Origin of the sequence: Aeromonas sp. BIGb0445 (genome assembly GCF_024809075.1) — a bacterium.
Lineage (GTDB): Bacteria > Pseudomonadota > Gammaproteobacteria > Enterobacterales > Aeromonadaceae > Aeromonas > Aeromonas rivuli.
Map to the genome: position 1 here is coordinate 113,689 of NZ_JANUES010000006.1, position 55,815 is coordinate 169,503.

The 55,815-nt window shown below is 60.0% G+C and carries 54 protein-coding genes and 1 pseudogene (2 of these 55 cut by a window edge); 40 read left to right on the top strand and 15 right to left on the bottom strand.

Annotation, left to right across the window (positions count from 1 at the left end):
* From murJ to M2367_RS13865, 12 genes are all read left to right on the top strand, one after another.
* On the top strand, positions 1-617 hold the 3' portion of the coding sequence (gene murJ / locus M2367_RS13810; RefSeq protein WP_224431308.1) for a murein biosynthesis integral membrane protein MurJ. The gene continues 949 nt to the left of window position 1, outside the view; the window shows 617 of its 1,566 coding nt (coding positions 950-1,566); the start codon falls outside the window, past its left edge; the stop codon is at positions 615-617.
* Between the two features lie 61 nt (positions 618-678).
* Entirely contained in the window at positions 679-1,653 is a 975-nt protein-coding gene (ribF, locus tag M2367_RS13815; RefSeq protein WP_042044198.1) for a bifunctional riboflavin kinase/FAD synthetase, read from the top strand.
* A complete protein-coding gene (ileS, locus tag M2367_RS13820) occupies positions 1,653-4,514 on the top strand; it encodes an isoleucine--tRNA ligase (RefSeq protein WP_259237012.1) in 2,862 nt (953 codons plus the stop codon). Before ribF ends, ileS begins: the two co-directional genes overlap by 1 nt.
* Positions 4,514-5,029, top strand: a complete 516-nt coding sequence (gene lspA, locus M2367_RS13825) for a signal peptidase II (protein WP_042044196.1) — start codon at positions 4,514-4,516, stop codon at positions 5,027-5,029. The genes ileS and lspA overlap by 1 nt, the downstream gene beginning before the upstream one ends.
* The gene (gene fkpB, locus M2367_RS13830) at positions 5,026-5,481 is read left to right on the top strand and encodes an FKBP-type peptidyl-prolyl cis-trans isomerase (RefSeq protein ID WP_259237014.1); all 456 of its coding nucleotides are present in this window, start codon (positions 5,026-5,028) and stop codon (positions 5,479-5,481) included. The genes lspA and fkpB overlap by 4 nt, the downstream gene beginning before the upstream one ends.
* Before the next feature lie 79 nt (positions 5,482-5,560).
* A complete protein-coding gene (gene ispH / locus M2367_RS13835) occupies positions 5,561-6,496 on the top strand; it encodes a 4-hydroxy-3-methylbut-2-enyl diphosphate reductase (RefSeq protein WP_042044194.1) in 936 nt (311 codons plus the stop codon).
* 109 nt (positions 6,497-6,605) lie between these two features.
* A complete protein-coding gene (locus tag M2367_RS13840; protein ID WP_259237015.1) occupies positions 6,606-7,010 on the top strand; it encodes a type IV pilin protein in 405 nt (134 codons plus the stop codon).
* Positions 7,011-7,016: 6 nt separating this feature from the next.
* Positions 7,017-7,592: a type IV pilus modification protein PilV gene (gene pilV / locus M2367_RS13845; RefSeq protein WP_259237016.1), complete on the top strand. Its 576-nt coding sequence runs from the start codon at positions 7,017-7,019 to the stop codon at positions 7,590-7,592.
* Between the two features lie 17 nt (positions 7,593-7,609).
* Positions 7,610-8,593, top strand: a complete 984-nt coding sequence (locus M2367_RS13850) for a PilW family protein (RefSeq protein WP_310504072.1) — start codon at positions 7,610-7,612, stop codon at positions 8,591-8,593.
* The gene (tppD, locus tag M2367_RS13855) at positions 8,590-9,021 is read left to right on the top strand and encodes a type IVa pilus pseudopilin TppD (protein WP_224431301.1); all 432 of its coding nucleotides are present in this window, start codon (positions 8,590-8,592) and stop codon (positions 9,019-9,021) included. The genes M2367_RS13850 and tppD overlap by 4 nt, the downstream gene beginning before the upstream one ends.
* A gap of 10 nt (positions 9,022-9,031) precedes the next feature.
* Positions 9,032-12,634, top strand: coding sequence for a PilC/PilY family type IV pilus protein (locus tag M2367_RS13860; protein WP_259237017.1), 3,603 nt, complete (start codon positions 9,032-9,034; stop codon positions 12,632-12,634).
* Positions 12,631-12,915, top strand: coding sequence for a TapY2 family type IVa secretion system protein (locus M2367_RS13865; RefSeq protein WP_259237019.1), 285 nt, complete (start codon positions 12,631-12,633; stop codon positions 12,913-12,915). Before M2367_RS13860 ends, M2367_RS13865 begins: the two co-directional genes overlap by 4 nt.
* Before the next feature lie 2 nt (positions 12,916-12,917).
* On the opposite strand, the gene M2367_RS13870 is transcribed toward M2367_RS13865, so the two are convergent.
* Positions 12,918-13,559, bottom strand: coding sequence for a GspH/FimT family pseudopilin (locus M2367_RS13870; protein WP_259237020.1), 642 nt, complete (start codon positions 13,557-13,559; stop codon positions 12,918-12,920).
* Between M2367_RS13870 and M2367_RS13875 the strand changes: the two genes are divergently transcribed.
* Genes M2367_RS13875 through luxS form a run of 4 tightly spaced genes read left to right on the top strand, consistent with a single transcriptional unit; the run spans position 13,558 to position 16,652 of the window.
* Positions 13,558-15,180: an NAD+ synthase gene (locus tag M2367_RS13875; protein WP_259237021.1), complete on the top strand. Its 1,623-nt coding sequence runs from the start codon at positions 13,558-13,560 to the stop codon at positions 15,178-15,180. The two genes, M2367_RS13870 and M2367_RS13875, sit on opposite strands and share 2 nt — an antisense overlap.
* A 9-nt stretch (positions 15,181-15,189) precedes the next feature.
* Positions 15,190-15,528, top strand: a complete 339-nt coding sequence (gene glnB / locus M2367_RS13880) for a nitrogen regulatory protein P-II (protein ID WP_005895417.1) — start codon at positions 15,190-15,192, stop codon at positions 15,526-15,528.
* Positions 15,528-16,124 (top strand): transglycosylase SLT domain-containing protein, encoded by a 597-nt coding sequence (locus M2367_RS13885; RefSeq protein ID WP_042044188.1) that lies wholly within the window; start codon positions 15,528-15,530, stop codon positions 16,122-16,124. Before glnB ends, M2367_RS13885 begins: the two co-directional genes overlap by 1 nt.
* Before the next feature lie 18 nt (positions 16,125-16,142).
* Entirely contained in the window at positions 16,143-16,652 is a 510-nt protein-coding gene (gene luxS, locus M2367_RS13890) for an S-ribosylhomocysteine lyase (RefSeq protein WP_005895411.1), read from the top strand.
* A gap of 74 nt (positions 16,653-16,726) precedes the next feature.
* Here the strand turns inward: luxS and M2367_RS13895 are convergent, their stop codons facing one another.
* Positions 16,727-17,749 carry a GGDEF domain-containing protein gene (locus M2367_RS13895; RefSeq protein ID WP_042044187.1) on the bottom strand — a complete coding sequence of 341 codons (1,023 nt, stop codon included), beginning with the start codon at positions 17,747-17,749 and terminating at the stop codon, positions 16,727-16,729.
* Positions 17,750-17,882: 133 nt separating this feature from the next.
* Between M2367_RS13895 and rnr the strand changes: the two genes are divergently transcribed.
* The 6 genes from rnr to M2367_RS13925 all read left to right on the top strand — a co-directional run bounded on the left by rnr (position 17,883) and on the right by M2367_RS13925 (position 24,220).
* A complete protein-coding gene (gene rnr, locus M2367_RS13900; protein ID WP_259237022.1) occupies positions 17,883-20,261 on the top strand; it encodes a ribonuclease R in 2,379 nt (792 codons plus the stop codon).
* Positions 20,258-21,007: a 23S rRNA (guanosine(2251)-2'-O)-methyltransferase RlmB gene (gene rlmB, locus M2367_RS13905; RefSeq protein WP_042044185.1), complete on the top strand. Its 750-nt coding sequence runs from the start codon at positions 20,258-20,260 to the stop codon at positions 21,005-21,007. Before rnr ends, rlmB begins: the two co-directional genes overlap by 4 nt.
* Before the next feature lie 9 nt (positions 21,008-21,016).
* Positions 21,017-21,574 carry a Crp/Fnr family transcriptional regulator gene (locus M2367_RS13910; RefSeq protein ID WP_259237023.1) on the top strand — a complete coding sequence of 186 codons (558 nt, stop codon included), beginning with the start codon at positions 21,017-21,019 and terminating at the stop codon, positions 21,572-21,574.
* Positions 21,575-21,683: 109 nt separating this feature from the next.
* Positions 21,684-22,133: a GNAT family N-acetyltransferase gene (locus M2367_RS13915; RefSeq protein ID WP_259237024.1), complete on the top strand. Its 450-nt coding sequence runs from the start codon at positions 21,684-21,686 to the stop codon at positions 22,131-22,133.
* Between the two features lie 255 nt (positions 22,134-22,388).
* Complete coding sequence (locus M2367_RS13920) at positions 22,389-23,249, top strand: DMT family transporter (RefSeq protein ID WP_042044181.1); 861 nt, start codon at positions 22,389-22,391, stop codon at positions 23,247-23,249.
* Between the two features lie 134 nt (positions 23,250-23,383).
* A complete protein-coding gene (locus M2367_RS13925) occupies positions 23,384-24,220 on the top strand; it encodes a DMT family transporter (protein ID WP_259237025.1) in 837 nt (278 codons plus the stop codon).
* A 45-nt stretch (positions 24,221-24,265) separates the two neighbouring features.
* Here M2367_RS13925 and M2367_RS13930 read toward each other — a convergent pair whose 3' ends face one another.
* Positions 24,266-25,114 carry a hypothetical protein gene (locus tag M2367_RS13930; RefSeq protein ID WP_259237026.1) on the bottom strand — a complete coding sequence of 283 codons (849 nt, stop codon included), beginning with the start codon at positions 25,112-25,114 and terminating at the stop codon, positions 24,266-24,268.
* Between the two features lie 86 nt (positions 25,115-25,200).
* Positions 25,201-26,439 carry an Nramp family divalent metal transporter gene (locus M2367_RS13935; protein ID WP_157014122.1) on the bottom strand — a complete coding sequence of 413 codons (1,239 nt, stop codon included), beginning with the start codon at positions 26,437-26,439 and terminating at the stop codon, positions 25,201-25,203.
* Positions 26,440-26,738: 299 nt separating this feature from the next.
* Between M2367_RS13935 and rpsF the strand changes: the two genes are divergently transcribed.
* The 4 genes from rpsF (at position 26,739) to M2367_RS13955 (ending at position 28,730) form a co-directional block, all read left to right on the top strand.
* Complete coding sequence (rpsF, locus tag M2367_RS13940) at positions 26,739-27,125, top strand: 30S ribosomal protein S6 (protein WP_005895384.1); 387 nt, start codon at positions 26,739-26,741, stop codon at positions 27,123-27,125.
* A gap of 32 nt (positions 27,126-27,157) precedes the next feature.
* Positions 27,158-27,388, top strand: coding sequence for a 30S ribosomal protein S18 (rpsR, locus tag M2367_RS13945; protein WP_005313392.1), 231 nt, complete (start codon positions 27,158-27,160; stop codon positions 27,386-27,388).
* 49 nt (positions 27,389-27,437) lie between these two features.
* Positions 27,438-27,884, top strand: coding sequence for a 50S ribosomal protein L9 (gene rplI, locus M2367_RS13950; RefSeq protein WP_042044176.1), 447 nt, complete (start codon positions 27,438-27,440; stop codon positions 27,882-27,884).
* 102 nt (positions 27,885-27,986) lie between these two features.
* Positions 27,987-28,730 carry a ferredoxin--NADP reductase gene (locus tag M2367_RS13955; RefSeq protein ID WP_259237028.1) on the top strand — a complete coding sequence of 248 codons (744 nt, stop codon included), beginning with the start codon at positions 27,987-27,989 and terminating at the stop codon, positions 28,728-28,730.
* A gap of 17 nt (positions 28,731-28,747) precedes the next feature.
* Here M2367_RS13955 and M2367_RS13960 read toward each other — a convergent pair whose 3' ends face one another.
* Positions 28,748-29,062 carry a hypothetical protein gene (locus tag M2367_RS13960; RefSeq protein ID WP_042044173.1) on the bottom strand — a complete coding sequence of 105 codons (315 nt, stop codon included), beginning with the start codon at positions 29,060-29,062 and terminating at the stop codon, positions 28,748-28,750.
* Between the two features lie 224 nt (positions 29,063-29,286).
* On the opposite strand from M2367_RS13960, the gene M2367_RS13965 reads away from it, so the two are divergent.
* The gene (locus M2367_RS13965; protein ID WP_259237030.1) at positions 29,287-30,351 is read left to right on the top strand and encodes a Preprotein translocase subunit SecY; all 1,065 of its coding nucleotides are present in this window, start codon (positions 29,287-29,289) and stop codon (positions 30,349-30,351) included.
* A gap of 115 nt (positions 30,352-30,466) precedes the next feature.
* On the opposite strand, the gene M2367_RS13970 is transcribed toward M2367_RS13965, so the two are convergent.
* Positions 30,467-30,634 (bottom strand): hypothetical protein, encoded by a 168-nt coding sequence (locus tag M2367_RS13970; protein ID WP_198135324.1) that lies wholly within the window; start codon positions 30,632-30,634, stop codon positions 30,467-30,469.
* 56 nt (positions 30,635-30,690) lie between these two features.
* On the opposite strand from M2367_RS13970, the gene M2367_RS13975 reads away from it, so the two are divergent.
* The 4 genes from M2367_RS13975 (at position 30,691) to gshA (ending at position 36,640) form a co-directional block, all read left to right on the top strand.
* Positions 30,691-31,653 (top strand): NADP-dependent oxidoreductase, encoded by a 963-nt coding sequence (locus M2367_RS13975; RefSeq protein WP_224431285.1) that lies wholly within the window; start codon positions 30,691-30,693, stop codon positions 31,651-31,653.
* Between the two features lie 63 nt (positions 31,654-31,716).
* Positions 31,717-32,142 carry a YqaA family protein gene (locus M2367_RS13980; protein WP_224431284.1) on the top strand — a complete coding sequence of 142 codons (426 nt, stop codon included), beginning with the start codon at positions 31,717-31,719 and terminating at the stop codon, positions 32,140-32,142.
* 27 nt (positions 32,143-32,169) lie between these two features.
* Positions 32,170-34,983: a pitrilysin family protein gene (locus tag M2367_RS13985; RefSeq protein WP_259237031.1), complete on the top strand. Its 2,814-nt coding sequence runs from the start codon at positions 32,170-32,172 to the stop codon at positions 34,981-34,983.
* A 61-nt stretch (positions 34,984-35,044) separates the two neighbouring features.
* Positions 35,045-36,640 (top strand): glutamate--cysteine ligase, encoded by a 1,596-nt coding sequence (gene gshA / locus M2367_RS13990; RefSeq protein WP_042044165.1) that lies wholly within the window; start codon positions 35,045-35,047, stop codon positions 36,638-36,640.
* 67 nt (positions 36,641-36,707) lie between these two features.
* On the opposite strand, the gene M2367_RS13995 is transcribed toward gshA, so the two are convergent.
* Positions 36,708-37,421, bottom strand: a complete 714-nt coding sequence (locus M2367_RS13995; RefSeq protein WP_259237032.1) for a lipopolysaccharide kinase InaA family protein — start codon at positions 37,419-37,421, stop codon at positions 36,708-36,710.
* A gap of 191 nt (positions 37,422-37,612) precedes the next feature.
* Positions 37,613-39,403, bottom strand: coding sequence for a long-chain fatty acid--CoA ligase (locus M2367_RS14000; RefSeq protein WP_259237033.1), 1,791 nt, complete (start codon positions 39,401-39,403; stop codon positions 37,613-37,615).
* Positions 39,404-39,587: 184 nt separating this feature from the next.
* Between M2367_RS14000 and M2367_RS14005 the strand changes: the two genes are divergently transcribed.
* Positions 39,588-40,130, top strand: coding sequence for a hypothetical protein (locus M2367_RS14005; RefSeq protein WP_259237034.1), 543 nt, complete (start codon positions 39,588-39,590; stop codon positions 40,128-40,130).
* Between the two features lie 52 nt (positions 40,131-40,182).
* On the opposite strand, the gene rimI is transcribed toward M2367_RS14005, so the two are convergent.
* Together rimI and M2367_RS14015 are read right to left on the bottom strand one after the other, a co-directional pair.
* On the bottom strand, positions 40,183-40,644 hold the full coding sequence (gene rimI, locus M2367_RS14010) for a ribosomal protein S18-alanine N-acetyltransferase (protein WP_042044161.1): 462 nt from the start codon (positions 40,642-40,644) through the stop codon (positions 40,183-40,185).
* 67 nt (positions 40,645-40,711) lie between these two features.
* Positions 40,712-41,158: a DNA polymerase III subunit psi gene (locus tag M2367_RS14015; RefSeq protein WP_224431278.1), complete on the bottom strand. Its 447-nt coding sequence runs from the start codon at positions 41,156-41,158 to the stop codon at positions 40,712-40,714.
* A gap of 161 nt (positions 41,159-41,319) precedes the next feature.
* Here M2367_RS14015 and M2367_RS14020 point away from each other — a divergent pair, with 161 nt between their 5' ends.
* A complete protein-coding gene (locus M2367_RS14020) occupies positions 41,320-42,933 on the top strand; it encodes an ATPase RavA domain-containing protein (RefSeq protein ID WP_224431277.1) in 1,614 nt (537 codons plus the stop codon).
* Between the two features lie 95 nt (positions 42,934-43,028).
* Positions 43,029-44,486: an ATPase RavA stimulator ViaA gene (viaA, locus tag M2367_RS14025; protein ID WP_259237035.1), complete on the top strand. Its 1,458-nt coding sequence runs from the start codon at positions 43,029-43,031 to the stop codon at positions 44,484-44,486.
* Here viaA and M2367_RS14030 read toward each other — a convergent pair.
* Positions 44,433-45,350, bottom strand: coding sequence for a DMT family transporter (locus M2367_RS14030; protein WP_259237037.1), 918 nt, complete (start codon positions 45,348-45,350; stop codon positions 44,433-44,435). The genes viaA and M2367_RS14030 overlap by 54 nt on opposite strands.
* A gap of 133 nt (positions 45,351-45,483) precedes the next feature.
* On the opposite strand from M2367_RS14030, the gene M2367_RS14035 reads away from it, so the two are divergent.
* Positions 45,484-45,951, top strand: coding sequence for an Lrp/AsnC family transcriptional regulator (locus M2367_RS14035; protein ID WP_224431274.1), 468 nt, complete (start codon positions 45,484-45,486; stop codon positions 45,949-45,951).
* Here M2367_RS14035 and M2367_RS14040 read toward each other — a convergent pair.
* A complete protein-coding gene (locus M2367_RS14040; RefSeq protein ID WP_259237038.1) occupies positions 45,944-46,951 on the bottom strand; it encodes a sensor domain-containing diguanylate cyclase in 1,008 nt (335 codons plus the stop codon). The genes M2367_RS14035 and M2367_RS14040 overlap by 8 nt on opposite strands.
* Positions 46,952-47,153: 202 nt before the next feature.
* Between M2367_RS14040 and M2367_RS14045 the strand changes: the two genes are divergently transcribed.
* The 4 genes and pseudogenes from M2367_RS14045 to M2367_RS14060 all read left to right on the top strand — a co-directional run bounded on the left by M2367_RS14045 (position 47,154) and on the right by M2367_RS14060 (position 52,442).
* Complete coding sequence (locus M2367_RS14045; protein ID WP_259237039.1) at positions 47,154-49,046, top strand: diguanylate cyclase; 1,893 nt, start codon at positions 47,154-47,156, stop codon at positions 49,044-49,046.
* A gap of 234 nt (positions 49,047-49,280) precedes the next feature.
* Complete coding sequence (gene prfC / locus M2367_RS14050; RefSeq protein WP_259237040.1) at positions 49,281-50,867, top strand: peptide chain release factor 3; 1,587 nt, start codon at positions 49,281-49,283, stop codon at positions 50,865-50,867.
* A gap of 170 nt (positions 50,868-51,037) precedes the next feature.
* Positions 51,038-51,375: pseudogene (locus tag M2367_RS20415) on the top strand (nuclear transport factor 2 family protein).
* Between the two features lie 113 nt (positions 51,376-51,488).
* Complete coding sequence (locus tag M2367_RS14060) at positions 51,489-52,442, top strand: bile acid:sodium symporter family protein (RefSeq protein WP_224431271.1); 954 nt, start codon at positions 51,489-51,491, stop codon at positions 52,440-52,442.
* An 84-nt stretch (positions 52,443-52,526) separates the two neighbouring features.
* Here M2367_RS14060 and M2367_RS14065 read toward each other — a convergent pair whose 3' ends face one another.
* Together M2367_RS14065 and M2367_RS14070 are read right to left on the bottom strand one after the other, a co-directional pair.
* Entirely contained in the window at positions 52,527-53,438 is a 912-nt protein-coding gene (locus M2367_RS14065; RefSeq protein WP_259237042.1) for a bifunctional helix-turn-helix transcriptional regulator/GNAT family N-acetyltransferase, read from the bottom strand.
* A gap of 243 nt (positions 53,439-53,681) precedes the next feature.
* Positions 53,682-54,719 (bottom strand): alkene reductase, encoded by a 1,038-nt coding sequence (locus M2367_RS14070; protein ID WP_259237043.1) that lies wholly within the window; start codon positions 54,717-54,719, stop codon positions 53,682-53,684.
* Between the two features lie 159 nt (positions 54,720-54,878).
* Here M2367_RS14070 and M2367_RS14075 point away from each other — a divergent pair, with 159 nt between their 5' ends.
* A complete protein-coding gene (locus M2367_RS14075; protein ID WP_042040478.1) occupies positions 54,879-55,445 on the top strand; it encodes a TetR/AcrR family transcriptional regulator in 567 nt (188 codons plus the stop codon).
* Between the two features lie 123 nt (positions 55,446-55,568).
* Here the strand turns inward: M2367_RS14075 and M2367_RS14080 are convergent, their stop codons facing one another.
* Positions 55,569-55,815 carry the 3' portion of an endonuclease domain-containing protein gene (locus M2367_RS14080; protein WP_259237045.1) on the bottom strand. Its footprint extends 89 nt past the window's final position, so 247 of the gene's 336 nt are visible here — the last part of the coding sequence; the start codon falls outside the window, past its right edge; its stop codon occupies positions 55,569-55,571.

Genomic DNA, 55,815 nt, shown 5'->3' on the forward strand with positions numbered 1-55,815 from the left:
ATTGGGGGGTGCGCATGGTGATGCTGCTCGGCCTGCCCGCCATGATCGGGATTGCCATGCTCCGTGAGCCCATACTGCGGGTGCTGTTCATGCGTGGTGAGTTCGGTCTGCATGAGGTGGCGATGTCCAGTGCCAGTCTGCTGGCCTCTACCACGGGCCTGTTGTCACTGATGCTGATCAAGGTGCTGGCCCCAGGCTACTATGCACGCCAGGACACCAAGACTCCGGTGCGGATCGGCATCATGGCGATGGTGACCAACATGGTGTGCAACCTCATCTTCATCTACCCCCTCGGCTATGTGGGATTGGCGCTGGCCACTGCCTGTGCCGGGACCCTGAACGCCGCCTTGTTATTCAAAGGCTTGTATCAACAGAGCGTCTATCGCCCATCCCGTCAGACCGGGTTCTTCTGCCTCAAGTTATTGGCGGCGACCCTGATGATGGGGGGGCTGCTTGGCTACCTGTCACCGGATCTCGCTCAATGGGGAGCCTGGAGCATGGCCAAGGCGAGTTGGGAGCTGACGCTGCTGCTGCTGATAGGGGGCGGCGTCTACGGGATCTGCCTGCTTGTGCTCGGAATTCGGCCACGACACCTGAAATCCAGCCGCGAGGGCTGATCCAGACCGCCGCCTGATATATAATCCGGCGATTTCGACAGCAGCAGAACACAAGGCACTGATGGAGCTTATCCGCGGTATTCACAATCTCAAGCCCCGTCACCAGGGCTGTGTGTTGACCATTGGCAACTTTGATGGGGTCCATCAGGGTCACCAGGCTGTGTTGACGCGCTTGCAGGAGAAGGCTGCGGCGCTTGGGCTGCCAGCTTGCGTCATGCTGTTTGAGCCTCAGCCTCTGGAGCTGTTTGCAGGGGATGACGCACCTGCCCGCCTCTCCCGCCTGCGAGAGAAGGTGGAGGCGCTGGCGGCGCTGCGCATAGACCGTTTGCTTTGCGTGCGCTTTAGCCGCGAGTTTGCCGCCCAGTCCGCCGACACCTTTATCAAGCAGCTGCTGGTCGAGAAACTGGGGGTTCGCTACCTGGTGGTGGGGGATGATTTTCGCTTCGGCAAGGGCCGGGAAGGGGATTTTCAACTGCTGCAACAAGCCGGGCGCCGTCACGGCTTCGAGGTGGTCAGCACCCAGAGTTTCCAGCTTGCCCGCCAGCGGGTCAGCAGCACCCTAGTGCGGGAAGCCCTCAGCGCGGGCCGCCTGGCCGAGGTGGAACTGATGCTCGGTCGTCCCTATGCCATCACTGGCCGGGTGGCTCATGGTGACAAGCTGGGGCGCACCATAGGTTTTCCGACGGCCAACCTTGCCCTCAAGCGCCGGGTCAGCCCGGTCGGTGGCGTGTTTGCGGTGGAAGTGGTATGTTCCGGCAATCTATTCCCCGGTGTCGCCAATGTGGGTGTGAGGCCGACGTTGAGCGGCTCGCAGGCCAGATTGGAAGTACATTTATTTGATTTTTCTGGCGATCTCTACGGTCAACAGGTCAAGGTGCTGCTTCGCCACAAACTGCGCGAAGAGCAAAAATTTGCCTCTTTCTCCGCCTTGAAAGAGCAGATCGAACGAGATGCCCAGGCAGCCCGAGCCTGGTTTGGGCTGCCGTTATTCAATTTACCCAGCACTCTTTTAGAAAAGAAGGGAACCCAGGACTGATGAGCGACTATAAACACACCCTGAATCTTCCGGAAACCGAGTTCCCGATGCGTGGCGATCTGGCCAAGCGCGAACCCGGTATGCTCAAGCGTTGGTACGATCAGGATCTCTACGGGACGATTCGCCGCGCCAAAGCGGGCAAGCCTTCATTTATCCTGCATGACGGCCCTCCCTATGCGAACGGCAGCATTCACATCGGTCACTCGGTCAACAAGATCCTCAAAGACATCATCATCAAGTCCAAGGGGCTGTCCGGTTTTGACTCCCCCTATGTGCCGGGTTGGGACTGCCATGGTCTGCCCATCGAGCTGAAAGTGGAAGGCAAGGTTGGCAAGCCTGGCGTCAAGGTTTCCGCTGCCGAATTTCGCGCCGAGTGTCGCAAGTACGCCAAGACCCAGATTGAGGCCCAGAAGACCGACTTCGTCCGTCTGGGCGTGTTGGGGGATTGGGAGAAACCCTACCTGACCATGGACTTTGGCACCGAAGCCAACATCATCCGCTCCCTGGCCAAGATCGTCGACAACGGCCACCTGCACAAAGGCTCCAAGCCAGTGCATTGGTGTACCGACTGTGGCTCCGCCCTGGCTGAAGCCGAAGTGGAATATTACGACAAGGACTCCCCCTCCATCGATGTGCGTTTCAGGGCCGTCGATGAGGCTGACGTGGCGGCCAGGTTCGACTGTGCCGAGGGCCATTTTGGCCGTGGCGCGCTCTCCGTCGTTATCTGGACGACCACCCCCTGGACCCTGCCGGCCAACCGTGCCGTCGCGCTGCATGCGGATCTGGACTATGCCCTGGTCCAGGTTGAAGGTGAGCACCCGGAGCGCCTGATCCTGGCCGCCGATCTGGTCAAGGACGTGATGGACAGAGCCGGTATCGAGAAGTTCCACAATCTGGGCTATGCCAAGGGCGCAGCCCTCGATCTGCTGCGCTTCAAGCACCCGTTCTACAACTTTGATGTGCCCATAGTACTGGGTGATCATGTCACCCTGGATGCCGGTACCGGCGCCGTGCACACGGCACCTGGTCACGGTCAGGAAGACTTCGTGGTCGGCCAGAAGTACGGTCTGGAAGTGGCTAACCCGGTTGGCAGCAACGGCGTCTACCTGCCGGATACCCAGCTGTTCGCCGGTCAGCATGTGTTCAAGGCCAATACCGCAGTGGTCGAAGTGCTCAAGACTCATGGTGCCTTGCTCCATCACAAGATGTTCAATCACTCCTATCCGCATTGCTGGCGTCACAAGACCCCAATCATCTTCCGTGCCACCCCCCAGTGGTTCATCAGCATGGAACAGAAAGGGCTGCGCAAGCAGGCGCTGGCCGAGATTGAGCGCATCGAACAAGATGGCATCGCGCAGCAGGGTCAGAGCGGCTGGGTACCGGCCTGGGGCAAGAACCGCATCCAGGCCATGGTCGAGAATCGCCCGGACTGGTGTATCTCCCGTCAGCGTACCTGGGGTGTGCCCATCTCCCTGTTCGTCCACAAAGAGACCCAGCAGCTGCACCCGGAGTCCGTGCGCCTGATGCACGAAGTTGCCAAGCGGGTCGAGCAAGAAGGCATCCAGGCCTGGTGGGATCTGGACAAGGCCGAGCTGCTCGGAGCCGACGCCGACAACTACGACAAGGTGCCTGACACCCTGGATGTCTGGTTTGATTCGGGCTCGACCCACTCCTCTGTGGTCGCTGCACGCCCCGAGTTCAACGGCCACTCCGCCGACCTCTATCTGGAAGGCTCGGATCAGCACCGTGGCTGGTTCATGTCTTCCCTGATGATAGGGGTGGCCATGAATAACAAGGCGCCCTACAACCAGGTTCTGACCCACGGCTTCACCGTCGATGGTCAGGGTCGCAAGATGTCCAAGTCCATCGGTAACGTGGTCAGCCCGCAAGATGTGATGAACAAACTGGGTGCCGACATACTGCGTCTGTGGGTAGCCAGCACCGACTACACCGGCGAGATGACCGTCTCCGACGAGATCCTCAAGCGCAGTGCCGATGCCTATCGCCGCATCCGCAACACAGCTCGCTTCCTGCTGGCCAACCTCAGCGGCTTCAACCCGGCAACCGACATGGTGGCACCTGCCGACATGGTGGTGGTGGATCGCTGGGCCGTGGGCCGTGCTCAGGCTGTCCAAGCCGAGATCATCGAAGCGTATGAGTCCTACAACTTCCATGGGGTGACTCAGAAGCTGATGCAGTTCTGTTCCATCGAGATGGGCTCCTTCTATCTGGATGTGATCAAGGACCGTCAATACACCGCCAAGGCTGATGGTCTGGCCCGTCGCTCCTGCCAGAGCGCGCTGTATCACATCGCCGAGGCCATGGTGCGCTGGATGGCGCCCATCATGAGCTTCACCGCCGATGAGATCTGGGCGCTGCTGCCGGGTGAGCGGACCGAGTTCGTGTTCACCGAAGAGTGGTATGACGGCCTCTATGGTCTGGCTGCCGGTGAGCAGATGGGGGATGAGTTCTGGGCCGAGATCCTGACCGTGCGCGGTGAGGTGAACAAGGCCCTGGAAGCCGCCCGTGGTGAGAAGCGTATCGGCGGTTCTTTGCAGGCCGAGCTGACCCTGTTCGCCAAGCCTGCTCTGGCCGAGCGTCTCAATGCCCTGAGCGACGAGCTGCGTTTCGTGCTGCTTACCTCCAAGGCTAACGTAGTCCTGGCAGACAGCATGCCAGAAGGCAGCGTTGCGACCGAGCGTGACGATTTGTGGCTGAATGTAGCCCAGTCTGCGGCCGCCAAGTGCGATCGCTGCTGGCACCATGTGGAAGACGTGGGCACCATAGCAGGTCACGAAGAGATCTGTGGCCGCTGCGTCAGCAACGTTGAGGGTGACGGCGAAGCTCGTCAATTTGCTTGATGAAGATGACTCATGAAAAGAGTGGCCTGCGCTGGCTGTGGCTGGCGGTTGTGGCCTTCATCCTTGACCAGGCGACCAAGTTGGCTGTGGTCAAGATGCTGCCGTTTGGCTACCCGGGGGTGGAGATCGCCCCCTTCTTCAATCTGGTGCATGTCTACAACAAGGGCGCGGCATTTAGCTTCCTGGCCGAGCAGGGGGGCTGGCAGCGTTGGTTCTTCGCCCTGTTGGCCTTCGCTATCTGTGGCCTGCTGATACATTGGCTGCGCAAGCAGCCGGTGACCATGCGCTGGAGCGGTATCGCCTATTCGCTCATCATCGGCGGGGCCCTTGGTAACGTGTTCGATCGGTTGGTGCTGGGCCATGTGGTCGATTTCCTCGATTTCTACTGGCAGCGTTCCCACTGGCCTGCGTTCAACCTGGCCGACAGCTTCATCTTCATCGGTGCGACCATGATAGTGCTGGAAGGTTTTCGAAGCGAAAAGGCGGCGAACAAGCACGGCAAGGAGTCGGTATGAGCAAGCTCATCAGCCATGACAGCACTGTGCTGTTCCACTTCACCATCAAGCTGGAAGATGGCTCCGTCGCCGACAGCACTCAGTTGCACGGCAAACCGGCCCGTCTGACGATGGGGGATGGCAGCCTGACCGATACCTTCGAGCAGTGTTTGCTGGGCCTGCGGCAAGGGGAGGCCAAGAGCTTCACCTTGGCGCCGGAGCAGGCATTTGGTTTGTCCAACCCGGACAACATCTACCATCTGGACCGAGCCAAATTCGGTGCGGATGTGGAGCCCACCGTCGGCGCCATCATCGTCTTCGACCAGCCCAATGGCGGCGAGCTGCCCGGCATAGTGCGGGCGGTGGAAGGCATGTCGGTCACGGTCGATTTCAACCACCCCCTGGCCGGTCATACCGTCACCTTCGAGGTGGAGATCCTGGCCGTCGATGACATGGAAGAGGTGCATGGATAGTGGATATTCTACTGGCTAACCCCCGTGGCTTTTGTCGCGTGGATGTCGATGGTGCCCTCAGCATGAGTGAGGTGATCTGATGGATATTCTACTGGCTAATCCCCGTGGCTTCTGTGCCGGTGTCGATCGTGCGATCAGCATCGTCGAGAGTGCGCTGGAAAAATTCGGTGCCCCCATCTACGTGCGTCACGAGGTGGTGCATAACCGCTATGTGGTGAACAAGCTCAAGGATGCAGGGGCCGTCTTTGTCGAGGAGCTCGATGAGGTGCCCGATGACAGCATCGTCATCTTCTCCGCTCATGGCGTGGCCAAGACAGTGCGCGAGATGGCCAAGTCCCGTGCCCTCAAGGTATTCGATGCCACCTGTCCGCTGGTGACCAAGGTGCACATGGAAGTCCACCGTGCCAGCCGCAAGGGCTCAGAGGCCGTGCTGATTGGCCACGCAGGCCATCCTGAGGTGATCGGCACCATGGGGCAGTATGAGAACCCTGAGGGCGGCATGTATCTGGTGGAGACGCCGGACGATGTGGTCAAACTCAAGGTGAAGAACCCGGACGATCTCTGCTTTGTCACCCAGACCACCCTGAGCGTGGATGAGACCTCGGATGTCATCGATGCCCTGCGCAAACAGTTCCCCAAGATCCAGGGGCCGCGCAAGGACGATATCTGCTACGCCACCCAGAACCGCCAGGATGCGGTACGGGAAATGGCCGGGCTGGTGGATGCCATGCTGGTGGTCGGTTCGCGCAACTCCTCCAACTCCAATCGCCTGCGCGAGCTAGCCGAGAAAGTGGGGGCCCGTGCCTACCTGATCGACGACGCTACCATGATAGAGCCAGTCTGGTTGGAGGGGGTCAAGACCATAGGTGTGACGGCGGGTGCCTCGGCGCCTGAGGTACTGGTGAAGAATGTCATCGCCCGACTGCGAGAGCTGGGCGGCAAGATCGTAGCCGAACACCCGGGCCGCGAAGAGAATGTGGTGTTCGAAGTTCCCCCTGAACTTAGAATTATTTAGTTAGCCCTGATCAGGCTTAAGAACAAAGTGTGAAGATACTGACGCCAGGTTTGTTGCAATGACAAATCTGGCGTTAGACTAAGAAATATTCAATCGCCAAGGATGGGTCATGATTGGGTCTTTTCGAGGTTTTTCTCTCATTGAACTGATGATCGTGGTCGCCATAGTGGCGATCCTCGGTGCAATTGGTTACCCCTCTTATCAGCGCTATGTGCTGTCTAGCCACCGTGTTGAAGCCAAAAAGATGCTGTTGGATGCCGCTAACCGGCAAGAAACCTATTTTATGGACTTTAACAGCTACGCATCGGCGGCAGGACCTCTCAACATGCCTGACGTTTCTGATTCCGGCTACTACCATCTGGTGATCTCTGCCGCAGCAAATAGCTACATTCTGTTTGCGACGGCATCAGGTGCTCAGGGGCAAGACAGCGACTGTATTATCTTTTCCCTCGATCAAGATGGAGCCACACAGGCAGAAAATTTGGCCGGGAATCAAAACGATGAATGCTGGTAAGAGACAATGTTAGCCACCACACCTCTGAGGAGGCGGCAACTCCAGCATGGTTTTAGTCTGCTGGAAGTGATGATCGCCGCCGTGGTGCTCTCCTTTGGTCTGCTGGGGCTGGTTGCCATGCAGGCCACTGCCAAATTCTCCAGTTACGAATCCCGTCAACGCACTATTGCCAGCTGGCTCGCCAACGATCTGGTCGAGAGGGTGAGGATCAACAAAGATAGCTGGTCGGGTCAAACAGTTGACCTGATCTCCGGAAGCACTAATCAGGCCCTGCCTGGATGCGCCAACGCTGATGGCACCATGGCCGCGTGCAGCCGCAGCGACTTGCGCAACCTAGACCTCTTTTACTGGCAACAGTCGCTATTGGGCGCCGGGGTATCGGGGGCAGCCTCTTCCTTGCAGGTCCCTGTAGGCTGCGTAATACGGGGTGCTAACAATAGTCTCACTGTCGGTATCTTCTGGCGTGGCAAGGAGGCGCTGTCCGATGGAGCCAGTGCCGTGGCCGATGTTCGGGACGACTGTGGGGTGGATGATGTGGCAGATAACCAAAGGCGTCAGTTTGTCCTGACGACGACGCTATGAAGTCCGGGGGATTCACGTTGATTGAGTGGCTGATCGCCATGGTGATTGGCGTGTTTCTGGTGGGCGGCGGACTGAGTATCTTTGTGGTGTCTCGATCCACTACCGAAGACTCCTTTGACCAGAGTGAACTGCAGGAAAATGGCCGGGTGGCAATGCGCTTGTTGACTCAGGATCTAAAGTGGGCTGGCTTCTGGGGAGATTATACTGGTCTGCCCATGACGGTTGGGCAAGGGGTGACCCTTAGCAGTGGTGCTGCGATTGCGGGTTCAGATGACTGCTTGGATGAGTTGGGACGCGGCAGTTTGCCAGCTAGTGCAGGCTCAATCCGCCCACTCTGGGTGACTAGGGTTGATAACAGTAAAGTGATCACAGGTGGCGCCTTTGCCTGCATACCTGCAGCGTCACGTATGGCCAATACAGATGTGATCAGCATCAAGAGACTGATCGGGCGCCCTCTAGCTGATGGGGTTGCCACGGGAAACCGTTTCTACCTTGCGACAACCACCCAAGCGGCCCAGATGTTTAAAGGGGGTGAGGCTGTGCCTAGTGATGCGGCCATGCCAGCGCGTCAGCTATGGGAATACCAGCATTTTGTCTACTATCTCTCCCCAAATACAGCGACAGGTAATCCAGAGCTGAGAAAGCGCTACCTGACTGCAAATGGTGGGTCACTTCTCATTGGTGGTGCCATGGCCGAAGGGATCGAGAGGCTGAGTGTGCTGTTTGGGGTCGATGATAGCTTGGTACCGGACGGAACTATTGAGCGATATGTAGCGACCAATAATGTGACTGACCAAGAGTGGAGTGAGGGGCGTGTTATTGCCGCCAGAGTCTTTATTCTGGTGCGATCGCTGCGCGCTTCGACCAATTATGTAAATAACAATATCTATCAGGTTGGCAGCGTCAGCGTACAAGGGAATGGCGATGGCTTTCGTCGGCTGTTGTTGGAGACGAGTGTCTCCTTGCGTAACCCGGCGATGATCTTAGGGGGAGGGGCATGAAAACCCAGCGTGGTGTGGCGTTGATTGTTGCACTCTTTATCCTGCTGCCGTTGACCCTGATTGCCGTGGTGGTCATGCAGTCATCAGGCCAAGATCTCAAGATGGCGGGCTCTGCCGCCAGCTTGCGCCAGGCCGAACATCAGTTGGAGGGAGTCATTGAGGCTGCCATGCGAAGTAACAATGTCTCGACTCTGATCGCTAATATGGGCGCCAGTGCGGCCGTCAATGTAAACAGCAGCAATGTCTCGGCATCCGTTGCCTTGATCGATCGCGCCGAAACCGTGTGCAAGCGCAAGTTCGATGCCAGCAGCCAGAATGTGATCCCCGCTTGTAAATATGTTGAGATGCAAGCGGAGCTGAATTATGGCAAGCATGCTCGACCAATGGATTGGACTGTCGGGGTTGAGCAACCACTGCTCACCAAATAGGAGCAAAGATATGTGGTTACGCAAAGCTGGAGTGGCATTGTGCTGGAGCTGTCTGGTGCTGTGTGCAACGACCGTCAGGGCGGATGATACCGAACTGTTTATCTATGACTTCAATAAAGCTGGTGACTTCAGACCCAAGGTGCTGCTGATATTTGATAATTCCGGCAGCATGAGCGAAACCATGGAGCAGGTGAAAGAGTCTTATAATCCAGCGACAACCTACCCCCCTCTCTCCAGTGATCCAGATACAAATAGCAGTAAAAAATATATATATTTTTCGACAGATGGTTCGGTGCCAGAAATAACCAGCACCAAGCGTTTTTCCGATAAGATAAATGCTTGCGCTACATCAAAAACACCATTGGCTAACATAGGCTATTTTCAATCGCAAGTTTGGACATACGAGGTCAACAACGGCACCCCGCCTGGACGTGGTCGAGGTGATTGGAATTCAATCAGTAGTTATCGGGAAAGCAGTATATATTTGGTCGACTGCAAACAGGACGTTCTTGCCAGTAACCCTGCAAATCCTTACACAGGGAGCTGGTCCGTTGGGAGTGGATATCCAGTTGATAAAACAGGTAATAATAGCGGAACTTGGTTTTATACCACAAATATAAATAACTATGATAACGCCAGCAACACTAGCGTGCTACTCTATTCTGCCAATTATATTCGCTGGTATTATGGGCCCACAGGTTTTTCTATTCAATCGAGGCTGCGCATTGCCAAAGATGCGGTGAGTGGGCTGATATCATCCACGCCCGGTGTTGATTTCGGTCTGGCGGTGTTCAATCGAAATGATGATAGTGATAACAATGGTGGCCGTATTTTACGGGATATCCTAGGGAACGAGATAACCTTGGCAAATGGTAAAACGGGTGAGCAAGATTTGCTGGATAGAGTGGAAGAATTGACAGCTAGTACCAATACACCTTTGTGTGAAACGTTGCGTGAGGCATATCAGTTTTTTGGTGGTAAGTCAGTCGTATATGGCTTGCAAGGAGGAACTCGAGATAAGTCTGCCGAGAATCCAGAGGGAACCTATGAGGCACCCTATGATAACTGTTCAAATAATGGTTATGTTATTTATATCACCGACGGTGAACCGACCCAAGATACCTCTTCAGATACTTTCGTTCAGGGGTTGGTAAACACACTCACAGCCGACGAGAAAGCGGCTTATGGCTCTACTGTTTCTTATGGTTCAGGGAATAACAGAAGGAGTAGTTATTTAGCTGCTTTGGCTGGTTATATGAAGCACAAGGATGTTAATAGTGTGTCACCCGGAACTCAAACAGTAACGACCTTTACTGTTGGGTTTGGTGATGAGGCGATTACCGGTGCGGGGAATTTACTGGCCGAGGCAGCGAGAAGAGGTGGTGGTGAGTACTATCCCGCGACCAATGCGTCAGCATTAACGGATGCACTTAAATCATCTTTGTTGGCCATCCTTCGTATAAATACATCTTTAGTGTCACCGGCTATCGCCAGTAATAACTTTGACCGTACCCGAAGTCTGAACAATATTTACTATGCCATGTTCGAACCAGATGATGGCCCCAGATGGCGTGGTAATCTCAAAAAACTGGAGTTTTCTGCCGATGGCTATGTGGTGGACAGTAGAGGGCTGCCAGCCATTAAAGCGGATGGAACTATTATTGATAGTGCACAAACCTTCTGGTCATCTGGAAGAGATGGTAACAAAGTCGCCGAGGGTGGGGCTCAGGAGATGTTAGCGGCCAAGAGCAATCGAAACCTTTATGTCATCAATAAAGGACAAGGCAGGCTGGATTCGCTCACTAAAGCTAATCTGGTAGCGCAAGCGGGTAGTGAAGCTGCATTGATGAGCTTTATGGAGGTCAGTGATACTACTGAGTTAGATAAGTTAATTAACTGGTCCAAAGGGTCTGATGTCGATGATGAGGATTTTGATTCATCGACCCTTATTCGAAGCCATATTATGGGTGACCCCCTCCACTCTCGTCCTTTGGTTTTGAACTATGGCCCCCAATCCGGTAATCCTAGCGATGCCCCTGACTTAAGGATTCTGTTTGGTACAAATGCCGGCTTCCTGCACATGTTTAAAGATATGGGGAGAACAGTAGATGAAAGCTGGGCGACCATCCCTTATGAATTTATGAGAAACCAGCAAGCCCTGCGAATCAACGCTGAATCGGCAGAGCATATTTATGGTGTTGATTCTTCCCCTGTGGTCTTGATAAAAGATGCCAATAGAAATGGTGTTCTGAAATCATCGGAGGGGGATTTTGTCTGGCTTTTCACCGGACTGCGCAGTGGTGGTAATGCCTATTATGCGTTCGATATATCCTCACCAGATACGCCAAGTCTGAAATGGAATCTTAATGCTCAAACAGCAGGCTTTGGCGGATTAGGGTTGACATGGTCTGTGCCGGAGGTTGCCTTTATTCCAGGGGTCACGAATCCAGTGCTGATCTTTGCGGGTGGATATGACGTGAATAAGGACGAGCTGGGCTTGGGAAGTGGCGATAGCCTGGGGCGTGGGATTTATATCGTGGACTCAACCAGTGGCAACTTGCTATTCAGTGCCACACCTGGTGTGACGTCGACTAAAAACCTTCAGGTGTCAGGTATGGACGATAGTATGCCTGGCTCTGTTGCCACACTGGATAGTGACGGTGATGGCAAGATAGATAGAGTCTATGTGGGTGACACCGGCGGTAATATCTGGCGTATGGATATATTCACCGATGCCAACAACCCACAGGCAGCGTTGACCCTCAGCCGGCTCAGTGTGATCAAATTGGCAAACTTGGGGTCCGACAATGTTCAGGCCGATGATCGTCGTTTCTTTACTCAACCTATCGTAGTGCGAACCATCAATAAGCAGGTCACCCGTACCGTTGTGGGAGGAGACCCTAGATACTCCTATCAGGAGCGTCCCTTCGATGCTGTGTTGATCGGCAGTGGTGACCGTAACCGTCCCTCATCGGAGTCAACGGTCCACAATGGTTACTTTATGTTGCGTGACTATGATGTGGCCGTGCGAAGTTCTACTAGTGCCGTGCCTGCTCCCATTCTCGCCTCCAATCTTTATGATGTGACGAATGATCCCTTGTCAGCACAGACCACAGATGACGGCATACTGACAGTTAAAGCGGGGATCACCAGTGCCAAGGGGTGGGTAAATTGGCTCAATGAGCCGGGCGAGAAATCCATGGGTGCCGGTGTGGTACTGCAGGGAAAACTCTACTTCACTTCCTTCTTGCCACAAGTTCAGTCTTTCCAGCAATGCACTATTCAATCCATCGGGGCCGCTCGTCAATACATGGTGGATATGCACTACGGCACCTCATTTAAATATGTGGTCGACCTAGATGGCAATAAGACGCCAGAAAGGTATGTCGAAGTGCAAAACAAGGTGGCCGATGATCTGGTGGTGCATGCAGGGGATGACGCCAAAATTCGGATCATTGGTGGTGGTACTGGCGATGAAGTTATCCTGAAAGATGATGGCAGCGGCGAACCAGAGCGCTGTACCGGAGCTGGCGAATGTGTCCAGGGGGCGGAAGAAGCCGAGATGGATATGTCGCCCAAGAAAATCTACCTGTATGAAGGAGAAACACAATGAGGCTTCTCTCTTGGATGGTGGCGCTTGGTCTGAGCATGCCGGTAGGAGCGCTGGCTGCCGATATGAAGTGTTATGTCGAGTTGGCCAGCGGCCAGCGAGTGGTGTTACAGGGCACTATGGGGGACGCGTCCCCCATGGCAATACAGGAAAAATTCAAGGGCAAGGGATACGAGGTCAATGGTGTCATTCAACCTGTGAACAAGGTGTTGGAGTGCCTGCCTTTGGGGGAGGTCTTTCAGTCGAAAGAAGCGAAGCTGCAGGATGCGAATCAGCTGAGGTAGCGTTAAGGACAGATGTTGTTCTGGGTAGCCTGAGTGGAGCGTCCTGATGGGGCAATGACCAGATTAATCTGAGCCATGCCTTGAGCGCAGAGATTGAGGGTTGCATTTGTACCCAGGCTGGTACCATCGGGGCTGAACAGTGTGGTACGCCTGTTATTGACGATGGTCATGGTGCCCGGGAAGGGGTGACTCCTGGCGAGCAACAGCTCTCCTCCATTGAAGGCATTGCTCGCATCATCATCAATAAAGATCAGCATCTGGGTCGGGTTGGCGAGGACGCAACTGTCGTTGGCATCGGCCAGGCAGGCAGTGACCGAGAACTGATTGTCAATGGCTTGGCTGCGAGCAAAGCGCAGGTGCTTCAATAACGTGCGGGATTCAAACTTGAGGGTATTCTCATTTACCAGGCTGGACAGGGCGGGAGCACCGATACCGAGCAGAATGACCCCCAGACTGACGGCTATCATCAGTTCAAGCAAGGTAAACCCCTTCATCTGCCTTTCCATGGATGAAATCTCCGCTGATTGACTACAGCTTATCTGCTTCACGCCAGAGTGCCAGGCAAAGTACAAGGGTTGAGCTGGCACAGCCAGCGCCTTTTCTTTATCATTCCCCATCATTTCGGTTGAAAGAATCATCGCCATGGCAAAAGCCCTCTCCCTGATGCTTGCCCAGTTAAACCTGACGGTAGGCGCCATCGAAGATAACTGTGACAAAATTCTGGCCGCTGCCGAGCAAGCCTCAGCACAAGGGGCCGATCTGCTGGTCTGCTCCGAACTGGCCCTGACCGGCTATCCGCCGGAAGATCTCTTGCTGCGCGCCGATCTCATGATACGGGTCGAGGCGGCCCTGGCTCGCGTTGCCGCCTGGCAGGGCTCCTGTGCCATCTTGCTGGGCCACCCCTGGCGCGAGGATGGCAAACTCTACAATACCGCTTCCTTGTACGATAACGGTGAACTGCTGGCCCGCTATCTCAAGCAAGACTTGCCCAATTACGGGGTCTTTGACGAGAAGCGTTACTTCAGCGCCGGCAACGAGACCTGTGTGGTGAACTTGCGAGGCCATCAGCTGGGCCTGCTTATCTGCGAAGACCTGTGGCAACCGGGTCCGGCCATGGCCGCCAAGGCGGCGGGTGCCGAGCTGCTGCTCACCATCAATGCCTCGCCCTATGACAAGGACAAACCCTGGATCCGTCGCGAGCTGATGGCGGAGCGCTGCGGCCAGACTGGCCTGCCGCTGGTCTATCTCAATCAGGTATGCGGTCAGGATGAGCTGGTGTTCGACGGCTGTTCCAAGGTGTTCAACGGCCAGGGGGAGCTGACTCACAGATTGGCTCCCTTCGCAGAGGAGCTGGCGCTGGTTCATTTTGGCAATGGTCAGCCCCGCAAGGAGCGCGAGCCTGCGGCGCCTCTGGCTCCCCTGGCCGAGGTCTATCAGGCTTTGGTGCTGGCGGTACGTGATTACATCACCAAGAATGGCTTCCAGGGCGCCGTGCTGGGTCTGTCCGGCGGTATCGATTCGGCATTGACCCTCGCTATCGCCGGCGATGCGATTGGCAACGACAAGGTACAGGCAGTGATGATGCCGTTCCGCTATACGGCCCAGATGAGCGTGGAAGATGCCAAGGAGCAGGCCGAGCGAATGGGAGTTGAATTCAACATCATCTCCATCGAGCCCATGTTCGAGGGCTTCATGACTCAGCTTGCCCCCCTGTTCGAGGGCACCGCCCGGGATACCACGGAAGAGAACCTGCAGGCGCGCTGCCGCGGTGTGCTCTTGATGGCGCTCTCCAACAAGCGGCGCCGCATCGTGCTGACTACCGGCAACAAGAGCGAGATGGCCGTGGGTTATGCCACCCTGTATGGTGACATGGCGGGCGGCTTTGATGTGCTCAAGGACGTCCCCAAGACGCTGGTGTTCCAACTCTGCGAATACCGCAACAGCGTCGATTATGTGATCCCGCAGCGGGTCATCGACAGGCCGCCTTCGGCAGAGCTAGCCCCTGACCAAGTGGATCAAGACAGCTTGCCCCCCTATGAGATCCTCGATGCCATCTTGCAACGCTATGTGGAGCAAGATGCTTCGGTCGCCGACATGGTGGCGGAGGGCTTTGAGGAAGCCACGGTGCGCAAGGTGATCCGGCTGGTGGACATCAACGAATACAAGCGCCGTCAGGCCGCGGTGGGGCCACGTATCTCGCCCCGTAATTTTGGTAAGGATCGCCGTTACCCCATCACATCCGGGTTTGGCAAACAGAACTGGTAAGGAGTCACCATGAAGAAGATTGAAGCCATCATCAAGCCATTCAAGCTGGACGATGTACGGGAAGCCCTGGCCGAGATCGGCATCAACGGCATGACGGTCTCCGAGGTCAAAGGCTTCGGACGCCAGAAGGGTCATACCGAGCTGTATCGCGGCGCCGAATACATGGTGGATTTCCTGCCCAAGGTCAAGGTTGAGCTGATCGTGCAAGACGAGGAGCTGGACGCCTGCATCGAGGCTATCCAGAACACGGCCCGCACCGGCAAGATAGGGGATGGCAAGATCTTCGTGTGTGAGGTTGAACGGGTGATCCGCATCCGCACCGGCGAAGAGAACGAAGACGCTATCTGATGTGGAAGCGCCTCGTGCTTGGGAGCCTGTCGTTGGGGCTCGCCGCCTGCAGTAGTTCGCCGCCAGCCCAGCCGGAAAATCTGTGTCAGATCTTTCGTGAGAAGCCTGACTGGCATGAGGCGGCCCTCGACATGTCGAAACGTTGGGGCACGCCGGTCCAGGTGGTGATGGCCATGATGTATCAGGAGTCCTCCTTCGTACATGATGCCCAGCCACCTATGGGGTATTTCCTCTTTATCCCCACGGGACGGGCCAGTTCGGCCTATGGCTATGCCCAGGTCAAAGATGATACCTGGGATGATTATCAGCGGGAGACCGGCAACAGCTGGAGCAGCCGCGATGACTTTGCCGACGCCATCGATTTTATGGGCTGGTACACTAACAAGGCTCAGAAGCTCAATGGCACCTCCAAGTGGGATGCCTACGGCCAGTATCTGAATTATCACGAAGGCTGGGGTGGCTATCGCCGTGGCAGCTACCGCAGCAAGGGGTGGCTGATGAAGGTCTCCCGCAAGGTAGAGGCCCGTGCCCAGCGCTACGGAGCCCAGTATCGACAATGCAAGGATCAGCTCTCCAGCGGGGGCTGGTTTTCGTAACTAATCAGGAGTTCAGACATGCCGTTATTGGACAGTTTTACCGTCGACCATACCCGTATGGAAGCCCCTGCCGTGCGGGTGGCCAAGACAATGCAGACCCCGAGCAAAGACACCATTACCGTGTTCGATCTGCGCTTCTGCTTGCCGAATCAGGAGATCCTCTCCGAGCGTGGCATCCATACGCTCGAACATCTCTTTGCTGGCTTCATGCGCGATCACCTCAACGGTGACGGGGTCGAGATCATCGATATCTCCCCCATGGGTTGCCGCACCGGCTTCTACATGAGCCTGATAGGTGCGCCGGATGAGGCGCGGGTTGGCAAAGCCTGGCTGGCGGCCATGGCGGATGTGGTCAAAGTGCAGGATCAGTCCCAGATCCCCGAGTTGAACCTCTATCAGTGCGGCACCTATGCCATGCACTCTCTGGATGAAGCTCAGGATATTGCCCGCAATGTGCTGGCTCGTGGGGTGGGTGTAAACCACAACGATGCGCTCGCCTTGCCGGAAGAGCAGCTCAAATCCCTGTAATAGGGTAAGACAAACACGAGAGGGGCCGCTGATAGCGGCCCCTCTTTTTGGTGGCGGGTAAGCAGGCAAGACCGTCAGAGTGCCAGTGGCATCACCCTGTTACGACCCAGTTCCTTTGCCTTGTAGAGCAGCTTGTCGGTACGTTCTACCAGGGTATCCCCCGTCTCTTGGCTGTTGAACTCACCGACCCCGAACGACGAGGTGATGTGATCGATGCGCTTGCCAGACTTGCGATCCAGGATCGACATCTTCTCTATGGCTCGACGCAAACTCTCTGCCATCTGACGGCTAAGGGAGAGGTTGCGGCCAGGCAGCAGCAGGGCGAACTCCTCACCGCCGAGGCGGTAAGCGGTGATGCCATCCCGGCAGCCTTCGCGCATGCGTTGGCTGAAGGCGCGCAACACCTGATCGCCAAGCAGGTGGCCGTATTCGTCGTTGAAGCTCTTGAAGCGATCGATATCGGCCAGGATCAAGGAGAAGGGATGACGGCTGCGGATCAGGCTCTCAAGTTCCAGTCCGAAGGCGCGTCGGTTGAGCAGGCCGGTCAGCGCATCCTCATTGGCGAGCTTGCGGGTCTCGTTGAGCATCTCCCTCAGCTCCTTGATCTCCTTCTCGGCATTGCTTAGCTGGCTGCGAAAGTGCATGGTCGACATGCGCACATCGCGAGACTCGCGCACCAGATCCCGTAATATACCCATGGTATCGTCGAGGCTGAGCCCCTCATCCTCGATCTGGCTCAGTCGATCGAAGCTGCGATCCAGCATGGTCTGAAAGGCGCCGGTGTCTGACAGTGCATCCTGCATGGTATGGCCAAGTTCGCTGGTCATGGCCGCGAGGCTTAGCTTCATGGTTTCGATCTGCTGTTCGTCCTGAGCCGCCAGATGCTGATGGAACAGGCGCTCGCAGGTCGTCAACGAGCAGGTGCCCTGCAATTTGATGGCCTGATCGATGGCGTGATTCAGCTCGGGCATGCTGGCCGACACATAGCTGTACCAGAGGGTATAGTTGGCAGGCGTGGTGGGGATCTGATACTTAATCATCAGAGGAACCGCCTGCTTCAGGTAGGCGGCGGACTGCGCGAATGAATCCTTGCTCATGAGTTCCATGTCTTATGGGGCACACAATTTCGGCCAGTATGACAGAGAGATGTTGTAAAAGGCAGCAGGTGGATGCCATTAGCTCCCCCCTCCGATATACTAGCCGAGTCATTACTTATTCTAAGGCCTGCTTATGTCTGAAAAAGATCCTTTCCTCCAACGAGAGGCCGAGAAATACGAGAATCCCATCGCCAGCCGCGAAATGCTGCTGGAGCTTATTCGCGGTCATGAAAAACCCATGTCCCGCGAAGAGCTGGCCACAGTCCTCAAGCTGACTGAAGAAGAGCCGTTGGAAGCCCTTCGCCGTCGTCTGCGCGCCATGGAGCGTGACGGACAACTGGTCTTCACCCGCAACCAATGTTATGCCCTGCCGGATCGTCTGAATCTGGTGAAAGGCTATGTGCTCGGCCATAAAGATGGATTCGGTTTTCTGCGCCCTGAAGGTGGTGGATCGGATCTGTTCCTGAACAACCGCGAGATGCAAAAGCTGATGCACGGCGATTACGTGCTGGTGCAACCGACCGAGATCGATCGCAAGGGCCGCCAGGAGGCGCGCGTCGTGCGTCTGCTCAAGGCGCGTGAGGCTGACATCGTCGGGCGTTACTTCGTCGAGAACGGCATGGGCTTCGTGGTGCCGGACGACAGCCGCATCGGCCAGGACATCGTTATCCCTGAAGGGGAGAACAAGGGCGCTCGCCAGAGCCAAGTGGTTGTAGTGCGTGTCACTCAGCGTGCCACGGCGCGCATCAATGCGGTCGGTACCGTGCTGGAAGTGCTGGGCGAGAACATGGCCCCCGGCATGGAAATCGACATAGCCCTGCGCACCCATGGCATTCCTCACACTTGGCCCGACGAAGTGGCCAAGGAGATTGCAGGGCTGGGCGAGCAGGTGCCGGAAGAAGCCAAAGTGGGCCGCATCGACCTGCGTTCCCTGCCGTTGGTGACCATAGATGGTGAAGATGCCCGCGACTTCGATGACGCCGTCTTCTGCCAGGCCAAGAAGAGTGGTGGCTGGCGCCTCTGGGTTGCCATTGCCGACGTCTCCTCCTATGTTCGCCCAGGTACCGCCCTGGATGGCGAGGCTTATCAGCGTGGCAACTCCGTCTACTTCCCCGAGTACGTGGTGCCCATGTTGCCGGAGGTGCTCTCCAACGGCCTCTGCTCCCTGAACCCGCAGGTAGACAGGCTCTGCATGGTGTGCGAGATGACCATCTCCTCCGGCGGCCGCATGTCCGGCTACAAGTTCTACGAAGCCGTGATGAACTCCCACGCTCGCCTGACCTACAACAAGGTGGCAGCCATGCTGGATGGCGATGCCAAGTTGCGCCATCAGTATGACCCTCTGGTGGGGCATATCGAGGAGCTCAACAACCTCTACAAGGCGCTCAAGCATGCCCGCCATCAGCGCGGTGCCGTGGAGTTCGAGAGCGAAGAGACCCGCTTCATCTTCAACGCCCAGCGCAAGATAGATCGCATCGTGCCCCTGGTGCGCAACGATGCGCACAAGATCATCGAAGAGTGCATGATCATGGCAAACGTGGCTGCGGCTCGCTACATCGAGAAGAACGAGGCTGCCGCCCTGTTCCGGGTGCATGACCGTCCGGGTGAAGAGCGTCTGACCAACTTCCGTGGCTTCCTTGCCGAACTGGGCCTGGAGCTCAAAGGCGGTCTGGAACCCGAGCCGAAAGATTTCGCCGAGCTGGCTGCCAAATTCGAAGGCCGTCCGGATGCCGAGCTGCTCTCCACCATGTTGCTGCGCTCCATGCGCCAGGCGGTCTATCAGGCCGACAACATAGGTCACTTCGGTCTGGCATTGAAGTCCTATGCTCACTTCACCTCGCCGATCCGCCGTTATCCTGACTTGATCCTGCACCGCGCCATCAAGTTCCAGGCGGCCAAGGAGCAGGCGGCCCAGCGTAACAAGTGGACCCCGAGTGGCGGTTACCACTATCAGCTGGCAGAAGTGGATCCCATGGGCGAGCACTGCTCCATGACAGAGCGCCGTGCCGATGATGCCACCCGCGATGTGGCCGACTGGCTCAAGTGCGAGTACATGCTGGATCACGTGGGTGACGAGTTCGACGGCGTCATCGCCAGCGTCACCGGCTTTGGCTTCTTCGTGCGTCTGGCGGAGATCCACATCGACGGCCTGGTGCACATCAGCTCCCTCGACAATGACTACTACCAGTTCGACCCCATGCATCAGCAGCTGATCGGCGAGAACTTCCGCCGTCGCTATCGTCTGGGTGATCGGGTGCGGGTCAAGGTCATGGCCGTCAATCTGGACGATCGCAAGATCGACTTCACCATGGTGGAGGAGCCCCTCAAGGCGACCGGCAAGAATGCCAAGGAGATGGCGCGCAAACAGGCCGAGATCAAGAGCGAGAAGGCCAAGAGCAATCGCCGCCATGAGCGTCGTCAGGAGGGCAAACCCCTGAAGACCACGGCCGCCAAACCCAACAACCGCCGTCCGAGCAAGAAGGCGCGCGACAAGGCCAAGAGTACGAAATGAGCAGTGAACTGATATACGGCATCCATGCCGTGGCCGCCCTTCTCGAACGTGAGCCAGAGCGTTTCATTGAAGTGTGGGCCCTCAAGGGGCGCGACGACGACAGGCTGCAACCGCTGTTGGATGAGCTGGAATCCCTGGGCCTCAAGGTGCAGAGCGTGAACCGCAAGACCCTCGATGATAAAGCCGAAGGCAACAATCACCAGGGCATCATGGCCAAGGTGATCGAGGCGCCCAAGCTGGCCGAGCATGACCTGGCCAGCCTGCTGGACCAGCTTGAGCAGCAGAAGGCACAGCCCTTCCTACTGGTGCTGGACGGGGTGACGGATCCCCACAACCTCGGCGCCTGCCTGCGCAGCGCCGATGCGGCTGGGGTGCATGCGGTGATAGTGCCACGGGACAAGGCCACCGGCCTGACCTCGGTGGCGCGCAAGGTCGCCTGTGGCGCCGCCGACGTGGTGCCGCTCATCCAGGTCACCAACCTGGCCCGCAGCCTGCGCGAGTTGCAGCAGCGCGGCATCTGGCTGGTCGGCACCGCCGGCGAGGCGGATCACGACCTCTATCAGGCCAAGTTGACCGGTCCCATGGCGCTGGTGATGGGCGCCGAGGGCAAGGGCATGCGTCGTCTGACTCGTGAGCATTGTGACGAGCTGGTCAGCATCCCCATGGCTGGGGCGGTTTCCAGCCTCAACGTCTCGGTGGCCACCGGTGTCTGCCTGTTCGAAGTGGTGCGTCAGCGCCGTGGTTGAGTGAACGCCATGGAGCGACCCCTGTTTAGCTGGGATCCCCACATCGATGAGCAGGAGGCCAATGGCCTCCTCTCTTTTGCCCGTTTGCAGCATCTGGCGCCGCGAGAGTGTTTGTGGCGGGCAGGGGAGCGCCCTGACCTGCTCGTGAGGGTCGAGCAAGGGCTGTTGCGAGCCCGGGTCGCCCTCGATGACGGCCGCGAATACATCAAGGAGTTCTACTGGGAGGGGGATGAGTTTCTCGATTTTCATCATCAGCTCAGTGGTCAGCCCGCCCGCTACAGCGTGGAGGCATTGGAGCCGTGCCGTCTGCGGGTATTTCCCCTCGCCAGCTTGCGTCAGCACCGCCTTTGGCCCGCCTGGTACCAGCATCTGATCGCCGTCCAGCTGCGCATCAAGGAGGAGAAGGAGCTGCTGTTGCTGACCGGCACCCCGGAGGCGCGTTATCAGCACTTCCTGACCCATTTCCCCGCCCTCGATGCCCGTCTGCCGGATCATCAGGTGGCGGCCTATCTCGGCATTACCCCCATCAGCCTGAGCCGGATCCGGAAACGACTGCGATCTCGCTAAGGTGTCTCGCTCTTTCCCTGCATGAAAATCCCTGCCGTCCGTTAACCAAGGTTAATGCGGGGCCACTGGCGGGACGCTATGCTGGCGGCTTCTTCCCAAGGAGTCAGTTATGGATTGGACCCTCAAGGGCTTCGACGCCCTCTCGTTACATGAACTCTATGATCTGCTGGTACTGCGCTCGCGGGTGTTCGTGGTGGAGCAGACCTGCCCCTTCCTCGATCTGGATGGGCTGGACAAGCGCGGCGATGTGTTGCACCTGCTGGGGTGGCAAGACGGTGAGCTGGTCGCCTATGCTCGCCTGCTGGCACCCGATGTCGTGAAGCCGGGCCATGCGGTGATAGGGCGGGTGGTGACGGCGCCTGAGGCCCGTGGCGGCGGTCTGGGCCATCAGTTGATGGAGACGGCAAGCGCCGAGTGCGAACGGCTCTGGCCCCAGGCGCCCATTTACCTGGGTGCCCAGGCGCAGCTGCAGGAGTTCTATGGCCGTCACGGCTATCGACCCGAGGGGGAGGCCTATCTCGAAGATGACATACTGCACATCGGCATGGTTCGCCCCTGAGGGTGAGCGACCTTGTGCGCAACCCTCAGGACCTCTAATGCCTTTTTGGCATAACAATGAAATTATTATGTCTTGAGGTAGTAAAGAAAACGGATGCCTCTCTCGGACTTAGTCCGTATTCTTTGAATGATTAATCGACAATATTCGGCAGAGGCATCCTAAAGTGGCAAATCTTGCGATAAATACTGAACAAGATCCGAAAGCTTTGCTGCTTCACCGATTTATGACTGCCCCTGTCCTGAATGGGGAGGGGCGATGGAGCTGATCCGCAAGCGCTTCGCCCTCGATCTGCAAACCTTCGCCATCATCACCCTGGTGCTGGGCAATCTAGCCCAGGCCTTCTCCGATGTGCTGGTCAAGCTGATCGGCCCCGGTTTCAGCCCCTTCCAATACATGTTCCTGCGCCAGCTGCTGACCCTGCTGGTGTTGCTGCCTTTCATGCTGCGGGTGCCGAGAGCGGCCTGGGGACTGGGGGCCTGGAAATGGCACCTGCTGCGCGGCCATCTCTGTCTGATCGGCGGTGGGGGCATGATGCTGGCCCTGACCCAGCTGCCGCTCGCCACGGCCAACGCCATCTTCTATGTTTCTCCCCTGTTGACCCTGCCGCTGGCGGCCTGGCTGCTCAAGGAGAAGATCAACTCCCGGGTCTGGCTGCTGGGGGGCATGGGGCTGCTTGGGGTGGTATTCGTACTCAAACCGGGGGACTTCCATCTCGCCGGGCTGGGGGCGCTGGTCACGGCCTTTACCCTGGCACTGTTCAATGTCACCGGTCGCAAGCTGCCAGCGGGTATCTCTGTGGTGGCGACCCTGTTCTGGGCCAACCTGCTGGCGCTGCCGCTGACGGCGGGGCTGGCGGTGCATCAGTGGCAGCCGGTGGATTGGCGTCTGCTGGTGCTGATCGGGGGCAGCGGCGTGATGCAACTGCTCTACCATGCCAGCTGCATCTATGCCTATCGGCAGGTCGAGGCCAACCGCATCGCGACGACTGAGTACTCCGGGCTGATGTTCGTGGTGCTGCTGGGGGTCTGGCTGTTTGGCGAGATCCCGAGCTGGAACCTCTGGGTCGGCGTGGGTTTCATCCTGCTGGCCATCCATTGGCAGCGTCGCCTGCGCTAGCGCGCTCTGTGTTCCTGCCAATGAAAAACCGGCCGCTTGCCGGTTTTTTCATATGAGCAGCTTATGAGGCCGATCCCGATTGTGGCACCGAAAATAGGGTAGCCTGCCTCGCTCATAGTGACAGGAACGCCGTCGTGACATCCACCCTCTTTGCGGCCATCTTGCTGGCCGCGCTGCTGCATGCCCTCTGGAATGCGCTGGCCAAGCGCCAGGCCGAGGGGCGGGTCAGCGTCTTGCTGGTCTCCCTCTGCTCCGGGCTGTTTGCCGCCCCCTTCTTGCCGCTGGTGGGGTTGCCAGCGCCTGCCGAATACCCCTGGTTGGCACTCTCCATCCTGCTGCATTGCGGCTACTGCCTGTTTCTCGGTCGTGCCTATCGGCTGGGAGAGTTCGGCCAAGTCTATCCCCTGGCCCGTGGCAGTGCCCCCCTGGTGACCCTCTTGCTCGGGGCTCTGCTGCTGGGGGAGGTGCCCGGTGGGATGGCGATAGCGGGTGCCCTGGTGCTGGTCAGCGGGGTGTTGCTGATGGCCTGGCGCGGTGGTGTCAGGTTGGCGCCTGCGGCCTTGCGTGCCGTGCTGATCACGGCGCTGTTCACCGCCGCCTATACCCTCTCCGACGGGGCTGGTGCCCGCTCGGCCGGAGAACCGGTGCGCTATACCCTCTGGCTGTTTGCCCTGACGGCCTTGATGATGCCGCTGCTGATGGGTTGGCAGAGTCGCACCGCCTGGCGCGCGCTCAGTCTCGCGGCATGGCGCACCGGCGCCCTCGGCGGCGTCTTGTCATTGCTGGCCTACGGCATCGTCATCTGGGCCATGACCCAGGCGCCCATCGGGCTGGTGGCGGCGCTGCGCGAGAGCAGCGTGCTGTTTGCGGTGCTGCTCTCCTGGTGCTGGCTGGGGGAGAAACTGGGTCGGGTACGGCTGTGGGCCGCGCTGGTGATCCTCTGCGGTATCCTGTTGATCCGCCTCGGCTGATGGGTGACTACATCAGGCCGGTATGCGACCGGCCTGATGTTTGGCTTAAGGAGTGACCCGGGTGATCAGGGTAAAGCCCTCCTCGCAGGGGGCGAGCTGCACCCGCACCTGGCCCAATTCGGCCAGACCGGTCACATGAGTACCACCGCAGGGGATAGTCACCTCCTGGCCCTCGAGTTCACAGTGCCAATAGCGCGAGTCTATGATGGCTTCGCCGGCCCGGCTGCGACGGATAGCCCCTCCTGCCGCCAGCCACTTCGCCAGCTGATCGTTGACCTTGCTTTCAATCTGTTCGAGCGCTGCCAGCAGTGCCTCGCCGTTGACACCCTTCTTGCGCAGACTCTTGCCGATCCGGTACTGCTCTTGGGAGCCCATGGGCTCGACCCGCGAGGTCTGGATGGCGAGGCGGTCAAAGTCGGGCTGATCCAGGGCGTCGCGCTCGCTCACCTCCTTGCGCCAGTAAGGGACGAGTGTCCGGTTGAGAGCCAGCGCCGCCAGGTGGCAGCCGCTGTGGCCCAGGCTAAGGGTGAGGCGTCGCTCGCTATCCACCTGCAGTCTTATCTCGGTGCCGACTGCCAGGTCATATCGGCCGGACAAGGGGTGAACCACCACGAACGCCCAACCGGGCTCACTCCGCTTCACGGGTATATCGAGATCGACAAAGAGTTCACCCGCAGGGTTGATAGCCCCCATGCGACAGGGGGCCACCTTGGCCTCACCCCCCTCCCAGCACACCCTGCCCATATCCCCAGGCTGATCGGGCCAGAGATGACTCTGGGGGTGAAAGGGGCTGAGGTCTGTCACCAGCAGGGTCGGTTCACCGACTTGGCAATGGATCACCTTAGCCAGCTCGTTGTGATGACCCAGCACGAAGCTGGCGCGGGTATGGTGCATGGGACACTCCTGCAATGGGATTGAAGGGCAGGATAGCGCAAAGGGAGCCCAGGCTCATTAACTTGGGTTAATGAGCCTGGGGGAGATCAGAGCAGGGAGACCAGCAGGTAGGCGTTGAGGCCAATGACCAAGGCGACGATGAGACGCCCCAACGCCTGGGTGACAGGATGATTGCGATATTCCCCCATCAGGGCCCGCTCCCCGGTCAGCATCAGCAGCGGGATCAGCGCCAGGGCTATGCCAAAACTCAGGATCACCTGGCTCAGTACCAGGACTTCGGTGGTGTTGAGGCCCATGGCAATCACGATGAAGGCCGGAGCCATGGTGATGAGGCGGCGCAGCCAGAGCGGAATGGTGAAGCGCACGAAGCCTTGCATCACCACCTGGCCCGCCAGGGTTCCCACCACGGTGGAGGAGATGCCTGAGGCGACCAGGGAGAGGCCAAACAGGGTGGCCGCCCCCTGACCCAACAAGGGGGTCAGCGTCTGGTAGGCGGACTCCAGTTCGGCCACGTGCTGGTTACCCGTGGCATGGAAGGCCGCCGCGGCCATGGCCACCATGGCCAGGTTAACGAAACCGGCGATGGTCATGGCAATGGCCACATCGACCCGGGTGCTGTGCAGACGCTGGTCGACCGAGCCTTGCCCTTCGCCGTGCTGGGTCAACGCCGAGTGCAGATAGATAACATGGGGCATGACTGTCGCGCCCAGGATGCCGGCGGCCAGGTAGATGGCCTCACTGTTGGGCAGACCGGGGAAGAGGGCCCCTTCCAGCAGGCTGGGCAGATGGGGGCGGGAGAGCATCAGCTCGACCAGATAGGCGGCTGCCACGAACAGCAGCAGGCCGCCGACCACACACTCCAAGGGCTTCTGGCCGCGGCTCTGCAACATGAGAATGCCCCAGGTGATCACCGCCGTCATGCAGGCCCCCTCCATCAGGGTCACGCCGAGCAGCAGCTTGAAGCCCACCGCCGCCCCGATGAATTCGGCGAGATCGGTCGCCATGGCGATGATCTCCGCCTGTACCCAGTACGCCCAGACAGCCGGTCTGGGCAGCCGGTCGCGAATGTGTTCGGCCAGGTTCTTGCCGGTGACGATGCCGAGCTTTGCCGAGAGGGTCTGTACCAGCATGGCCATCAGGTTTGCCCAGACCACCACCCACAGCAGTTGATAGCCGAAGGTGGAGCCCGCCTGGATATTGGTGGCGAAGTTGCCTGGGTCTATATAGCCGATGGCGGCGATAAAGGCGGGGCCCAACAGGCTGAATCTGAGTTTGCGCTGGGTCACTATGGCACTGACTGCGGGTTGCATAACGGCACCCTCCATAAGGATATAGCCCTAGCATAGCTGTAACTGATAACTATTATCAATTGGGTTTTTGGATGGGATCGATAGGAAAGAGCCGTTATTTACTCGGCCAGTCATGCCTGTGGCCCTGGCGTGGGCAGAAGGGGGCGGCAGGAGAAACTATCGGTTATCAAAATCACAACGGCCAGTTGCAGTCGGTGTGTCGATTTCGTACAATACGCCGCCCTATGAAAGCAGCGTCTAAACACCATACGTTCCTTGCCTCCGAGGTCTGGCTGCACCTGGGCGGAGGCTGAATTAATCCGTAAGGAGCTAAAATGCGTCATTACGAAATCGTCTTCATGGTTCATCCGGACCAGAGCGAGCAAGTCCCCGGCATGATCGAGCGTTACACTGGCGCCATCACCACTGCCGGCGGCACTATTCACCGCCTGGAAGATTGGGGCCGCCGTCAACTGGCTTACCCGATCGACAAGCTGCACAAAGCCCACTACGTTCTGCTGAACGTAGAAGCAGAGCAAGCCGTTATCGATGAGCTGGAAACCAACTTCCGCTTCAACGATGCCGTTATCCGCAACATGATCATGCGCACCAAGCACGCTGTGACTGAAGTTTCTCCGATGGCCAAGGCCAAAGAAGAGCGCTTCCCACGTCGTGACGACGAGCGCCGCGAAGAAGCGACTGAAGCTTCTTCCGAAGAGTAATTCTTAGATCACTGACATAGAGGATAAAGGCCATGGCACGTTATTTCCGTCGTCGTAAGTTCTGCCGCTTCACTGCCGAGAACGTTACCGAGATCGACTACAAAGATATCGTTACTCTGAAAAACTACGTCACTGAATCTGGCAAGATCGTACCGAGCCGTATCACCGGTACTCGCGCCAAGTATCAGCGTCAGCTGGCACGCGCCATCAAGCGTGCTCGTTACCTGGCTCTGCTGCCGTACACCGATCTGCACAACAAGTAAGAATCGGTCCGGCACTTAAGCCTAACTCAACTCTCATAGAGGAAAGGTAATGCAAGTTATCCTGCTCGACAAAATCGCCAAACTGGGCGGTCTGGGTGATCAAGTCAACGTTAAAGCTGGCTACGCCCGTAACTATCTGATCCCGCAAGGCAAAGCCGTTATGGCTACCAAGGCCAACATCGAGACCTTCGATGCTCGCCGTGCTGAACTGGAAGCCAAACTGGCTGCCGGTAAAGCTGCCGCTGAAGAGCGCGCTGCCAAGCTGGGTGAACTGGCTGCTGTTGTTATCGCCTCCAAATCTGGTGACGAAGGCAAGCTGTTCGGTTCCATCGGTACCCGTGACGTGGCTGATGCCATCACTGCTGCCGGCGTTGCTGTTGCCAAGAGCGAAGTCCGTATGGGCAACGTTCTGCGTAACACCGGCGAGTACGAAGTTGTTGTTCAGCTGCACGCTGACGTCAAGGCAACCGTACAGATCCAGGTTGTTGCTCTGTAATAGCGATTCGCTTTTGCAGAAGAAAACCCGCGCCTCGGCGCGGGTTTTTTATTTTGGGGCACCGAGTTAGAGTAAGGGACTGTTGCAACGAGAGAGGTTTCCATGGCGGCTTGGGTAGAAGGGCGTGTCATCGAGCGTATCCAGTGGACGGATACCCTGTTTTCCCTGAAGGTGGAAGCGCCGTTGCTCCCCTATCAAGCGGGACAATTCACCAAGCTGGCCCTCGAGCAGGGCGAGCGCCGCATTCAGCGCGCCTACTCCTTCGTTAACCCGCCATCGTCCCCTTATCACGAGTTCTATCTGGTCGAGATCCCGGGTGGCGAGCTGACCCCCGCGCTGAGCGCCCTGGCCGTGGGGGATCCACTGCTGGTGCAATCCCAGGCGACCGGTTTTCTCACCCTGGATGAGATCCCGGCGGGACGGGATCTCTGGCTGCTCTCCACCGGCACCGCCATCGGTCCCTTCCTTTCGCTTTTGACTGCGGGGGAGGCCGAGCTGCGCTTCGAGAATCTGATCCTGGTGCACGGGGTAAGAAAGGGGGAAGAGCTCAGCTATCAGCCGCTGATTGGCGAGTTGAAAGCCCGGCTCGGGGAGCGGCTGCACTATGTGCCCTTCGTCAGTCGTGAGCCCTGGCCGGATGCCATGGTGGGTCGCATTCCTGCGGCCATCGACAGCTGCGCCCTGCAAGAGCGAGTGGGACTGGGCTTTAGCCCCGAGCAGAGCCAGGTACTGATCTGCGGCAATCCCGAGATGGTCAAGGCGACCCAGCTCTCCCTGATTGAGCAGGGCCTGACCAAAAATCTGCGCCGTACCCCAGGTCAGATCAGCTCGGAAAACTACTGGTAGCAGGGCAATGAGGGGGCTTAATTGTGCTTACCCTTGCCATTATTACCTTTGGATTTGTTGTGACCCTGGCCCGGGTTGTTGTCACCGTGGACGCTGCGATTGTAGTGATCGCGGTATTTGCCATCCATGTTGCCGCAGTCAGTCTTGAGGCGACTGTCCCCTATGCGGATATCCAGACAGTTGTGTTGCCACCAGTCGTACTCCTTGGTGTCAAAATCGACATTGATTGCGCCGCCCGACAGGCTGACGCCACCATCTTTGTTACTGGGTGGTGCGGCCTGGGTGGTGGCGCTCAGGGCAAGCAGGGTGAGCAGCAGTGCGCTATGTCGCATGATAGATCCTCGATGTGGTGATGACTGGTGCCAGTATAGTGTCAGCTAGCTGGATCCCAGCCTAATGAGCCTGGGGAAGTGGATGCAGGTCTAAAATCTGACCGAACTGGTCAACCCCTGTCCGAACGTCGGTAATATCTCGCCATTTCAGAGTGATAGCCTTCAATCTGGGCCGAGCAGCCCTATAATTGTCGGTCTGATATTCCAACCGCCAGCGCAGCATCATGCAGACAGCCATCTCCTTGCCCACCGCGTCTCCCTCATCCCAGTTACGTTACCCCAAAGGCTGGTTCGCACTCACCACCGTCTATTGTTTTACCGGGCTGGCCATCTTGGCCTCCATCGTTTTCTCTTTGTTGCTGTTTCTCTCCATCGACGACAACCCCTTGATGAAGTGGTTGTTTGGCGGCCTTGCCATCATTTTTGAGCTCGGCAAATTCTACATCTGGTACGAATATGGCGAGCGCCGGGCGCGGCGGGAGCTGGGTGGTGCCTTCTGGTCACTGCTGTTCTACGCCGTGCTGGCGGCCATCTCCATCGGCGGCAGCATAGGTGGCATCAACAGCGCCACCAACACTGTGCTCGGCATTCAGGCCAAACATGAGCGGGAGGTCGCGCGCTTTGATGAGCAGATCGACAGCATAGAGCGCCAGATCCGCCTCAATGAGGAGGCGGCGCGCAAGTACATCGAAATGGCCCGCATCTCCAGTGGCGTGAGTGGCTTGCAGCAGGCCAATACCCAACTCAGATTGAAGCAGGATGAACTGCGCCTTGAGCGTGATGCCAAGCCGCTCAATGAACAATCTTCGATGCTGGGGCTGATGAGCAGTCTGGCGGAGGGGATGGGGGTGAGCATAGGCCAGGTGCAATTCTTGCTGGTCTGTTTCCTCTCTGTGCTGCTCGATGTGTTCGGAGCCTTTTTCGTCTCCCTGATTGGTGATGAGACCCGTTTTCGCCGCCACTGGCAGGCGCAGCGCAGCAGTGGGCGTGTCGTCTCCCGGGTCTCAGGGGAGAGGGGGCGCATGGATCAGCATGACCATGATGAGGGGCAATCTGAGCCAGCCCCTCAGCTCACGCCGCTGGATGCGGTACGCCAGGGTCTGCAAAGCGGGCGACTCAAATGTGGTAAACGGGCGGTCGCTCAGGCGCTCTCCTTGCCCCTTGAAGAGGTGGACAAGATCTTCGTGCAGTTGATGCGCGAGGGGGTGCTGACCCAGGGCAGCAACCGTCACTATGCCCTGCAAGAGATCCAGCAATCCGAACCGGGTCAATACCAGACTGGGCCCTGACAGAGAGGCTCGCCCAGGGCCTCTTGGATGGGCAAGTTAGCAGCGTCAATGGCAGTGCCAGCTGGCATCGAGGCGCCGGCGGGAGGGGGGTTAAGCCCGGTTAGCATGGGGTTTTCTAGTGGGTGAGTATCATCATCAGGCTGAGGAAGGCGGCAAGGGCGCCACCCAGCCCGATGATCCAGTAAAAGCCCTTGGCGCCTCGCTTGATGGGGATGCGAAAGTAGAGCAGAAACAGCCACCAGGCCAGGGCCAGCAGCAGCGGGATAAGAAACATTCGAGCCATGGTGTCCTCACTGTTATCCTGTCGCCTCACCGTCAACCATAAGGATGGAATCTGCAATGACGCAACTACAGATTACCGCATTCGGCCCCCCCTCGGTACTCAGACTAAACCCCTCTCTGGATGGCATGCCCGCCGAGGGTGAGGTGCGGGTGCGCATCTGTTACGCCGGGGTCAACCCCATCGACGCCAAGACCCGCGCCGGTCTAGGGTGGGCTGCCGCCGAAAACAAGGACAAGCTGCCCTGGACACCAGGCTATGACATGGCCGGTGTGGTGGAAGCCCTTGGCCCAGGGGTAGAGACCCTCAAGGTGGGCGACAAGGTGTGTGGCATGATCGGCTTCCCGCTGCAGGGCGGCGCCTACGCCGAGTCTGCCCTGACCCCGGCCGAGTTGCTGGTGCCGCTGGAAGAGGTGAGCCTCAAACAGGGCGCGGCCCTGCCCCTGGCAGGCTTGACCGCCTGGCAGGGCCTGTTCGACCATGGTGAGCTCAAACAGGGGCAGCGGGTACTGATCCTGGCCGGGGCGGGCGGTGTCGGCCACCTGGCGGTGCAGTGGGCCAGGGCCTATGGCGCCAAGGTGACCGCGCTGGCCAGCCCGGATAACCATGGTTTCCTGCACGGCATAGGCGCCGAGCGGCTGGTCGATTACCACGATGCCGATTGGGCTGCTCAGGTCGGTCAGGTTGAGCTGGTCCTTGACTTGGTCGGTGGCGAGAGTGGCAAGGCGGCGCTGGCTTGCGTGGCCAGCGGCGGCCGCCTGATCACAGTGCCGACCATCACGGCGGAGGCGATCAAGCTGGCGGGCAGCGAGCGCGGCATCGAGGTGCGCGGCATGCTGGTGCAGCCCAACCCCAAGCAGCTGGCCCAGATGCTGACCCTGCTGCGCATCGATGAGGCGCAGATCTGCATCAATCGCGAGTTCGAGCTGGCCGACGGGGCCCTGGCCCACACCGCCATCGAAGCGGGTCACACTCGTGGCAAACTGCTGCTGCGCATGCCCGCGGCGAGCGTGGATGACTAACCACAGGCCGCAGGCTGACCGAGCGCATCAGGCTCGGCTTGCAGGCCGGGCGGCGCCCCTCTCATGGAGATGAGTCTCGGCTGGCTGTTTCTGAGCGCCTTTGGCTCGGCGACGCTCTTGCCCGGTGGCTCCGAGCTGCTGCTGGGGGCCATGGCGAGCCGGGGGGAGTGGAGCCCGGCCAGCCTGCTGCTCTGGGCCACCCTCGGCAATACCTTGGGATCCATGACCAGCTGGTGGCTCGGCTGGCTGGCGACCTTCAAGAAAAAACCCGAAGATTTTCAGGGACGTGGGGAACAAAAGGCGCTTGGATGGCTCAAACAACATGGTCATTGGTGTCTGCTGCTCGCCTGGACGCCCATTCTCGGCGACGGGCTCTGCCTGTTGGCCGGCTGGCTGCGCCTCTCATTCTGGCGCTCGCTTATTCTCATCGGTCTCGGTAAGTTAATCCGTTATGGCCTGGTCCTGTTGCTGGCGATTCAATTCTTCTAGCCGGTGCCTTTCATCTACGAGGTAACAGTGAACAAACTCATCCCACTCGGCATATTGCTCGGGTTCAGCCTGCCACTTCTGGCCGCGCCAACCCTGGTATCCCAGCAGAGCAAGACGGCGGGCCAGCTCGCCATTCCCTACCAGATGTACAAGCTGGACAATGGCCTGACCGTGATCCTGGCGCCGGACAGATCGGATCCCCTGGTGCACCTGGATGTGACCTATCACGTCGGCTCATCGCGCGAAACGGTCGGCAAGTCCGGCTTCGCCCACTTCTTCGAGCACATGATGTTCCAGGGCTCCAAGCATGTGGGGGATCAGGAGCACATGCGCATCATCAACGAGGCCGGTGGTGACATGAATGGCACCACCAACAAGGACAGAACCAACTACTACGAGACGGTGCCAGCCAATCAGCTGGAGAAAGTACTCTGGCTGGAGGCGGATCGCATGGGCTTCCTGCTCGATGCAGTCAGCCAGAAGAAGTTCGAGATCCAGCGCGCCACCGTCAAGAACGAGCGCGGTCAGCGGGTCGATAACCAGCCCTATGGCCTGGTGAGCGAGCGGATGGGCGAGGCGCTCTACCCGCGCACTCACCCCTACTCCTGGCAGCCGATCGGCTATGTGGAGGATCTGGACCGGGTCGGGGTGGATGATCTCAAGCAGTTCTTCCTGCGCTGGTATGGCCCCAACAATGCGACCCTGACCCTGGGGGGGGATTTTGACAGCAAGCAGGCCCTGGCCTGGATTGAGCAGTACTTCGGCACCATTCCCCGAGGGCCCGAGGTTGCCGAGCCGACCCCCGAGCCGGTGAGTCTGCCCGAGACCCGCTACATCACCCTGGAAGACAAGGTGCACCTGCCGCTGCTCTACATCAGCTATCCGACCGTCGCCCTGGGGGATCCCCAGGAGCCTGCGCTGGACATGTTCGCCGATGTGCTGGGCGGTTCGGCCAGCTCCATGCTCTATCAATCCCTGGTCAAGACCGGCAAGGCGCTGGAAGTGGGGGCCACTCACTATTGCGAGGAGCTGGCCTGTACCCTGACCGTCTACGCCTATCCGAACCCTGCGGTGGATGGCAGCCTCAAGAGCCTCAAGGCTGAGGTGGACAAGGCGATCGGCGACTTCGCCCAGCGTGGCCTCAAGCCGGAGGATCTGGAGAAAGCCATCAGCAAGTATCGCGCCTCCACCATCTGGGGACTCGATAGCGTCGAGGGCAAGGTCAGCCAATTGGCCATGGGCCAGGTGCTGGCCGGTGATCCCAACTACGTGTTCAAGAGCCTGGATGCCATTGGCAAGGTGACCCCGGAGCAGGTCAAGGCGGCCTATGACAAGTTCATTGCGGGCAAGCCTGCGGTGGTGATGAGTGTGGTGCCCAAAGGCAAGAGCCAGTGGCAGGTGGCTCCCCCCAACTTCACCCCGGCCAAGCGTGAGCTACCCGATTACAACAAGCATGAAGCGGCCCTGCCGCTGCGCCCGGTGACCGACAGTTTCGATCGCGGTGTGCAGCCCAGGGTGAGCGATGCGGTCAGTGCCAAGGTGCCGGCCATCTGGCATGGCAAGCTCGACAAGGGCATCGAGATCATCGGCAGCCAGAGTGACGAGATCCCGGCCGTCTCCATCATGATTGCCCTGCCCGGTGGCATCAGTGCCGAGAGCAAGGGGGAGCTGGGACTGGCCAATCTGACCGCGGCCATGATGGAGCAGGGGTCGGTACGCCTCTCCGAGGCAGCGCTCAGCGACGAGTTGCAAAAGCTGGGGGCCAGCATCGAGTTCTCCAGCGCTCAGTACAACAACCTGATCACCATCAGCAGCCTGACCGACAAGCTGCCCCAGACCCTGGCACTGGTGAAGGAGCTGTGGCTGCGCCCCGGCCTGCGTGAGGCAGACTTTGAGCGCACCAAGGCTCAGTTGCTGCAAGGCATGAAGCAGAGCGAGCAGCAGCCTGAGTGGCTGGCGGGTCAGGCGTTTCGCGAGCTGATCTATGGCAAGGGCAGTCGTCTGGGGGAACCGGCTGAGGGTCTGCCCGCGGATGTCGCCAAGCTGACCCTGAGCGATGTGAAGCGCTTCTATCAGCACTACTACGACTCGAGCCATGCCAAGGTGGTGGTGGTGGGTGACGTCACCCAGCAGCAGGTGGAGGATCAGCTCGGCTTCCTGACCGAATGGCAAGGCACGGCCCCTACCCTTGGCGACCTCAAACCCAAGGTGGCGCAAGCCAAGCCGGGCATCTATCTGGTGGACAAGCCGGGGGCGCCCCAGTCGGTGATCCGCATCGGTCGCCGCGCCATGGCGTTTGATACCACGGGGGATTACTTCACCGCCGGTCTGATGAACTTCAACCTGGGGGGCAATTTCAACAGCCGGATCAACCTCAACCTGCGGGAAGACAAGGGCTACACCTATGGCGCCAGCTCGGGTTTCTCCGCCAATCGTGATGTCGGTGTCTTCGCCACCGGTGCCAATGTGCGGGCAGATGCCACCGTGGATGCCATTCGCCAGTTCCTCAAGGAGCTGGAGGCGTATCAGGGGAGCGGCCCCACCCCGGTGGAGCTGGCCTACATGCGCAGTGCCGTCTCCCAGCAGGATGCGCTCTCTTATGAGACCCTGAGCCAGAAGGCGGGCTTCCTGCTGCAGATGATCATGTATGACCTGAAACCGGATTTCGTTCAGGCCCAGAGCCAACTGATTAAAACGGTTTCACAAGAGACTCTAAAGCAGAGCGCGGCCCACTGGCTCGATCCCAAGCAGATGGTAATAGTGGTGGTGGGAGACAAGCAAAAGCTTGAAAAACCCTTAAGCCAGCTTCATCTTCCTATCTATCCGCTGCAACTTCCCTAGAGAAGCGTGCGGCATGCCTGAGTGCCGCCCCGACTGGGGCGGCCAACAATGAGTCTTTAATATGACCACATCTAGCTTGTCACTGCGCGAGTTACTGGCGGCGTTGGGAACCCCGGAGCGTCTGTCTGCCCTCAAGGGGATCCGGCGTGGCCTGGAGCGCGAGACCCTGCGCATCACCCCCGAGGGTGGCCTGGCCCAGGGGGATCACCCCCGCAGTCTGGGCTCGGCCCTGACCCATGCCAACATCACCACCGACTACTCCGAGAGCTTGCTGGAGTTCATCACCCCGGCCACCGACTCTATCGAGAGCCTGATGGAGCAGCTGGGCGACATTCATCACCATGTCAGCCAGCACATCGGCGAAGAGCGCCTCTGGCCGCTCTCCATGCCCTGCTTCGTCGGTGACGAGGAGAGCATACGGCTTGCCCAGTACGGCAGCTCCAACATAGGCCGGATGAAGACCCTCTATCGCCAGGGCCTCAAGAATCGCTATGGCAGCCTGATGCAGGTGATCGCCGGCATCCACTTCAACTTCTCCATGCCGGACAGCTTCTGGTGTGAATGGCAGGATCTGGCGGGGGAGCCCTGTTGCAGCCAGCGCTTCATCTCCGAGAAGTACATGGGGCTTATTCGCAACGTCTACCGCTTCGGCTGGCTGGTGCCTTACCTGTTTGGCGCTTCCCCTGCCATCTGCCAATCCTTCCTCAAGGGGCGGACCAGCACCCTGCCGTTCGAGAAGATTGGCAAGGGGACTCTCTATCTGCCCTATGCCACCTCCCTGCGCCTGTCCGATCTCGGCTATACCAGCAGCTCCCAGAGCATGCTCAATATCAGCCACGACAACTTGCCTGCCTATGTGGCCTCCCTGCGCCGGGCCATCAGTACCCATGACCCCGAGTTTGCCAAGATAGGGGTCAAGGTGAACGGTGAGTATCGCCAGCTCAATGACAATGTCTTGCAACTCGAAAACGAGTTGTATGCGCCTATCCGCCCCAAGCGTACCCCCCGCAGCGGCGAGAAGCCGTCGGATGCGCTGGAGCAGCGTGGTATCGAATACATAGAATTGCGCACCGTGGACGTGAACCCCTTCACGCCGCTCGGTATCGACGTGGAGCAGGTACGTTTCTTCGACGTCTTCCTGGTGTGGTGCCTTCTGCGTCCCTCTGCCCAGCTGTCGGAAGAGGAGATCGCCCGCAATCGTCGCAACATGAACAAGGTCGTGCTGGAGGGGCGTCGCCCCGGCCTGCAGCTCGAAGATGAGCAGGGCACAGCCCTCGGCCTCAAGGAGTACGGACTCAGCCTGTTTGACGAGCTGGACGAGGTCGCGGCCTTGCTGGACCGTTGCTGTGGCCGTAATCGCTATCGTGAGACGGTGGCGACGCACAGAGCCAAGCTCAACAACCCCGAACTCACCTACTCGGCCCGCCTGCTCAAGCTACTCAAGGAGAGCGACCTGGATAACGGCTGCTTCGGCGACGCCTTGGCCAGTCAGTATCGCGAACAGTTGCTGGCCGGTGAACTGCAGTACTGGGATGAGGCTTACTTTGCCGGTGAGGCTCGGGAGTCCCTGCTCAAACAGCGGGAACGGGAGCGGGGCGACAGCCTGAGTTTCGACGACTTCCTGGCCGACTACTTCGGCCGCACAGTGCCCGCCTGATCGTATCCTGATACAAAAAGCCGCTCCTCGGAGCGGCTTTTTCATGGGCGGAGGCCATGAGCGGGCGTCAGTGGCGCACAGGCACTTGAGGGGGACACTGCTTAATCTGTTGCAACAGATAGTCGCGATAGCCTTCCCCATGCAGCTTGCCGGGTTTGAGGGTGGCCGCCAGGATCTGCTGACGAGCCTTAGCGCCAGAGGGCAGGCGACGTACATGAGTATCAATCCAGATGATCTCCCCCATGGGATCAATCATCAGATTGCCAAAATGGAGATCCCGGTGGCAGTAACCGTGGCTGGCCAGGGTGGCAATCTCCCTGGCGAGTCGGCGTAGCAGGGCGAGGCGCTGTGCCTCGTCGGCGCCGAGAAAGTAATCCTCCCCCGAAATGGCATCTTGCAGGTACTGCACCGCCAGGAAAGAGGCGAGGGGATTAAGAGGGTTGATGGCGATCCCGGCTGCCTGGCAAGGCACCACATTGAGACCGACCTGGCGCAGTATCCGGTTACTGCGCCATTCACGCAGGGCGTCGATGTGACCGATCAGCCGCTTGCCGAGTTGATCGCGGCACAACCAGGCCAGCGACCAGCGTGGATGCTTGTCGGCAACCAGTTTGCACAGGGAGTGACTGGCGTCGTGGCGGCGAAACAGACTGCTGCCGATCTGTTCGAAGTGGGCGGTATCCTGGGTCTTGTCCAGGGACCAGCGGGGCAGTTGCAGTTGATCATGAAACAGCAGGTAGTGATGGGTTTGGCCATCGAATTCGAGTGAAGTCAGCTTCATAAGAGAGTCGCTCTGGGAGTGGTGCGAGCCTGACTTGACGGGATGGCAAGAAGGGCTCATCTGCTATGAAGCCATGGTGCGACTCTGTTGCTGACATCAGCTGAATGACGGGACGAAAATACTGCTTTCAATATGAAAAACGCCGCAGGACCTGGTGATCCTGCGGCGATATCGGGGGATTGGCAGTGAGATCAGACGTGGCTGTACATCGCCTCGATCTCGCTCTGGTACTTGGCCTCGATGATCTTGCGGCGCAGCTTCATGGTGGGGGTGATCTCCCCGAGCTCCATGGAGAAGGCACTCGGCAGCAGGGTGAACTTCTTCACCTGCTCGAACTTGGCCAGCTCCTGTTGCAGACCCTGAATGCGCGCCTCGAAGAACGCCACCACCCGGGAGTGGCGCAGCAGCTCGGTCTTGCACTGATATTGCAGGTTGATGGAGCGGGCGTACTCCTCCAGCGACTCGAAGCAGGGCACGATCAGCGCCGACACGAAGTGGCGAGCATCGGCGACGATGGCTATTTGCTCGATGAAGCGATCCTTGCCGAGGGTGCCCTCCACCAGTTGCGGGGCCACGTACTTGCCGTTGGAGGTCTTCATCAGCTCCTTGAGGCGCTCGGTGAAGTAGATGTTGCCCTCGTCGTCCAGCTCGCCCGCATCGCCGGTGCGCAGGAAGCCATCCTCGGTCATCACTTCGGCCGTGGCCTCCGGCTTGTTGTAGTAACCGCGCATCACCGTGGGGGAGCGCACCAGCAGCTCGTTGTTCTCGCCGAGTTTGACCTCGATGCCGTTCATGACGGTACCGATAGAGCCCAGTTTGAACGCTTGGTCCTCGTAGCAGCAGACGGTGGCCGTGGTCTCGGTCATGCCGTAACCGTACTTGAGGTTGAGCCCCATGGCCTGGAAGAAGAGATTCACATCGTCGGCGAGGCGGGCGCCCGCCACCGGCAGGAAGCGGGTACGGCCACCGAAGCGGGCCCGCAGCTTGCGAAACACCAGCCGCTCGGCCAGGGCCAACTGCAGGTAGAGCAGGGGGGAGGCGGACTTGCCCGCCTGGCGGGTGGCGACCATCTGCTTGCCGACCCCGGTGGCCCAGCCAAACAGGGCGCGGCGCAAGGCCGGGGCCTGGGCGACCTTGGCCTGGATCATGGCGTAGGCCTTCTCGTAGAGGCGCGGCACGGCGCACATCACGGTCGGCTTCACTTCGCCAATCACCTCCATCACCTTCTGGGGATCGCGGATATAGACGTTCTCGGCGCCGCAATAGAGCACGTAGTAGCTCCAGGCCCGCTCGAATACATGGCTCAGAGGCAACATGCACAGGGACACGTCCTGCTCGTTCAGATCCAGGCGGCTGTCATGCATCTCGAAGCAGGCGGCGATGTTGGCGAAGTCGAGCATGACCCCCTTGGGCTCGCCCGTGGTGCCCGAGGTATAGATGAGGGTCAGCAGATCATCCATCCGGTAGTGCTGTTCGCGTGCGCGCAGCGTCTGTTCGCTGGGCTGATGGTTGCCGGAGGAGAGGAAGGTCTGGAAGTGGCTGGCCTGCGCGCAGCCGCGCAGATCGACACTGCCATCGAGGGCCACAATCTGGCGGATCTCGCCAGCCTTCAGCAAGTGGAGCGCCTGATCGAACTGTGGCTGCTCCCCCACGAACAGCAGCTGGATGCCTGCATCGCGCACTATGTAGCGCAGCTGATCCTGAGTGCTGGTGGGGTAGATGGGCACGCTGATCCCGCGGGCGGCCAGGATGCCGAGGTCGGCCTGGGTCCACTCCGGCATGTTGCGGGCATAGAGACCGACCATGTCACACTCCTGGTGACCGGCCCGGATCAGCGCCTGGGCGCAATAGTCCATGGCCTGTCCCAGGGTGCGCCAGCCGATGGCACGCCATTGGCCATCCTGTTGCACTCGCAGGGCGGCTTTATTACCCAGACGGGCGATGCGTTCGCGAAGCAGATGAACCAAATGAAGCTGTGACATCCGTAGATCCTCAATGACAGAGAGACGCCCGGCAGGGGCGTGAAAATCGGGCTGGAGTGTAAACTCTAAGATTACGGCTTACAAGTGTGCGCTGTTTTGTTCCTGATCAGGGAGAGCGGATTTTGCTGCGAAATTAATCAAAATCGGCGATAACTGGGAGAGGCGGTCGTCGGAGGCTAGATCAATGAAAAATCTGGGGAAATGGTTAGGACTTCTGTTGGCCTTGCTGCTGGTGGCCGTGGGCGTGGGTTGGTATGCATGGAATCAACAGGCGCTGGCTCGTGGCAACCCTTGGCTCAAGGGCGAACAGGGGGCGGCACGGGCCGAGCAGCTCGCCCGGGAATCCGGCATGGCGGTGCTCTATGTGATCGAGTCAGACAAGTGTCGGCGCTGCAAATTGCTCGACAAGGCGCTGTGGCAGGATCCGGCGCTGACATCCACCCTGGCCGGGCTGGTCAAGGTGCGCCTCAACCCGAGTGCGGGGGATGGCAGTGAGCGGGTACTGCGTCGCTTCCCCAAGGTGAATACGCCCCCTGGCATCTATCTGCAACAGGGCGGTGGCCCGCTCAAACCGATACAGATAGTGGTGGATATCGAGCAGATCTGGATGCCGGGAGTGACCTATCGGCGCGGTTTCTTCATGCCGCTGTCGGTCGCGGGCTTCGATGCGGTGTTACGCACCACCCTGGCACTGGACGATCCCGCCTTCGTGTCACTGGCACCCTGAGTGGCAGCAGAGCGGGGTTCGCGCCAGATCAGGGGCAGGCCCGGCTGAGGGGTCAGCCGAAGTCGAACAGCCGCGACATCAGCACGGCATCTTCCCGATCCGGGCCTGTGCCATAGTAATCGGCGCGGCGGCAATACTCGGCGAAGCCTTCACTCTCGTAGAGGGCGATGGCGCCCTTGTTGCCAGCCCGCACTTCGAGGAACCAGGCCTCGGCTTTTTTCGCCTTGCTGCTGGCCAGATATTCCCTCAGCAGTGCCCGCCCCAATCCCTTGCCCTGAAAGTCAGGATGGACGCAGATGTTCATCAGCGAGCTGTCTCCGGCCACCAGATCCGAGATGTAGAAACCGGCGGGACGTCCCTCCACCAGCAGCAAACCGTTGAGGTAGCGGGGCCCGAAGCAGGAGAGCAGATTGGCCTGGCTCCAGGGCTCCTGGTGTGCGGCCTGCTCTATGGGGTAGATGAGGGAAAAATCGCTCTCCAGCAGGGGGCGAAATGCGGGCTGGGCTTGGGACATCTGGACTCCGAAACGGGGGGCGGCAATCTGGGCCATGAAAAGGTGGCAAGGCTAGGGTGGCAATGACTCAGCTCAGGCGCTGGCGAAGCTGTTGCCAGAGTGCCCGTTTCTGGGCCGCACTGGGTTGCAGCGGGCAGACAAGTGCCTGGGGCCAGGCGGGATCCGCCGCTTCGAGCCAGAGCAGGGGCGTTGCCATGCCAGGATCCAGACTCGGCACCAGGCTCACTTCCTGAGTCCCGAATCCCAGCAGCAGGCAGACATCCGCCAGCAGGGTGGGGGCAGGCAGGCTGTCTGCCACTATCCAGAGTCGGCCCGCCGGCAAGGGGGGCTTGGCATGGGGGCTTGGCAGGTTGATCAGCGGTTCGACCACCAGTTGGCCCGGCGGTGAGGGGGCGGCCGCGTCGGTGGTGTCCTCTGTGGGCGCAGGCTCAGCGCCCAGCAGGGCCGGGCGGCGCACTTGCCACTGGGGTATGCCCATGCGGCTAAGCAGGCCCTGGCGTAAGGGATCTAGCATCTGATTGACTCTGGATTGGCAAAAAAAACTCAAGGAAGGGTACACTCGAACGGCGTTTGCTGCACCCTTTGCCGTTATGCAGCCCGAAACCCGGCGCCTCTTCCCATGGACCGACGCCGCCGACCTGAATCCCCATCCCTATCTCGAGCCGGAATTTGCCTATGTCGCTGTTGTCCCAGAAGAGTCACTCTGCTAACGCCATCACTGAGCGCTTGCCACGGCTGCTGGCTGCCCTGGGGGAGGGATTGTACGAACGCCAGGATGCCTTGCGTCTGGGGCTGCTGGCCGCCCTGTCCGGGGAGAGTGTCTTCTTGCTCGGGCCCCCCGGTATTGCCAAGAGTCTGATTGCGCGGCGTCTCAAGCTCGCCTTTCATGAGGCGCGTCACTTCGAATATCTGATGACCCGCTTCAGCACCCCGGAAGAGGTGTTTGGTCCCCTCTCCATTCAGGCGCTGAAGGATGAGGGCAAGTACCTGCGCCTCACCGCAGGCTATCTGCCCGAGGCCGAGGTGGTGTTTCTCGACGAGATCTGGAAGGCGGGCCCGGCCATCCTCAATACCCTGCTCACCGCCATCAACGAGCGGCAGTTTCGCAACGGCGACAGTCAGCATCCCATTCCCATGCGGCTGCTGGTCACCGCGTCCAACGAGTTGCCCGCGCCGGACAGTGGCCTGGAAGCGCTCTATGATCGCATGCTGGTGCGGATCTGGCTGGACAGGGTGCAGGAGAAGGGCAACTTCCAGGCCATGCTGGCCAGCGAGGGGCAGTCTCATCAGAACTTGCCCGCCTCGGTGCAGATCCGCAGCGATGAGTACCTGGCCTGGCAGGGCCAGATAGACGAGGTGCGGCTGCCCGATGGCTGCTTCGAGCTGATTTATCAGCTGCGCCAGCAGCTCGACAGCCAGCTGGCCCACAGCTGTTATGTGTCGGATCGGCGCTGGAAGAAGGCGGTGCGGCTCATCAAGGCCAGCGCCTTCTTCAATGGCCGTGAAGAGGTGGCGCCGCTGGATCTGCTGTTGTTCAAGGATTGCCTCTGGCATGACGAGGCCTCCCGCGAGGCGCTGCAGGAGATGCTGGGGGAGTTTGCCCGGCTGCACTGCTACCGCCAGCTCGCCCTGACCCGTCAGCTGCTCGACCTCAAGGAGCGTTTCCGCCTGCTGCAAGGGGAGATGGCCCAGCGTCTGGCGCACAAGGCCAGGCAGCGCCAACAGTGGTTCGGACGTCGCGCCCGTGGCATTGCGCTGCCGCTGACCGGGGCTCACGCCTTCGGCAAGCAGGTACATTTGCATCTGCTCTACCCCGCAGCCCTCGGCGCGGAAGATCCGACCCGACTCACCGAGACCCTGGCATTCGATCGCCACAGATTGGCGCATTGGCACCCCACCGGCGAGAAGCTGGTGGGCTGGCACCTGGGCAGCCCGGCCGAGGGGCACTACGAGCTGGTGCTCGATGATCAACTGCGCCTGGGGGTGCTGGATGTGCAGCGCCAGAGCGTGCCGCTGGTACTGGTGGGACAGCAGCCCCTGCCTGCCGTGGTACTCGAACCCTGGCAGCAGACGCTGACAGAGTTGTTGAGTCAACTCGAGACCCTCAGCCAGGATCTGCGTCGGCAACGCAGCCTGTATGAGCGCCAGCAGAGCCACCTCTTCCTCGGTCAGGAGTGGTTGCAGAAGGTGGAAGAGAGCTTCTTCGTGCTGGCCCGGGATCTGGGCCAGTTGCAGGGGGATGCCCGCAGCTGGCGCGAACGCCTCGCCCTGTTTGGCGAGAGGCACTGAGTCGTGGTCGCCGCGCACCTTGTCGTCACCGATCCATCGTCTGAGAGGATCCTGTCCAGTGCCATGGGCCCTGCTCGCCGCATCCTGAGGTCATCATGATCGAGATCGGCATGATGGACCTGGCCCTGCTGATGGAGGAGGGGGAGATAGCCGGGGAGATGGCGCTGCTGTTGGCCGCCTCACCCAAGATCTCCGAATTTATCCGGCGCGCGCCAGGCAGCCAGGGCAAGCGGCTCAAGCGGCGCATCATGAGCTGGAGCGAGCGGCTGAACGAGGAGATCAAACACAAACCTGTGCCTGTGGTGCTGGAGCAGGAGTATCAACTCTATCAACGCCACAAGGGGTTGCCCCTCTCCGAGCTGGTGGGTCAGCTACCGGCCCTGCTCGATCTGCTGGCGCCGAGCAGCCCCTTCGCCGGTGAGGCGCGCAGCCTGGTGCGCCAGCTCAGCGAGCACCCCAGTGAAGGGCTGCAAAAGTTGTTTGTCGAGAAGTGGCGCAGCAGCCTGGTCGGCGCCTTGTTGCAGCTGCAACACCAGATAGCCGAGGCGGAGCGAGACAAGCTGCGCCAGGAGATAGAGGATCAGCTGCTGGCAAACCGCACCCTGGCCGACGCCCTGGATCCACACCAGATCTCGGCGGGGGGCCTCTGGGATCTTGCCCAGGGTCATTGGCACAAGCGCAGCCTGGAACTCATCAAGCAGTACGCGCGCATGCTCGAGCGTGAACCCCTGTTGCGGGAGATCGCAGACTTGCTCGGGCGCAGCGAGCAGGATCGCCACTCCCGCGAGCGCCCCCTGCCCCCTGTCCCGATACAGGAGCTGGCGGAGGCGGTGAGCGACGATGTGCCGGATGATCTGGTGGGCATACACCCGGGCAACGATCTGATGCGGATGCTGCCCAGCGAGGCGGTGATGCTTGGCTTGCCCGAGCTGGAGCTGGAGTTCTATCGCCGTTATCTCGAGCGGCGCCTGCTCAGCTACCAGTGCCGTGGCACCTTGCCACGCCAGCGCCTGCTGCTGCGCACACCCCAGGCGGGGGGGACGGATCCCCAGTCTCGCGGCCCCTTCATCGTCTGCATCGACACCTCGGGCTCCATGGGCGGTTACCCGGAGGAGTGTGCCAAGGCGCTCTTCCTCGCCCTGCTCAAGGTGGCGATGGATGAGCAGCGTGGCTGCTTCCTGATGCTGTTCTCCACCGAGGTGGCTACCCTGGAGATCCGCGCCGACACCGGCCTGGATCAGGCGGAGCGCTTCCTCTCCATGAGCTTCCATGGGGGTACCGATCTGGTGCCCTGTCTCGCCCAGGCGCTGGAGCAGCTCAAGGAGCCCGCCTTTGCCAAGGCGGATGTCTTGGTCATCTCCGACTTCATCGCCCAGAGCCTGCCCCACAGCCTGCTGGATCAGATGAACGAGCGGCGCCGCCAGCAGACGCGCTTTCACGCCGTGGCCATGTCTCGCCATGCCAAACCCGCCCTGCTGCGGGTGTTCGACAACAGCTGGCTACTGGACTGTGGCTTGCGTGGTCGCTTGCTGCGCCGCTGGCAGCAGAGCTGAGGGGCTGGCCACCCGGCTGGCCAGCATGACACCACTCGCCAGCAAGGCCAGGGTCAGCCAATGGGGCAGGGTCAACACCTCGCCAAGCAGCAGGCAGGCCAGGGCGCTCGCCACCAGCGGGGTGAGGGAGCCGACCGCCGAGGTGATCTCGGCCCCCAAGACCCGGATGGCGTGGCCGTAGCAGAGCGCCGCCCCCAGACCCGCCCCCGCTCCCTGTATCATCCCCTGCCATATCCAGACCTGCACTGTGCCACCCGCTGGCCAGCCCAGCCAGATCACCATGGGCAGCAATACCAGGGTTGAGGGCACGGCGACCAGGGCGGCCGCATCCAATGGGCCCAGCCCGCTGCGCTTCACACCCAGGGTAAACAGAGCCCAGAGCAGGGCGGCACCGATGAAATGGAGCTGACCGAGCCAGATCCCGGGGGCGCCGGTCAGTATCATCACCAGCAGCGCCGAGGCGATCAGGCTCAGTCCGAGCCGACGCCCCGGGCCGCAGCGCTCCCCCAGTCCCCACAACAGCAGTGCGACCCAGAGTGGTACCAGACCCGGGATGAGGGCGCTGCCCTGATTGACGGGGGCAAGCTGCATGCCGCTGGCCCCCAGCCAGAAGAAGGGGAGCCCGGCACCGACCATGATGGCGAGCCGCCAGCGGGCAGGCACGGCCTTGAACCTGACTCTGGCCTGCCAGTAACGGGGGGCCAGCAGCAGAGCGGGGATCCCGTAACGGAGCAGCGCAAGGCCGAGCAGAGGCAGACTGGCCTGGGCTCCTGCCTTGAGGGAGAGAAAAAAGCCGGACCAGAGCAGCACTGTCGCCAGGGCTGCGGCCCAGCCACCGAGGCGGGAATGGGGAAGGTGAGACACAGGCGCTCCTTGCATGGTCAGGCTTCAGGGGTGAGCCTCGATTATCCCGCCAAGTCGAGGGGTGTTTCAGGGCAAACTCTCGGTGATTTCGGGGGTATATTGGTGGCTTCAGGTGATTTGAAAGGGACTTTTGATGGAAAACACCCAAATGCTCGACAGGATAGATTTACAACTGCTGCGGCTGCTGCAACAGGATGGCCGACTCAGCACGGTGGAACTGGCTCAACAGGTGGGCTTGTCCGCGTCACCCTGTGCCCGGCGCCTCAAGCGGCTGGAGGGCGAGGGCCATATCCAGGGCTATCGCGCCATACTGGCGCGGGAGAAACTGGGGCTGGGGATCACCGTCTTCGTCAATGTGCGGCTCAGCCAGCACAAGGAGGCGCTGGTGGAGGCGTTCGAGCAGGCGGTGTCCGCCATGGGGGAGCTCATCAGCTGCCATACCGTCTCGGGGACTTATGACTATCTGCTGGAAGTGGTGGTGCCCGACTTGCCCGCTTACGAGCAGTGGGTGCGGCGCCTGCAATCTCTGGCGATGGTCAATGACATCAATAGCCACTTCGCCATTCGTGCGGTCAAGGTGATGGGGCCGCTGCCTATCTGAGGGCCCGCTCGTTGACCTGTTCCTGATCGAGCAGGGGCTGGCCGCTGGGATGGGCGATATGGAAGCCGCGTTTTCCCCCATGCTTGACCTGATACATGGCCTTGTCCGCCCGCGCCAGGGCCGTGCTGAAGTCATCCTGAGGCCGGATCTGGGCTATCCCCATGCTCAACCCTATGCTGGCTTCGCCGTTGGCGAGGGGGACGGGGGCCGAGATGGCCTGCTGGCAAGCCTGGGCAAGCTGCAAGGTGCGGGCATCCAGGCTTGACCAGGAGAGCAGCAGTATGAACTCGTCCCCCCCGAGACGGCCGAGGATGGCCTCCTCGGGACAGATGCTCCTGAGCCGGCGGGCCAGCTCGACCAGCAACTCGTCACCGGCCCTGTGGCCCAGGCTGTCGTTAACCTGCTTGAAGTCATCCAGATCGATGAAACAGAGGGTCTGATGGGAACCGGGAAACTGGCGCTGCAAGGCGGCGCGGTTGAGCAGGTGAGTGAGGGGATCCCTGTGGGCGAGCAGGGCGAGCTGCTGCTCGTACTCCTTCTCGTGGGTGACATCCATGTGGGAACCCATGACCCGCAGGGGATTGCCTGCCTGATCCCGCTCCACGACCCGGCCCCTGTCCAGCACCCAGGTCACCTTGCCATCCTTGGACAGCATGCGATGCAGTGCCTGATAGAAAGGGGTCTTGCCATTGAGGTGATCGAAGAAGGTTTGCAGCACCCGCTCCCTGTCTTCCGGATGCAGGTGCGCACGCCAGACGTCGAAGTGAGCCTCCATCTCCTTGGGCTGATAGCCGAGCATGGCGCCCCAGCGACGATTGAAGATGACGAGCTTGCCGGTGGGAATATGGTTTTGCCAGATGCACAGACCGGTACCATCCATGGCGGCGTCCAGCTTCTCCCGTGCGTCATCGGCGATGCGCTTGAGCCGCTCGTTTTCCTGTTGCAGTTTCCGGTAGGCGGCAAGCAGCGCCTCGTAATCCTGGGGGACCTTTCCTGTCACGTTGGGACCATTTGTCTCTGGATGCCCTGGCATATGGCACAGGCCGTGGGGGAGGGCTCAGGATGATACGGCGTCTCTTGGCCCCGGTTAGAGCGCTGACTATAGAGGGAATGGATGATTATTTCACCATAAGTCCACCGGTTGCAGGATATGATAGAAAGGCCAATTATTCGATTTATCAAATAAATGCCGCTGGAGGCCCGTGATCGGCGTACATCATCTCTCCCCCTGGTTGCTCTGCCTGACCCTGCTGATGGGGCCCGTCTGGGCAATTCCTCATGATACCGAGCATGGGCTCCCTAAGGGCGGATCCCTGCTTAGCGAGCTGACTCAGCTGGAGAATGGCTTCCAGCCCCACAGGGATTTTCAGGCCAGGGTGCAGGGGCTGTCAGGGCAGATCGATGCGACCCACCCCCTCTATGGCCGCCTGGTGAGCCTGCAGTGCTGGGCCCAGCCTGCCGAGAATACCAGCGACTACAGCGCCGCCATCACCTTTGCCAGCCAGCAGTTGCAACAGGCGCGGGCACGGCAGGATAAGCTGACCGAGATAGCCCTGCTCAACTGCCGGGGCTGGCATAACCAGTTGCTGGGCGAGATGACCAATGCCCGTCGCGACTATGATGCCGCATTCAAATTGGCGGAGGCGGCGGGGGCCCAGCGGCTGATGGCGGACGCCCTGAGCTATCGCGGCAACATGCAGGCCTATCAAGGGCAGCTGGCCGCCGGTCTCAAGGATCAGCTTGTCGCCCACGACCTCTATGAGCGACTCGGGCTCGAGGCCTGGCGTTTGCACCAGCTGGGGGAGATAGCCAATACCTATCGCCGCATGGAGGTGTTTGATCGAGCCCTCGAATACTTCAAGGAGCTGGAGAATGCCTACCTGCAGCAGGGCGATGAGGAGAACCTGAATGACATTCGGGCTCAACTCGGCATTCTTTACTCGGACACGGGGCGCCACGCCGAGGCGCTGGCGCTGTTTACGGGGGCGGCCAGCTACTTCAAGGGCAAGGGGTGGAGCATGGACGAGGCCTGGGCGTTGACCGAGGTTGCCCACAGCCAGCTCAAACTGGGGCGAGTGAATGAGGCGCTGGTCCACTTGCAGCAGGCCGAGACCTTGCTCAATCGCAAGCAGGAGACGGACGCCGCCACCCTGGGTCAGTGGCGGCTGGTCATGGGGCTGGCCGAGGAGGCCCACGGCCGGCTAAACCGGGCGCTCTATTTCCTGGCGGTGGCCGAACCCATCTTCATTCAGGAGCATAACAAGCGCTTCCTCGGCACTATCTACCGGGTGCAGGCACGGATCCTGGAAAAACAGGGGGAGGCCGCCGCCGCCCTGGCGTCCCTCAAACGCTACGTGGCGATCAGGGAGGCGCTGGAGCGGGATCTCGGCGCACAGCGCTCTATCCAGATGCGCTTCGAGTTCGACCTGGCGCGCAAGGAGGCGGAGAACGAGAACCTCAAGACTCACCAGGCGTTGCAGGCTCAGCTGCTGGATCGGGTCCAGGAGCGGCGCTACTGGCAGACGCTGGTGACAGTGCTGGCGCTGCTGTTGCTCGGATCCATGGTGCTCTATCAACTCAGGCGCAGTCGCAAGATGCGCAGGCTCGCCATGACGGATGAGCTGACCGGCATCCACAATAGACGTCAGATCCAGGCCAAGGCGCAGACCATGCTGCAGCAGGCAAAGAGCCTGGATCAACCCTTCTCCCTGCTGCTTATCGACATCGATCACTTCAAGCAGATCAACGATGGTTGGGGTCATCAGGCGGGGGATCGGGTACTGGTCGCGGTGGCGAACTGCATCTCTGAGGCGCTGCGCAGTCTGGACAGGGTGGGGCGCAACGGTGGCGAAGAGTTTCTGGTGTTGCTGCCCGACACCCTGCTGGCCGAGGCCGTCGAGGTGGCGGAGCGGGTGCGCCAGCAGGTGGCGGCACTCCAGGTAGCCGAATTGCCCGCCGAGTACCCGGTCCGGGTCAGTATAGGTTGCGCCCAGCTGCGCGAGGGAGAGAGCCTCAGCGAGCTGATCCATCGCGCCGACGAGGCCATGTACAGCGCCAAGCAGGGCGGTCGCAATCGAGTGTGTCGCGCCGACTGACCGCCATGGACTCCGCAGGCAGATCCGGCGCATGCCGGGCTGGGTATTTTTCACTCGCGCGGGTATAATGTGGCGCAATTTTGCTAAGACGCCGGACACTCGCACCCATGTAACGCAACGCCTTTCGCTTTTCATCAGACCCGCCCTGCTCGGGTTGGCTCGCGTTGCGCGCGTCGCAATCTCTTATTTCCCACGGTGGCTTGAGGCCGCCGCTCAATAGAAGAACGTCGAACTATGTCAGCTGAATTTCTGAGTGAAGTCTCCAAGAGACGCACTTTTGCGATCATCTCGCACCCGGATGCGGGTAAAACCACCATCACCGAGAAAGTCCTGTTGTTCGGACAGGCCATTCAGCGCGCCGGTACCGTCAAGGGCCGTGGCTCGGGCCAGCATGCCAAATCCGACTGGATGGAGATGGAGAAGCAGCGTGGCATCTCCATCACCACCTCGGTGATGCAGTTCCCCTATCGCGACTGCCTGGTCAACCTGCTCGATACCCCGGGTCACGAGGACTTCTCCGAAGATACCTACCGTACCCTTACCGCCGTGGATTGCTGCCTGATGGTGATCGATGCCGCCAAGGGCGTCGAAGACCGCACCCGCAAGTTGATGGAAGTCACCCGGCTGCGCGATACCCCCATCCTCACCTTCATGAACAAGATGGACCGCGAAGTGCGCGACCCCATGGAGGTCATGGACGAGGTGGAGCGCGAGCTCAACATCATGTGCGCCCCCATCACCTGGCCCATCAGCTGCGGTAAATCCTTCAAGGGGGTCTATCACCTCTACAAGGATGAGACCTATCTGTACCAGACAGGTCAGGGTCACACCATCCAGGAGAAGCGGGTGGTGAAGGGTCTGAACAACCCCGAGCTCGATGCCGCCATAGGCCCGGATCTGGCTGCCCAGCTGCGTGGCGAGCTGGAGCTGGTGCAAGGCGCCTCCCCGGAGTTTGATCACGACGCCTTCATCGCCGGCGAGATGACCCCGGTCTTCTTCGGTACTGCGCTTGGTAACTTCGGCGTCGATCACATGCTGGACGGCCTGACCGACTGGGCGCCGTCTCCCATGCCGCGCAAGACCGAAGAGCGTGAAGTGCTGGCGACCGAGGAGAAGTTCTCCGGTTTCGTGTTCAAGATCCAGGCGAACATGGATCCCAAGCACCGCGACCGCATCGCCTTTATGCGCATAGTGTCAGGGACTTACAGCAAGGGCATGAAGATGCGCCATGTGCGCCTGGGCAAGGATGTGAACATCTCCGACGCCGTCACCTTCATGGCCGGTGACCGGGAGCAGGCCATCGAAGCCTGCGCCGGTGACATCATCGGGCTGCACAACCACGGCACCATCCAGATCGGCGACACCTTCACCCAGGGCGAGATGCTGAAGTTCACCGGCATCCCGAACTTCGCCCCCGAGCTGTTCCGCCGCATTCGCCTGCGCGACCCCCTCAAGCAGAAGCAGCTGCTCAAGGGGCTGGTACAGCTCTCCGAAGAGGGCGCGGTGCAGGTGTTCCGTCCGCTGATCAGCAACGATCTCATCGTCGGTGCGGTCGGTGTGCTGCAGTTTGACGTGGTGGTCTCGCGTCTGAAGAGCGAGTACAACGTCGAGGCCCTGTACGAGGCGGTCAACGTCGCCACCGCCCGCTGGGTGGAAGGCACTGACGTCAAGAAGTTCGAAGACTTCAAGCGCAAGAACGAGGTCAACCTGGCCCTGGATGGCGGTGACAACCTCACCTATATCGCACCGACCATGGTCAACCTGCGTCTGTCTCAGGAGCGTCACCCGGACGTCTTGTTCCGCCAGACCCGCGAGCACTGATCCCGCGCAACCCTGGGTTGCTGATAAGAGAGACCCCGCCCACTGGCGGGGTCTTTTTTTGTCTGTGCAGCAGGGTGATGGGGGGCAGGGAATGGTGCCCGGGCATGGCTATCGACAGGGGGAGCAAAGCGCCCTATAAAGGACCTTGTTCCATCATCAGGGAGTGACAGATGTGCGCAGAACTGCCCGTAGAGGCACAATTTCAAGCCTACAATGCTCGGGATCTCACCGCCTTTCTCGCCTGCTTTGCCGAGGAGTTCAAGGGGTACCGGATGCCGACAGAGGCCCCCTCCACCGTCGGCAAGGGGCGCTGGGGGCTTTCTATGCCGAGCATCGCTTCAACAATCCGGCCCTGCGGGCCGAGCTGCTGTCGAGGACGGTGATGGGCAACAAGGTATGTGATCATGAACGGATCCATGGCCTCTCCCCCGAGCCGCTTGAGAGCCTGGCCGTGTTCGAGGTAGAAGCTGGCCTCATCAAGACCGCCTGGTTTTATTTCCCGTCCTGATGCGGCTGTGATGGCACGGCGAGCGGGTCTCCTGCGGGTAAAGCTGATATAAGAGAAGGCCCTCGCGGGCCCTCTTTTTTTGCCCGCGTTCGAATCACCATAAGGAGATCGTCATGCTTGGACGCATTACCAACCTGTTCCCACTCTGGGCCTTGCTGTTTTCCCTGCTGGCTTATTGGCAGCCAGCGCTGTTCGTTGACCTCAAGACGCAGATAGTGCCGTTGCTCACCATCATCATGCTGGCCATGGGGCTGACCCTCAGCCCCAAGAATTTTATCGATGTGGTGAACAACAAGAGAGCCATCGGGCTGGGACTGGTGTTGCAGTTCAGCGTCATGCCGCTGGCGGCGCTGTTGATCAGCCTCTTGCTCGGTTTCGATGCCGAACTGACCGTGGGCATGGTGCTGGTGGGCAGTGTCGCAGGCGGCACCTCATCCAATGTGATGTGCTATCTCGCCAAGGGGGACGTGGCGCTCTCCATCACCATGACGGCGCTCTCCACCTTGCTGGGGGTCATCATCACCCCGCTGCTGGTACAGTTGCTGGCGGGCAAGAGCGTCGATGTCCCCGTGCTGGATATGCTGCTGAGCCTGGTCAAGATAGTACTGGTGCCGGTCGTCATCGGGGTTGTGCTCAATAGCTGGCTGCAGGCGCTGACCGAAAAGCTTGAACCCGTGCTGCCTCTCATCTCCATGGCGGCCATCGTGCTGATCATCGCCATAGTGGTCGCTCTCAATGCCGGCCAGTTCGCCACCATAGGTCCCATAGTGGCGCTGGCGGTGATACTGCATAACGGCATCGGCATCACCGCGGGCTATTGGGTCAGCCGATGGCTCGGCTTCGACGAGCGGATCTGCCGCACCGTCGCCTTCGAGGTGGGCCTGCAAAACTCCGGACTGGCCACCGCGCTGGCGATGAAGTTCTTCACCCCGGCGTCCGCCGTGGCGGGCACCCTGTTCTCGGTCTGGCATAACCTGTCCGGCTCCCTGCTCGCCGGGTTCTGGGCCAAACGCCCCCTGGCCCCGGTCACTCGGGACGCTGACCAGGCGGCCATCAAAGAGAGCTAAGAGAGACCCGTCACCCTGGCGTCCCTCGGGACGCCAGGGTGATTGCTTGTCTAGTGCAATCTGTGGCCGCACTGGCCTGCTGGTCTAGCCAAGGGATTTCACCATGCAGATCTCGCAGGCGTCGTGACCTGTGCTGCCGAGCGGCCCAGGCAAGTGCTCGAAACCGAGGGATTCATAGAGTGCGGTCGCCTCGCGCAGGCTGGCCGTGGTCTCCAGATAACAGTGCTGGTAGCCGAGTTGCCTGGCTTCCTCCAACGCCTGCAACACCAGTCGTCGCCCCAATCCCAGCCCGCGCAAGTCGGGCAGGAAGTACATCTTCTGCAACTCGCACACCCCTTCCTCTCCCGCCAGCGGCGCTATGCCACCGCCGCCAAGAATGGTGCCGTCCGGCCCTTCAATGACCCAGTAGTGACTCGCAGCCCGGTGGTAGGTCTCAAACAGCTCGTCGAGTACGGGATCGGCCACGCCGTAACCCTTGTCGGCGGTGAGGCCATATTCGGCGGAGACGCGGCGCACCACGGCGGCGATGGCGGCGTTGTCTTTTGGAGCGATGGAGCGAATGCGATAACCCTGCTGGCGACGGGCACGGGACAGGGCGCTGCGATAGAGCCGCAACCCCTCCCAGAGCCGCTCGCTCTCCTCGGGGGCGAGCTGGGCCAGGGTATCGCTCATGGCCTCGTCCATCTGTCGGTGCAGATCGTGCAGTTGAGCTGCACCATGGGCGGTGAGGCTCGCCTGCTTGCTGCGCCCGTCCGAGGGATGGGCCTGCCAGGCGATCAGCTCCCGCTCGGCGAGCCGGGCCAGGGGGCGACTGGCGTTGGACTTGTCGATGCGCAGCCGATCGGCCAGTTGCTGATTGGTGGCCGGGCCGCTCTCCAGCTCGAGCAGCAGATGGGCTTCGAGGGGGCTGAGGGCCAGGGAGCCGCACTGTTGGGAGAGCATGCCGAGTTCACGAACCAGATCGCGCGACAGGGCGCGCAGGGGGCGGGGATCCATCTCTGTCTGTCCTTTTGGTTGTAGATGACAACCAATATAACCATCAGGTTGTTATCAACAACCTTTTTGTTGGGGCGCTCGGCTGAGCCGCCAGCAGAGGCGGAAAGGCGGGCAAAAAAAAGGGCCCTGAGAGGGCCCAAACATTGGAAACCCGCGCCGGGGCGCGGATCCCATCCTTGGTCAAAAAATAGTGAGGGGACGGCATGGTCTGAACAGGGCCCTGTCCAGGCTTTATGTCGGGGTTTAGACCAACTCGGCCAGCATGGTGTCGGAGTAGGGTACCAGGGGCTCGGATTTTTTCACCCGCGCCAGATAGTCCGGATTGGCGATGAGCGGACGACCGATGGCGATAAGATCGAAGCGGTCAGCCTTGATCGCTTCGGCAGCGGTTTCTGCGCTGTAGTTGCCGACCCCGACCAGATGGCCATCGTACTGCTCGCGCAGGTAATCGGAGGCGCGGCCACCCAGGTAGTCGAAGGTGAGGCTGTCATCGAAGATGCCCAGATGCAGATAGGCCAGAGTGCGCTGATTCAGCTCGCCGAGCAGGTAATCGAAGACGGCGCGATCCCGGGCATCGCCCTCCATGTGGGCATAGGCACCGGGGGAGAGGCGCAGGCCAACCCGATCGCCGCCGATGCGGGCATTGACTGCATCCACGACCTCCAGGGCGAAGCGGCTCATATTCTCCGGGGTCTGACCATATTGGTCATCGCGCAGGTTGCTGGCATGGTGCAGGAACTGATCGATGAGGTAGCCGTTGGCGCCGTGGATCTCGACCCCGTCGAAACCGGCTGCCATGGCGTTGGCAGCGGCCTGGGCGTACTGCTCGGTCAGCTCGACAATCTCATCCACGGTCAGGGCGCGCGGCACCGGATAGCTCAGTTCGCGCATGCGCGGCAGGGTGCCTTCCAGACCGATGGCGGACGGGGCAACCGGCTGCTGGCCGTGGAAGAAGGAGTGGGAGACCCGGCCCACGTGCCACAGTTGGGCGAAGATCTTGCCGCCCTTGGCATGCACGGCGCTGGTCACCTTCTTCCAGCCTGCGATCTGCTCGGCGCTATAGAGGCCGGGGGTGTCCGGATAGCCCTGACCGTCCGGGCGAATGATGGTTGCTTCGGAGATGATGAGGCCGATGTCGGCGCGGCGGCCATAATAGGCAGCCATCTGTTCGGTCGGCACCAGGCCGGGACCAGCCATGCAGCGGGTCAGCGGCGCCATCATGAAACGGTTGGCCAGGGTCAGGCTGGCATTGAGGCGATAAGGCTGAAACAGAGTATCCATGGCGATGTGTCCTGGGGAAGATGATTCTTGAACGTGCATTCAAGATGTTTTTTGCTTTGTGTGCAACTCTTTTTTGAATGTGCATTCAAGATAAGTTGGCCCGACCCTGCCCCTGGGGTAGACTTGCCGCCATATCAACCCCTAGCCACAGGATCCCCGATGCGCAGCGCCGAGTTCAACCGCGAAACCGTCTTGCAAAATGCCATGGAAGCATTTCGATCCAAGGGGTATGCCAAGACCACCATGCAGGATCTGGTGGCGGCGACCGGTCTGCACCCCGGCAGTCTCTACGCGGCCTTTGGCAACAAGCGCGGCCTGTTGCTGGCGGCGGTGGATCACTACATCGAGAGCAAGCGGGCCTGTCGTCGAGCCCGGTTTGCACAGGGCGAGCCACTGGCGGCCATCGAGGGTTTTCTGCGGCAGGTGGTGAGCGATACTCTGGATGGTTGCTGCCTGATCACCCGCACCCTGGTGGAGCTTGCCGAACAGGATGAGGAGCTGCGTCTGCGCCTCAAGGCGAACTATGGCGAGTTGGAGGAGGACTTGGCGGTCGTGCTCGAACAAGCCAGAGGGAAGGGGCAGCTTGGCGCTGAGGTCGCTACCCCCACCCTGACTGCTTTCCTGCTGGTCAGCATCCAGGGTCTGGTCACCGTCGGCCAGTGTCGTCCCGAGCCCGAGCTGCTCGGCGATGTGGTCAGCCAGATCATGGCCTCCCTGCGCGCCTGACAAGGGAGAGGGAAACAACAGTGGCTCCCGCGGGAGCCACTGTTGTTTCTGAGAATGACCCCCCTCATCCCCAGCCCTTCTCCCCCCTCGGGAGAAGGGCTGGGGATGAGGGGGGGAATCTAGTCACTGCAATGACAATCTGATAAACGCCAGCACCCCATCCATCCGCCCCAGGACCTCGTTATTCCACACCCTGATCACCCGAAACCCTTCGCCATTGAGATAGGCCGTTCTGGCCTCATCCTGTTGTTGACCCTCCGGCTGATTATGCTGCGAGCCATCGACCTCGATCACCAGCCGCTGTTCCAGGCAGATGAAGTCCACTATGTAGGGCCCGACAGGGAACTGGCGGCGGAACTTGAGCCCCTCC

What these genes read in the sequence shown, in the direction of transcription:
- M2367_RS13910 (WP_259237023.1), top strand. Translation starts at nt 21,017, where the DNA reads ATGGAGCGACCCCTGTTTAGCTGGGATCCCCACATCGATGAGCAGGAG.
- M2367_RS13935 (WP_157014122.1), bottom strand. Translation starts at nt 26,439, where the DNA reads ATGGAGGGTGCCGTTATGCAACCCGCAGTCAGTGCCATAGTGACCCAG.
- rpsR (WP_005313392.1), top strand. Translation starts at nt 27,158, where the DNA reads ATGGCACGTTATTTCCGTCGTCGTAAGTTCTGCCGCTTCACTGCCGAG.
- viaA (WP_259237035.1), top strand. Translation starts at nt 43,029, where the DNA reads ATGATCGAGATCGGCATGATGGACCTGGCCCTGCTGATGGAGGAGGGG.
- tppD (WP_224431301.1), top strand. Translation starts at nt 8,590, where the DNA reads ATGAAAACCCAGCGTGGTGTGGCGTTGATTGTTGCACTCTTTATCCTG.
- M2367_RS14035 (WP_224431274.1), top strand. Translation starts at nt 45,484, where the DNA reads ATGGAAAACACCCAAATGCTCGACAGGATAGATTTACAACTGCTGCGG.
- M2367_RS13975 (WP_224431285.1), top strand. Translation starts at nt 30,691, where the DNA reads ATGACGCAACTACAGATTACCGCATTCGGCCCCCCCTCGGTACTCAGA.
- M2367_RS13930 (WP_259237026.1), bottom strand. Translation starts at nt 25,114, where the DNA reads ATGCACCATACCCGCGCCAGCTTCGTGCTGGGTCATCACAACGAGCTG.
- rlmB (WP_042044185.1), top strand. Translation starts at nt 20,258, where the DNA reads ATGAGCAGTGAACTGATATACGGCATCCATGCCGTGGCCGCCCTTCTC.
- M2367_RS13920 (WP_042044181.1), top strand. Translation starts at nt 22,389, where the DNA reads ATGGAGCTGATCCGCAAGCGCTTCGCCCTCGATCTGCAAACCTTCGCC.
- lspA (WP_042044196.1), top strand. Translation starts at nt 4,514, where the DNA reads ATGAAGATGACTCATGAAAAGAGTGGCCTGCGCTGGCTGTGGCTGGCG.
- M2367_RS14075 (WP_042040478.1), top strand. Translation starts at nt 54,879, where the DNA reads ATGCGCAGCGCCGAGTTCAACCGCGAAACCGTCTTGCAAAATGCCATG.
- rimI (WP_042044161.1), bottom strand. Translation starts at nt 40,644, where the DNA reads ATGTCCCAAGCCCAGCCCGCATTTCGCCCCCTGCTGGAGAGCGATTTT.
- M2367_RS14060 (WP_224431271.1), top strand. Translation starts at nt 51,489, where the DNA reads ATGCTTGGACGCATTACCAACCTGTTCCCACTCTGGGCCTTGCTGTTT.
- M2367_RS13885 (WP_042044188.1), top strand. Translation starts at nt 15,528, where the DNA reads ATGTGGAAGCGCCTCGTGCTTGGGAGCCTGTCGTTGGGGCTCGCCGCC.
- rnr (WP_259237022.1), top strand. Translation starts at nt 17,883, where the DNA reads ATGTCTGAAAAAGATCCTTTCCTCCAACGAGAGGCCGAGAAATACGAG.
- ispH (WP_042044194.1), top strand. Translation starts at nt 5,561, where the DNA reads ATGGATATTCTACTGGCTAATCCCCGTGGCTTCTGTGCCGGTGTCGAT.
- M2367_RS13860 (WP_259237017.1), top strand. Translation starts at nt 9,032, where the DNA reads ATGTGGTTACGCAAAGCTGGAGTGGCATTGTGCTGGAGCTGTCTGGTG.
- M2367_RS13955 (WP_259237028.1), top strand. Translation starts at nt 27,987, where the DNA reads ATGGCGGCTTGGGTAGAAGGGCGTGTCATCGAGCGTATCCAGTGGACG.
- M2367_RS13965 (WP_259237030.1), top strand. Translation starts at nt 29,287, where the DNA reads ATGCAGACAGCCATCTCCTTGCCCACCGCGTCTCCCTCATCCCAGTTA.
- M2367_RS13960 (WP_042044173.1), bottom strand. Translation starts at nt 29,062, where the DNA reads ATGCGACATAGCGCACTGCTGCTCACCCTGCTTGCCCTGAGCGCCACC.
- M2367_RS14065 (WP_259237042.1), bottom strand. Translation starts at nt 53,438, where the DNA reads ATGGATCCCCGCCCCCTGCGCGCCCTGTCGCGCGATCTGGTTCGTGAA.
- luxS (WP_005895411.1), top strand. Translation starts at nt 16,143, where the DNA reads ATGCCGTTATTGGACAGTTTTACCGTCGACCATACCCGTATGGAAGCC.
- M2367_RS14015 (WP_224431278.1), bottom strand. Translation starts at nt 41,158, where the DNA reads ATGCTAGATCCCTTACGCCAGGGCCTGCTTAGCCGCATGGGCATACCC.
- M2367_RS14070 (WP_259237043.1), bottom strand. Translation starts at nt 54,719, where the DNA reads ATGGATACTCTGTTTCAGCCTTATCGCCTCAATGCCAGCCTGACCCTG.
- prfC (WP_259237040.1), top strand. Translation starts at nt 49,281, where the DNA reads ATGTCAGCTGAATTTCTGAGTGAAGTCTCCAAGAGACGCACTTTTGCG.
- M2367_RS13840 (WP_259237015.1), top strand. Translation starts at nt 6,606, where the DNA reads ATGATTGGGTCTTTTCGAGGTTTTTCTCTCATTGAACTGATGATCGTG.
- M2367_RS13875 (WP_259237021.1), top strand. Translation starts at nt 13,558, where the DNA reads ATGGCAAAAGCCCTCTCCCTGATGCTTGCCCAGTTAAACCTGACGGTA.
- pilV (WP_259237016.1), top strand. Translation starts at nt 7,017, where the DNA reads ATGTTAGCCACCACACCTCTGAGGAGGCGGCAACTCCAGCATGGTTTT.
- glnB (WP_005895417.1), top strand. Translation starts at nt 15,190, where the DNA reads ATGAAGAAGATTGAAGCCATCATCAAGCCATTCAAGCTGGACGATGTA.
- M2367_RS13980 (WP_224431284.1), top strand. Translation starts at nt 31,717, where the DNA reads ATGGAGATGAGTCTCGGCTGGCTGTTTCTGAGCGCCTTTGGCTCGGCG.
- M2367_RS13865 (WP_259237019.1), top strand. Translation starts at nt 12,631, where the DNA reads ATGAGGCTTCTCTCTTGGATGGTGGCGCTTGGTCTGAGCATGCCGGTA.
- M2367_RS14000 (WP_259237033.1), bottom strand. Translation starts at nt 39,403, where the DNA reads ATGTCACAGCTTCATTTGGTTCATCTGCTTCGCGAACGCATCGCCCGT.
- M2367_RS13995 (WP_259237032.1), bottom strand. Translation starts at nt 37,421, where the DNA reads ATGAAGCTGACTTCACTCGAATTCGATGGCCAAACCCATCACTACCTG.
- fkpB (WP_259237014.1), top strand. Translation starts at nt 5,026, where the DNA reads ATGAGCAAGCTCATCAGCCATGACAGCACTGTGCTGTTCCACTTCACC.
- M2367_RS13870 (WP_259237020.1), bottom strand. Translation starts at nt 13,559, where the DNA reads ATGGCGATGATTCTTTCAACCGAAATGATGGGGAATGATAAAGAAAAG.
- M2367_RS13915 (WP_259237024.1), top strand. Translation starts at nt 21,684, where the DNA reads ATGGATTGGACCCTCAAGGGCTTCGACGCCCTCTCGTTACATGAACTC.
- M2367_RS13895 (WP_042044187.1), bottom strand. Translation starts at nt 17,749, where the DNA reads ATGAGCAAGGATTCATTCGCGCAGTCCGCCGCCTACCTGAAGCAGGCG.
- rpsF (WP_005895384.1), top strand. Translation starts at nt 26,739, where the DNA reads ATGCGTCATTACGAAATCGTCTTCATGGTTCATCCGGACCAGAGCGAG.
- M2367_RS13970 (WP_198135324.1), bottom strand. Translation starts at nt 30,634, where the DNA reads ATGGCTCGAATGTTTCTTATCCCGCTGCTGCTGGCCCTGGCCTGGTGG.
- ileS (WP_259237012.1), top strand. Translation starts at nt 1,653, where the DNA reads ATGAGCGACTATAAACACACCCTGAATCTTCCGGAAACCGAGTTCCCG.
- rplI (WP_042044176.1), top strand. Translation starts at nt 27,438, where the DNA reads ATGCAAGTTATCCTGCTCGACAAAATCGCCAAACTGGGCGGTCTGGGT.
- gshA (WP_042044165.1), top strand. Translation starts at nt 35,045, where the DNA reads ATGACCACATCTAGCTTGTCACTGCGCGAGTTACTGGCGGCGTTGGGA.
- ribF (WP_042044198.1), top strand. Translation starts at nt 679, where the DNA reads ATGGAGCTTATCCGCGGTATTCACAATCTCAAGCCCCGTCACCAGGGC.
- M2367_RS14005 (WP_259237034.1), top strand. Translation starts at nt 39,588, where the DNA reads ATGAAAAATCTGGGGAAATGGTTAGGACTTCTGTTGGCCTTGCTGCTG.
- M2367_RS14020 (WP_224431277.1), top strand. Translation starts at nt 41,320, where the DNA reads ATGTCGCTGTTGTCCCAGAAGAGTCACTCTGCTAACGCCATCACTGAG.